Origin of the sequence: Intrasporangium chromatireducens Q5-1, assembly GCF_000576575.1 — a bacterium.
Lineage (GTDB): Bacteria > Actinomycetota > Actinomycetes > Actinomycetales > Dermatophilaceae > Intrasporangium_A > Intrasporangium_A chromatireducens.
Genome location: NZ_AWQS01000003.1, coordinates 1 through 56,476 on the forward strand (window position 1 = coordinate 1; position 56,476 = coordinate 56,476).

At 69.1% G+C, this 56,476-nt stretch carries 53 protein-coding genes and 1 riboswitch (1 of these 54 cut by a window edge); of the genes, 30 read left to right on the plus strand and 23 right to left on the minus strand.

The window, feature by feature from the left end; translation table 11 throughout:
- Positions 1-104: 104 nt before the first annotated feature.
- Genes kdpB through kdpF form a run of 3 tightly spaced genes read right to left on the minus strand, consistent with a single transcriptional unit; the run spans position 105 to position 4,036 of the window.
- A complete protein-coding gene (gene kdpB / locus N864_RS00560) occupies positions 105-2,270 on the minus strand; it encodes a potassium-transporting ATPase subunit KdpB (protein WP_034712159.1) in 2,166 nt (721 codons plus the stop codon).
- A gap of 3 nt (positions 2,271-2,273) precedes the next feature.
- A complete protein-coding gene (kdpA, locus tag N864_RS00565; RefSeq protein ID WP_034712161.1) occupies positions 2,274-3,947 on the minus strand; it encodes a potassium-transporting ATPase subunit KdpA in 1,674 nt (557 codons plus the stop codon).
- Positions 3,947-4,036, minus strand: coding sequence for a K(+)-transporting ATPase subunit F (gene kdpF, locus N864_RS23920; protein ID WP_081793236.1), 90 nt, complete (start codon positions 4,034-4,036; stop codon positions 3,947-3,949). Before kdpF ends, kdpA begins: the two co-directional genes overlap by 1 nt.
- Positions 4,037-4,685: 649 nt before the next feature.
- Between kdpF and N864_RS00570 the strand changes: the two genes are divergently transcribed.
- Complete coding sequence (locus N864_RS00570; protein WP_155892750.1) at positions 4,686-5,207, plus strand: DUF6611 family protein; 522 nt, start codon at positions 4,686-4,688, stop codon at positions 5,205-5,207.
- A 477-nt stretch (positions 5,208-5,684) separates the two neighbouring features.
- Here the strand turns inward: N864_RS00570 and N864_RS00575 are convergent, their stop codons facing one another.
- A complete protein-coding gene (locus N864_RS00575; protein ID WP_034712167.1) occupies positions 5,685-6,794 on the minus strand; it encodes a DNA cytosine methyltransferase in 1,110 nt (369 codons plus the stop codon).
- Between the two features lie 327 nt (positions 6,795-7,121).
- Here N864_RS00575 and mobF point away from each other — a divergent pair, with 327 nt between their 5' ends.
- The gene (gene mobF, locus N864_RS00580; RefSeq protein ID WP_476702737.1) at positions 7,122-10,676 is read left to right on the plus strand and encodes a MobF family relaxase; all 3,555 of its coding nucleotides are present in this window, start codon (positions 7,122-7,124) and stop codon (positions 10,674-10,676) included.
- A 25-nt stretch (positions 10,677-10,701) separates the two neighbouring features.
- Here the strand turns inward: mobF and dprA are convergent, their stop codons facing one another.
- Positions 10,702-11,706, minus strand: a complete 1,005-nt coding sequence (gene dprA / locus N864_RS00585; RefSeq protein WP_034712170.1) for a DNA-processing protein DprA — start codon at positions 11,704-11,706, stop codon at positions 10,702-10,704.
- A 214-nt stretch (positions 11,707-11,920) separates the two neighbouring features.
- Here dprA and N864_RS00590 point away from each other — a divergent pair, with 214 nt between their 5' ends.
- Genes N864_RS00590 through N864_RS00610 form a run of 4 tightly spaced genes read left to right on the plus strand, consistent with a single transcriptional unit; the run spans position 11,921 to position 15,473 of the window.
- Positions 11,921-12,343 carry a sulfate permease gene (locus tag N864_RS00590; RefSeq protein ID WP_205620831.1) on the plus strand — a complete coding sequence of 141 codons (423 nt, stop codon included), beginning with the start codon at positions 11,921-11,923 and terminating at the stop codon, positions 12,341-12,343.
- Entirely contained in the window at positions 12,337-13,539 is a 1,203-nt protein-coding gene (locus tag N864_RS00595; RefSeq protein ID WP_240474144.1) for a DNA adenine methylase, read from the plus strand. The genes N864_RS00590 and N864_RS00595 overlap by 7 nt, the downstream gene beginning before the upstream one ends.
- Positions 13,523-14,530 (plus strand): ParB/RepB/Spo0J family partition protein, encoded by a 1,008-nt coding sequence (locus N864_RS00605; protein ID WP_081793238.1) that lies wholly within the window; start codon positions 13,523-13,525, stop codon positions 14,528-14,530. The genes N864_RS00595 and N864_RS00605 overlap by 17 nt, the downstream gene beginning before the upstream one ends.
- 16 nt (positions 14,531-14,546) lie before the next feature.
- On the plus strand, positions 14,547-15,473 hold the full coding sequence (locus N864_RS00610) for a restriction endonuclease (RefSeq protein ID WP_240474145.1): 927 nt from the start codon (positions 14,547-14,549) through the stop codon (positions 15,471-15,473).
- Positions 15,474-15,489: 16 nt separating this feature from the next.
- Here N864_RS00610 and N864_RS00615 read toward each other — a convergent pair whose 3' ends face one another.
- Positions 15,490-17,019, minus strand: coding sequence for a PIN-like domain-containing protein (locus tag N864_RS00615; RefSeq protein ID WP_034712178.1), 1,530 nt, complete (start codon positions 17,017-17,019; stop codon positions 15,490-15,492).
- A 495-nt stretch (positions 17,020-17,514) separates the two neighbouring features.
- On the opposite strand from N864_RS00615, the gene N864_RS00620 reads away from it, so the two are divergent.
- From N864_RS00620 to N864_RS00675, 12 genes are all read left to right on the plus strand, one after another.
- Positions 17,515-17,985 carry a hypothetical protein gene (locus N864_RS00620; protein WP_051518004.1) on the plus strand — a complete coding sequence of 157 codons (471 nt, stop codon included), beginning with the start codon at positions 17,515-17,517 and terminating at the stop codon, positions 17,983-17,985.
- 122 nt (positions 17,986-18,107) lie between these two features.
- Complete coding sequence (clsA, locus tag N864_RS00625) at positions 18,108-18,731, plus strand: cardiolipin synthase ClsA (protein WP_240474146.1); 624 nt, start codon at positions 18,108-18,110, stop codon at positions 18,729-18,731.
- A gap of 32 nt (positions 18,732-18,763) precedes the next feature.
- Positions 18,764-19,630, plus strand: a complete 867-nt coding sequence (locus tag N864_RS00630; RefSeq protein WP_051518005.1) for a DUF881 domain-containing protein — start codon at positions 18,764-18,766, stop codon at positions 19,628-19,630.
- Positions 19,631-19,667: 37 nt separating this feature from the next.
- Positions 19,668-20,000 (plus strand): small basic family protein, encoded by a 333-nt coding sequence (locus N864_RS00635; RefSeq protein WP_034712180.1) that lies wholly within the window; start codon positions 19,668-19,670, stop codon positions 19,998-20,000.
- Between the two features lies 1 nt (position 20,001).
- Positions 20,002-20,907 carry a DUF881 domain-containing protein gene (locus N864_RS00640; RefSeq protein WP_081793239.1) on the plus strand — a complete coding sequence of 302 codons (906 nt, stop codon included), beginning with the start codon at positions 20,002-20,004 and terminating at the stop codon, positions 20,905-20,907.
- Positions 20,908-21,009: 102 nt separating this feature from the next.
- Positions 21,010-21,399 (plus strand): glycine cleavage system protein GcvH, encoded by a 390-nt coding sequence (gene gcvH / locus N864_RS00645; protein ID WP_034712183.1) that lies wholly within the window; start codon positions 21,010-21,012, stop codon positions 21,397-21,399.
- Positions 21,400-21,536: 137 nt separating this feature from the next.
- Positions 21,537-21,941 carry an FHA domain-containing protein gene (locus N864_RS00650; RefSeq protein ID WP_051518015.1) on the plus strand — a complete coding sequence of 135 codons (405 nt, stop codon included), beginning with the start codon at positions 21,537-21,539 and terminating at the stop codon, positions 21,939-21,941.
- Positions 21,942-21,950: 9 nt separating this feature from the next.
- The gene (gene ftsR / locus N864_RS00655; protein ID WP_034712188.1) at positions 21,951-22,628 is read left to right on the plus strand and encodes a transcriptional regulator FtsR; all 678 of its coding nucleotides are present in this window, start codon (positions 21,951-21,953) and stop codon (positions 22,626-22,628) included.
- A gap of 33 nt (positions 22,629-22,661) precedes the next feature.
- Positions 22,662-23,156, plus strand: a complete 495-nt coding sequence (locus N864_RS00660; protein ID WP_034712190.1) for a bifunctional nuclease family protein — start codon at positions 22,662-22,664, stop codon at positions 23,154-23,156.
- Between the two features lie 170 nt (positions 23,157-23,326).
- On the plus strand, positions 23,327-23,902 hold the full coding sequence (locus N864_RS00665; RefSeq protein WP_034712192.1) for a MerR family transcriptional regulator: 576 nt from the start codon (positions 23,327-23,329) through the stop codon (positions 23,900-23,902).
- Positions 23,903-23,941: 39 nt separating this feature from the next.
- A riboswitch (glycine riboswitch) is annotated at positions 23,942-24,040 on the plus strand.
- Between the two features lie 68 nt (positions 24,041-24,108).
- Complete coding sequence (gene gcvP / locus N864_RS00670) at positions 24,109-27,003, plus strand: aminomethyl-transferring glycine dehydrogenase (protein ID WP_051518006.1); 2,895 nt, start codon at positions 24,109-24,111, stop codon at positions 27,001-27,003.
- 118 nt (positions 27,004-27,121) lie between these two features.
- Complete coding sequence (locus tag N864_RS00675) at positions 27,122-28,609, plus strand: glutamate-cysteine ligase family protein (protein ID WP_034712193.1); 1,488 nt, start codon at positions 27,122-27,124, stop codon at positions 28,607-28,609.
- A 66-nt stretch (positions 28,610-28,675) separates the two neighbouring features.
- On the opposite strand, the gene N864_RS00680 is transcribed toward N864_RS00675, so the two are convergent.
- Positions 28,676-29,305: a histidine phosphatase family protein gene (locus N864_RS00680; protein WP_155892751.1), complete on the minus strand. Its 630-nt coding sequence runs from the start codon at positions 29,303-29,305 to the stop codon at positions 28,676-28,678.
- A gap of 43 nt (positions 29,306-29,348) precedes the next feature.
- Between N864_RS00680 and N864_RS00685 the strand changes: the two genes are divergently transcribed.
- The gene (locus N864_RS00685) at positions 29,349-30,221 is read left to right on the plus strand and encodes a PhzF family phenazine biosynthesis protein (RefSeq protein WP_034712197.1); all 873 of its coding nucleotides are present in this window, start codon (positions 29,349-29,351) and stop codon (positions 30,219-30,221) included.
- 4 nt (positions 30,222-30,225) lie between these two features.
- On the opposite strand, the gene N864_RS00690 is transcribed toward N864_RS00685, so the two are convergent.
- Positions 30,226-30,987 (minus strand): TrmH family RNA methyltransferase, encoded by a 762-nt coding sequence (locus N864_RS00690; protein WP_034712199.1) that lies wholly within the window; start codon positions 30,985-30,987, stop codon positions 30,226-30,228.
- A 149-nt stretch (positions 30,988-31,136) separates the two neighbouring features.
- Here N864_RS00690 and N864_RS00695 point away from each other — a divergent pair, with 149 nt between their 5' ends.
- Both N864_RS00695 and N864_RS00700 read left to right on the plus strand, forming a co-directional pair.
- Positions 31,137-32,318, plus strand: a complete 1,182-nt coding sequence (locus N864_RS00695) for an LLM class flavin-dependent oxidoreductase (protein WP_034712201.1) — start codon at positions 31,137-31,139, stop codon at positions 32,316-32,318.
- The gene (locus N864_RS00700; protein ID WP_034712203.1) at positions 32,315-32,932 is read left to right on the plus strand and encodes an FMN reductase; all 618 of its coding nucleotides are present in this window, start codon (positions 32,315-32,317) and stop codon (positions 32,930-32,932) included. The genes N864_RS00695 and N864_RS00700 overlap by 4 nt, the downstream gene beginning before the upstream one ends.
- 148 nt (positions 32,933-33,080) lie before the next feature.
- On the opposite strand, the gene lhgO is transcribed toward N864_RS00700, so the two are convergent.
- Positions 33,081-34,283: an L-2-hydroxyglutarate oxidase gene (lhgO, locus tag N864_RS00705; RefSeq protein WP_034712205.1), complete on the minus strand. Its 1,203-nt coding sequence runs from the start codon at positions 34,281-34,283 to the stop codon at positions 33,081-33,083.
- A gap of 142 nt (positions 34,284-34,425) precedes the next feature.
- Between lhgO and N864_RS00710 the strand changes: the two genes are divergently transcribed.
- Both N864_RS00710 and N864_RS00715 read left to right on the plus strand, forming a co-directional pair.
- Positions 34,426-34,809: a DUF2695 domain-containing protein gene (locus tag N864_RS00710; RefSeq protein ID WP_051518007.1), complete on the plus strand. Its 384-nt coding sequence runs from the start codon at positions 34,426-34,428 to the stop codon at positions 34,807-34,809.
- Between the two features lie 49 nt (positions 34,810-34,858).
- Positions 34,859-35,479 (plus strand): L-threonylcarbamoyladenylate synthase, encoded by a 621-nt coding sequence (locus N864_RS00715; protein ID WP_034712208.1) that lies wholly within the window; start codon positions 34,859-34,861, stop codon positions 35,477-35,479.
- A gap of 13 nt (positions 35,480-35,492) precedes the next feature.
- On the opposite strand, the gene N864_RS00720 is transcribed toward N864_RS00715, so the two are convergent.
- The 3 genes from N864_RS00720 to N864_RS00730 form a co-directional block, all read right to left on the minus strand.
- Positions 35,493-36,332, minus strand: coding sequence for an aldo/keto reductase (locus N864_RS00720; RefSeq protein ID WP_034712211.1), 840 nt, complete (start codon positions 36,330-36,332; stop codon positions 35,493-35,495).
- 90 nt (positions 36,333-36,422) lie between these two features.
- Positions 36,423-37,559, minus strand: coding sequence for a DUF2332 domain-containing protein (locus N864_RS00725; RefSeq protein WP_034712215.1), 1,137 nt, complete (start codon positions 37,557-37,559; stop codon positions 36,423-36,425).
- Positions 37,556-38,710, minus strand: coding sequence for a methyltransferase domain-containing protein (locus N864_RS00730; protein WP_034712218.1), 1,155 nt, complete (start codon positions 38,708-38,710; stop codon positions 37,556-37,558). Before N864_RS00730 ends, N864_RS00725 begins: the two co-directional genes overlap by 4 nt.
- A 94-nt stretch (positions 38,711-38,804) precedes the next feature.
- On the opposite strand from N864_RS00730, the gene N864_RS00735 reads away from it, so the two are divergent.
- The 3 genes from N864_RS00735 (at position 38,805) to N864_RS00745 (ending at position 41,173) form a co-directional block, all read left to right on the plus strand.
- Entirely contained in the window at positions 38,805-39,389 is a 585-nt protein-coding gene (locus N864_RS00735) for a hemerythrin domain-containing protein (protein ID WP_034712221.1), read from the plus strand.
- Positions 39,390-39,489: 100 nt separating this feature from the next.
- Positions 39,490-40,674, plus strand: coding sequence for a Fic family protein (locus N864_RS00740; protein WP_034712224.1), 1,185 nt, complete (start codon positions 39,490-39,492; stop codon positions 40,672-40,674).
- A 280-nt stretch (positions 40,675-40,954) separates the two neighbouring features.
- Positions 40,955-41,173 carry a DUF3072 domain-containing protein gene (locus tag N864_RS00745; RefSeq protein WP_051518017.1) on the plus strand — a complete coding sequence of 73 codons (219 nt, stop codon included), beginning with the start codon at positions 40,955-40,957 and terminating at the stop codon, positions 41,171-41,173.
- Positions 41,174-41,261: 88 nt separating this feature from the next.
- Here N864_RS00745 and N864_RS00750 read toward each other — a convergent pair whose 3' ends face one another.
- Both N864_RS00750 and N864_RS00755 read right to left on the minus strand, forming a co-directional pair.
- Positions 41,262-41,777, minus strand: coding sequence for a putative immunity protein (locus tag N864_RS00750; protein ID WP_034712227.1), 516 nt, complete (start codon positions 41,775-41,777; stop codon positions 41,262-41,264).
- Entirely contained in the window at positions 41,774-44,164 is a 2,391-nt protein-coding gene (locus N864_RS00755) for an ATP-binding cassette domain-containing protein (RefSeq protein WP_034712230.1), read from the minus strand. Before N864_RS00755 ends, N864_RS00750 begins: the two co-directional genes overlap by 4 nt.
- A gap of 144 nt (positions 44,165-44,308) precedes the next feature.
- Between N864_RS00755 and N864_RS23305 the strand changes: the two genes are divergently transcribed.
- Positions 44,309-44,881 (plus strand): winged helix-turn-helix domain-containing protein, encoded by a 573-nt coding sequence (locus N864_RS23305; protein ID WP_051518008.1) that lies wholly within the window; start codon positions 44,309-44,311, stop codon positions 44,879-44,881.
- A complete protein-coding gene (locus N864_RS00765; protein ID WP_034712232.1) occupies positions 44,878-46,110 on the plus strand; it encodes an MFS transporter in 1,233 nt (410 codons plus the stop codon). Before N864_RS23305 ends, N864_RS00765 begins: the two co-directional genes overlap by 4 nt.
- 91 nt (positions 46,111-46,201) lie before the next feature.
- Here N864_RS00765 and N864_RS00770 read toward each other — a convergent pair whose 3' ends face one another.
- Positions 46,202-46,786 (minus strand): hypothetical protein, encoded by a 585-nt coding sequence (locus N864_RS00770; protein WP_051518009.1) that lies wholly within the window; start codon positions 46,784-46,786, stop codon positions 46,202-46,204.
- A 149-nt stretch (positions 46,787-46,935) separates the two neighbouring features.
- Positions 46,936-47,658 (minus strand): PIG-L deacetylase family protein, encoded by a 723-nt coding sequence (locus tag N864_RS00775; protein WP_034712235.1) that lies wholly within the window; start codon positions 47,656-47,658, stop codon positions 46,936-46,938.
- Positions 47,659-47,748: 90 nt separating this feature from the next.
- On the opposite strand from N864_RS00775, the gene N864_RS00780 reads away from it, so the two are divergent.
- The gene (locus N864_RS00780; RefSeq protein ID WP_034712280.1) at positions 47,749-49,125 is read left to right on the plus strand and encodes an MFS transporter; all 1,377 of its coding nucleotides are present in this window, start codon (positions 47,749-47,751) and stop codon (positions 49,123-49,125) included.
- 157 nt (positions 49,126-49,282) lie between these two features.
- Here N864_RS00780 and N864_RS00785 read toward each other — a convergent pair whose 3' ends face one another.
- The 4 genes from N864_RS00785 to lnt all read right to left on the minus strand — a co-directional run bounded on the left by N864_RS00785 (position 49,283) and on the right by lnt (position 52,871).
- Positions 49,283-49,642, minus strand: a complete 360-nt coding sequence (locus tag N864_RS00785) for an RNA polymerase-binding protein RbpA (RefSeq protein ID WP_034712238.1) — start codon at positions 49,640-49,642, stop codon at positions 49,283-49,285.
- Between the two features lie 104 nt (positions 49,643-49,746).
- Entirely contained in the window at positions 49,747-50,553 is an 807-nt protein-coding gene (locus tag N864_RS23925; protein ID WP_081793241.1) for an FxsA family protein, read from the minus strand.
- A 4-nt stretch (positions 50,554-50,557) separates the two neighbouring features.
- Positions 50,558-51,337, minus strand: coding sequence for a polyprenol monophosphomannose synthase (locus tag N864_RS00795; protein WP_034712240.1), 780 nt, complete (start codon positions 51,335-51,337; stop codon positions 50,558-50,560).
- A complete protein-coding gene (gene lnt, locus N864_RS00800) occupies positions 51,318-52,871 on the minus strand; it encodes an apolipoprotein N-acyltransferase (RefSeq protein WP_240474147.1) in 1,554 nt (517 codons plus the stop codon). Before lnt ends, N864_RS00795 begins: the two co-directional genes overlap by 20 nt.
- A gap of 181 nt (positions 52,872-53,052) precedes the next feature.
- Between lnt and N864_RS00805 the strand changes: the two genes are divergently transcribed.
- Positions 53,053-54,567: an alanine/glycine:cation symporter family protein gene (locus tag N864_RS00805; RefSeq protein WP_051518010.1), complete on the plus strand. Its 1,515-nt coding sequence runs from the start codon at positions 53,053-53,055 to the stop codon at positions 54,565-54,567.
- A 132-nt stretch (positions 54,568-54,699) separates the two neighbouring features.
- On the opposite strand, the gene kal is transcribed toward N864_RS00805, so the two are convergent.
- The 3 genes in view from kal to kamD are tightly spaced (each overlapping or abutting the next) and all read right to left on the minus strand, a layout consistent with a single transcriptional unit that may run on beyond the window.
- Positions 54,700-55,080, minus strand: a complete 381-nt coding sequence (gene kal, locus N864_RS00810) for a 3-aminobutyryl-CoA ammonia lyase (RefSeq protein ID WP_034712245.1) — start codon at positions 55,078-55,080, stop codon at positions 54,700-54,702.
- Positions 55,077-55,826 (minus strand): lysine 5,6-aminomutase subunit beta, encoded by a 750-nt coding sequence (gene kamE / locus N864_RS00815; RefSeq protein ID WP_034712248.1) that lies wholly within the window; start codon positions 55,824-55,826, stop codon positions 55,077-55,079. The genes kal and kamE overlap by 4 nt, the downstream gene beginning before the upstream one ends.
- A protein-coding gene (kamD, locus tag N864_RS00820) for a lysine 5,6-aminomutase subunit alpha (RefSeq protein ID WP_034712250.1) crosses the window boundary here: on the minus strand, positions 55,823-56,476 show its final stretch. 1,002 nt of this gene lie beyond the right edge of the window; the window shows 654 of its 1,656 coding nt (coding positions 1,003-1,656); its start codon lies off the right edge, out of view; its stop codon occupies positions 55,823-55,825. Before kamD ends, kamE begins: the two co-directional genes overlap by 4 nt.

Here is a 56,476-nt window from a genome sequence, read left to right on the forward strand (position 1 = left end):
CACGCCCAGAACAACCGTCAACACCAGCATGGCGCGTGCGGCGACGAGGATGACGCGCGTGTTCGCGCGAATGTGGGTATTCATGATGACCTTTCACTGGTGAATCAGAATCCGGGGATCAGGCTGACTACGAGGTCGATGAGTTTGATCCCAACGAATGGCGCGATGATTCCGCCGACGCCGTAGATGAGCAGGTTGCGGTTCAGTGTCTTGGACGCGCTCAGTGCGCGGTATTTCACACCGCGGAGCGCGAGCGGCACCAGCAGCACGATGATGATGGCGTTGAAGATGATCGCGGAGAGCACCGCCGATGCAGGTGAGTGCAGTCCCATGATGTTCAGCACCGCAAGACCGGGAAACACCCCCATGAACATTGCTGGGATGATTGCGAAGTATTTCGCGATGTCGTTCGCGATCGAGAACGTCGTGAGCGCCCCGCGAGTGATGAGCAACTGCTTTCCGATCCGTACGATGTCGATGAGCTTGGTCGGATCGGAGTCGAGATCGACCATGTTGCCTGCTTCTTTCGCTGCCGACGTGCCCGTGTTCATCGCGACCCCGACATCCGCCTGGGCCAGCGCGGGCGCGTCGTTGGTGCCGTCACCGGTCATCGCCACGAGATTGCCGCCGTCTTGCTCCTTACGGATGAGTACGAGCTTGTCCTCGGGGGTGGCCTCGGCGAGGTAGTCATCGACGCCGGCCTCTTTCGCGATCGCCGCAGCGGTCAGCGGGTTGTCGCCGGTGATCATGACGGTGCGGATGCCCATCGACCGCAGCTCGGCGAAGCGGTCCGCTAGTCCGTCCTTCACGATGTCTTTCAGGTGCACGATCCCGAGAATCTGCGGGGGGACGCCGGGGGCTTTGATAGCGACGACGAGCGGTGTTCCCCCGGAGCGGGAGATGTGCTCGGTGTGTTCCTCGACCTCGGCAATCACGCTGGACGGCAGGGGCCGGCCATCGGCCTCCAGCCATGACGTTATCGCCGAACCGGCCCCCTTGCGCAGTTGGGTCCCATCGGACAGGTCGAGGCCGGACATCCGGGTCTGCGCGGTGAACGGGACGACCTCACCCCCACTGGGTGTGACCTCAACGCCCTCGGCACCGGCGAGCTCCACGATGGATGCCCCTTCCGGTGTCGGGTCGGCGAGGGAGGCGAGCGCGGCAGCACGACTCAGCTCGCCCGGCTGGATGCCAGCAAGCGGGACGAACGCGCTGGCACGGCGGTTGCCATAGGTGATCGTGCCGGTCTTGTCCAGCAGCAGGGTGGTGACATCCCCGGCGGCCTCCACGGCACGACCGGACATGGCCAGCACGTTGCGCTGCACGAGCCGGTCCATGCCGGCGATCCCGATCGCCGACAGCAGTGCCCCGATGGTGGTGGGGATCAGGCACACCAGCAGCGCGATCAGCACGGTGATGCTCACCGGGCTGGCCGCGTAGGAGGCGATCGGGTTGAGCGTGAGGGCAACGGTAACGAAGATGATCGACAGCGCGGCCAGCAGTATGCTCAGCGCGATCTCGTTCGGGGTCTTCTGCCGCGCGGCCCCCTCGACCAGGGCGATCATCCGATCCACGAACGTCTCGCCGGGTCGCGAGGTGATGCGTACCACGATCCGGTCCGAGAGCACCCGGGTGCCGCCGGTGACGGCAGAGCGGTCGCCGCCGGACTCCCGGATCACCGGCGCAGACTCCCCGGTGATCGCCGACTCATCCACGGACGCGATTCCCCACACGATGTCACCGTCGCCGGGGATCAGCTCACCCGCCGAGACGACCACGACATCTCCGAGCCGCAGTTCGGCCGAGGAGACAGCTTGCAGCAACGCTCGTTCCGCCCCTGCGTCGGTCACCGCGTCGTAGTGTCCGGTAACACGGCTAGCGGTGGTAGTGCTGCGGGTCTTGCGCAGCGACTCCGCCTGCGCCTTCCCACGGCCTTCGGCCACCGCCTCGGCGAGATTGGCGAACAGCACCGTGAGCCACAGCCAAACCGCGATCGCCCAGGTGAACGACCACGGCACTGCAGTCCCACCGGAGGAAGCAGGCCCGCCGAGGAACGGTTCCGCGATCGCCAGAGCAGTGGTCAGCACGGCCCCCACCCAAACGATGAACATCACCGGGTTGCGCCACTGCTGGCGCGGGTCGAGCTTGCGGAACGCACCCGGTGCCGCCGTGACGAGCTGCACCCAGGAGAAGGTGCCGCGAGGGATGCCGCTACCGGCGGATGAGCTGCCGGCAGATGAGCTGTGGACGGATGAAGTTGTTGTGGACATGATTCAGAGCAGCCCTTCCGCCAGGGGACCCAGCGTGAGAACGGGGAAGAAGGTCAAAGCGGTAACCAGCACCGTCACGACGGTCAGCAGACCGATGAACTGAGGCCGATGCGTCGGCAGGGTCCCCGCGGTGGCAGGGACTTTGTCCTGCGCGGCAAGCGATCCGGCCAGGGCAAGCACCAGCACGATCGGGACGAATCGGCCCAGCAGGATCGCCAGCCCCAGAGTGACGTTCAGCCATGGCGTATTCGCAGTGAGCCCGGCGAACGCGGACCCATTGTTGTTGGCGGCCGAAGTGAAGGCGTACAACACCTCCGACATGCCGTGCACGCCGGGGTTCCAGATCGACACCGAGGTCACCTCGTCCCGGACGCCGGGTATCGCGAAGCTCAGCGCGGTGCCGGTCAGCACGAGGATCGGCATGACGAGGATGTACAAGCTCGCCAGCTTGATCTCCCGTGGCCCGATCTTCTTGCCCAGGTACTCCGGGGTGCGTCCGATCAGCAGACCGGCGACAAACACCGCGATCACCGCCAGAACCAGCAGCCCGTACAGGCCGGAGCCGACCCCGCCGGGTGCGACCTCGCCGAGCATCATGTTGAGCATCGGTATCATGCCGCCCAGCGCGGTGTAGGAGTCGTGCATCGCGTTCACCGCGCCGGTAGAGGTGCCGGTGGAGGTGGTCGAGAACAGGGTCGAGCCGATGATCCCGAACCGTTGCTCCTTGCCCTCCATTGCACCGCCCGCGAGCTGCGGGGCGGTGCCCATCCCTCCGCTCTCGATCGCGGTGAGGATCGCGAAGGATGCCACGAACAGCACGCCCATGACGACGAGGATCGCGTAGCCCTGCCGCTTGTCTCCGACGAGGCGGCCGAAGGTGCGCGGCAGTGAGAACGGGATGACCAGCATGAGCAGCACCTCGACGACGTTCGTCCAGGCGGTCGGGTTCTCGAAGGGGTGGGCGGAGTTGGTGTTGAAGAAGCCGCCGCCGTTGGTGCCCAGCAGCTTGATAACCTCCTGCGAGGCGACCGGCCCACCGGGGATCGACTGGGCGCCCCCGGTGAGCGTGCTCACCTCGGTGAAGCCGTTGAAGTTCTGGATCACCCCGCCGGCGAGCAGCACGATCGCACCGATCGCCGCGATCGGCAGCAGGATGCGGATGGTGCCGCGCACCAGATCGGTCCAGAAGTTGCCGATCGTGCCGCTGCGGCGGTACGTGAAGCCGCGCACGAGGGCGATCGCCACCGCCATCCCGACCGCCGCGGACACGAAGTTCTGCACGGCAAGGCCCGCGAACTGCACCGTGTAGCCGAGGGTCAGCTCACCCGAGTAGGACTGCCAGTTCGTGTTCCCCACGAACGAGGCGGCCGTGTTGAACGACAGGTGCTCCGACGGCGCAGGCAGGCCCAGCGAGTACGGCAGCCACCACTGCAGCCGCTGCAGCCCGTACACCAGCAGCAGACCCACCGCGGAGAACGCCAGCACCCCCCGCAGGTATGCCTGCCAGGTCTGCTCGCTCTTGGCGTCGACGCCGATCAGCCGGTAGATGCCCCGCTCGATCTTCCAGTGCTTGGGGGCGCTGTACACCCACGCCATGTAGTCCCCAAGCGGACGGTGCACCACCGCCAGGAACAAGGCGACCGTCGCCAGTGCGGCGATCGCAAACAGCCACCCCATCAGAACCGCTCCGGCTTGATGAGCGCGAAGACGAGATAGACGACGGCCGCGACACCGAGCACCGCAGCGGCCAGCTCGAAGATGATCACAGCTTCTCCAACGCCTTACCGAGCAGACCGATCAGCGCGAACAGACCAATCACACCGGCGATGAACACGATGTCTAGCACGAGCAAGCTCCGTTCCTCAGGTCGGTCACCAAGCGATGACCGCATGCGTATTTCGGGACGCGACTCCTGAGACAACACCCTCAAACGGCGAAGATCACGAGGACTAACAGAACGCATACGAGATTGGCCCGAACACTCGCGGCGTCCATACGGTCGGGGCCCGGCCGCACGCGGACGATCAAGATCAAGCGATGTCAAGGGCCTGTCGGCCGAGCGCGCGTACGGCGGCCACGGTGGCTCCCGTCGTCGGTCGCGGTCGGAGTCCCCACAGGACACGCTTGACGTATGTGAAGGGGCTCCTTGGCATGCCGGCTCGTCGACGAGCGAAAAGAGATTCGGACAGCGGGCGGTTCCACGCGACCAACCACGAGATGGGGCGCCGAGACAGACGAAGATCATCTGGTCTAACGGAACGCATACAGGACTTGGGTGAATCCTCGCGCTGTCCATACGGCGCGGGTTTCCGATACCCGATCCAATGGGGAGATGAGCGTAAAGGCTGCGGCGCGGGGTGGCGCTTGCGCGACCTCACCCAGCGGACCGCGAGCCGCGGTCTAGGCGGCCGGACCGTGAGCACCCACGACATGATCGACCGGCTCCAGGAAGTCAGGACCCTCACTAGGCGCTGGGGTACGGTCCGCACGCTCGGTCCCGCACACGGAACACAACTCTTCTTCCTGGAAGTGCATCCTCCTGGCACGACGAGCCGTGATCGGAGGCTGATCGCCATCGACCGGATCGCACCGGCATACGGCTCCTCAGCCGGACTCTTGATTGCCGCTCTCATCGACGGGCTGCCAAGCTGGGCGCTCCTCACAAGCGTCCTTGCAACTGCCGCCGCGTTCGGCCTCGTGACTCGACGCCTGACGCGCAGGCTTCGCGACCAGACGCGTTCACTTACGGTCGAGGTCAACTTCCGCGCCGCCCCCAGCACGACCATTGATGGCAACCCTGATCTACTTGTTTCCTGCCACAGGGCCTTGATCGCACTCGACAACGCTCGCACAAGTGAGTTCCTGACGCCGGCCGAATACGAGCGACGTTGGGCCGAGGTCTACTTCCGTATCCCCGCCATCTCACTACGACGTTGACTGGCCATGACCATCATCGAACATCCACCAACCGCGTGGCACAAAGCGCGTGCCACAACCGCACTCGCTTGCCGTGTCGCGCGCCGTTGCCAAGATCAGAAGGTCCTTATAACTGAGACGGCGCCTGCTGAGGATGAGGACGCGGATGTTCCTCCGCCATCTCTGGATTTCCGAACGACGCGCGTTGGCCATCGGGTGTCTCGACTCGGAGCAGGTCGCCCGCCCACATGGCACTAGACCCGTGCCCGGTGATCGCTGAGTCGAGACGAGGTGTCCACCCCCGCTAGATCGGCCTGCATGGCACGTGCAGCCATCGTGCCGCCGCATAAGCTCTGCAATCAGGATGCGAGGTCTATGCAGGATCAAGGTCAAGTTTCGGTGCCCGCGGCCGCCGGCTGCCAAGGGACTCCATCGCCCGCATGAGTCACGCCGCGATTGGTCCTCGCATGAACCCGACCCCCGACCCTTCCTTCACGCCTACGCAGCCTGTTCGCGCTGCACAGCCTTGACCAGAGCGGTCACCGCTTGCAGCGGGAGGACTCCGTTGCCGAGGGCAGTAATCTGCTGGTTTTGAGTGAGCCCGTACCCGGGGTCGGTGACCCAGCCGGGTTCGAGACCCATGAGCCATTCCACGAACGCGGGTGCCAGACGCGGACCTCTGCCGTCGTTTAGGAGGGCGGGAGCGGGTGCATCCTGTCCGGTGACGTGCTCCCATTGTGCGATGGCTCGGGCGTAGCGTCCCCAGCGCCGAACAGTCCGTCGATCAGGGTCCACAAGGTCTCCGACTCGTCGCATCTGCTCGGAGAGCCACCCGGCCCGTTCAAGGCGAGGTCGATGATCTGGTGCGACAAGGCGATCGTCCCATGCCGCGCCCGTACCTGATCCAGGCTCTCTCCACCGCGAGAAGAGTCCGTTGCGAGCGGGGTCCGGAACATCATGTTGGGCGACGATGAAGATGCGGAAACGATGGTGAGGAGCGCCGACAAAGGACGCCGGTAAGCCGATCCATTGCGCGTCGTACCGCAGGTCGGCCAGATCGCCGAGTACGGCGCCGGCTGCCCGGAGAGGTCGAGCTGCGAGGTCTCCCAGGCTCCACGGGTCGGGTTCCAGATGGCGAAGGGGTGCATCGCCGGGGGTTGCATGGTCGTCGAGGTTGCGTTGCGCATCGTCGTTTCCTTCCGAGGGCGGTCGAATGGCGGGTGCGGAGAGCAAGCCGCGGACATTCTCGATGACGACGAGCTGGGGTTGCAGCGCGTCGATCGCGTCGGCCATGTGCGACCACAGCCCGGAGCGGGTGCCCGGCGCGAGGCCGGCGCGCTTTCCCACGGTCGAGACGTCCTGGCACGGAAAGCCGCCGCAGAGCACGTCGACATACTCGGCGGCGCGCCAGTCGATGGTGGTGATGTCGCCCAGGTTGGGGGCGTCGGGCCAGTGATGGGCGAAGACGCGCGCGATGGGTGGGTTGTTCTCGGAGAACCAGATCGTCTCGGCATCGAGGGCGTATTCGACGGCGAGGTCGAGTCCGCCGTACCCGGAGAACAGCGATCCGACCTTGAGCGGGCGAGTTCGGTCGTGAGGGTCGTGCATGAGGGCTCCGGCTGACGGGTGATCCCCGGTCGGACTTCACGCACGAGGTCACCGCCGGGCTGGTCAGCGACCAGGTGCACGACCCCCCGAACCACTGCCGCCATACCTCGTCGGCGGTGCCATGCCCGCACTCGGCACACCACCCCGCGTGCTTCGGAGTCCGTGACTCAGGCGGAGCCGCCGATCCTCCGCCACCGACTCCCCGAGCCATCACACGTCTTTCAGACGAGGCGCGAGCCGTCCCGAGTCGCATCGGATGCGACCGGGCTCGCGGGCTCACCTGCCCTCCGAACGGCGGCGGAAGGAGCAGCCCAGGTGACGGTTTCGATGCGCGTGATGAGCGCGGGCGATGGCTACAAGTACCTGTTGAAGTCCATCGCCGCGGGCGACGGCGACCGGAGCCTGAGCACGCCGCTGACCCGCTACTACGCGGAGGCGGGGACGCCGCCGGGCTTCTGGATGGGCTCGGGGCTGGATCGGCTCGGGCGCGGCGAGCTGGTCGAGGGGGCGCAGGTCTCGGAAGCTCAGCTCGCGCTGTTGGTCGGGATGGGCCATGACCCGATCACGGGCGAGCCGCTGGGCCGCGCCTATCAGCAGTTCGCGTCGATCACTGAGCGGATCAAGCAGCGCGTCGACGCTCTCGACCCCGAGTTGGGGCCGGCGACTCGAGCGCACGAAGTGGCCGCGATCGAGGCGGAGGAAGCCGAGCGCGGCACCCGGCGTGCGGTAGCCGGTTACGACTTCACGTTCAGCGTGCCGAAGTCAGTCTCCACGATCTGGGCGGTTGCGGACGCTGGCACCCAAGCCCTGATCGCGGACGCTCATCATGCGGCGGTTGCAGAGCTGGTTGCGTTCCTCGAACGCGAGGTTGCCGCAACCCGCGTCGGTGCAACCGGCCCGGACGGAGCGGTTGCGCACGTCGATGTCGCCGGAGTCGTGGCGGCGGCGTTCGATCACTACGACAGCCGCGCCGGCGACCCGCAGTTGCACACGCACGTGGTCATCAGCAACAAGGTCCTGACTGTGCAGGACGGGCGTTGGCGGACCCTTGCGGGCCGGCCGATGCACGCGGTGGTCGTCGCGGTTTCCGAGTTCTACAACGCTGCTCTGGCCGATCAGCTCACCCGTGTCCTCGGCGTCGAGTGGGAAGCGCGCGAACGTGGCAGGGACCGGAACCCGGCATGGGAAGTCGAGGGCGTGCCCGACGAGCTCGTGGCCGAGTTCTCCACTCGGTCACGGCACATCGAGGCCGAGAAAGACCGCCTCATCGCGGAGTACGTCGCCAAGCACGGCAGGCAGCCCTCCGCCCGAACGGTCCTGAAACTCCGGGCACAGGCCACGCTCGCCACCCGGCCGGAGAAGCAGGTCCGCTCGCTGGCCGACCTCACCCGTGAATGGCGGCAACGCGCCGGCCGGGTGCTGCGCCGGGACGCGAATGGCTGGGCGTGCACGCTCACCACGGCCAACGCGCAGGTGCCGCGGCGGGTGCTGCGCGCCGACGACGTGCCGCTGGATGTGGTGCGCGAGGTCGGGCAGACCGTGATGGAGACGGTCGGTGAGAAGCGTTCGACCTGGACCCGCTGGAACCTGCACGCCGAAGCATCCCGGCAGTTGATGGGGTGGCGGTTCGCCAGCATCCAGGATCGGGAGGCGATCACCGGGCTCGTGGTCGATGCCGCAGAGCACGCTTCGCTGCGGCTGACGCCGCCGGAGCTGGCATCGAGCCCGTTGCAGTTCCGCCGCGTGGATGGCACCTCCCGGTTCCGGCCGCACGCCTCGGCCCTGTTCTCATCCGAAGCCCTGCTGGCCGCCGAAGACCGACTCCTGGCGCGCGCCGCGGAGACCTCCGGGCCGGTGGTGCCGTTGGAGACGGTCGAGAGGATCGCCCGCAAGCCCGACGCACGCGGCCGGGTGCTCGGCGAGGATCAGGCTACGGCCCTTGCGGCGGTCGCGGTCTCCGGTCGTGTAGTGGACGTGCTGGTCGGCCCGGCCGGGGCCGGGAAGACCACCGCGATGAACGGACTCCGCCGGGCGTGGGAGAAGGAGCACGGGACCGGCTCGGTGATCGGGCTCGCCCCCTCGGCGGTCGCCGCGCAGGTCCTCGCCGATGACCTCGGCATCGCCACCGAGAACACGGCGAAGTGGTGGCAGAACCACATCATGTACGGGACCACGTTCACGGCCGGGCAGCTCGTCATCATCGACGAGGCGAGCCTGGCCGGCACGATGTCGTTGGATCGGCTCACCCGCGAGGCCGAGAAGGCCGGCGCGAAAGTCCTCCTGGTCGGCGACTGGGGCCAGCTCCAATCACCCGGCGCCGGCGGGAGCTTCGCCATGCTCGTGCACGCCCGCGACGACGCCCCCGAGCTGACCGATCTGCACCGCTTCACGAACGAGTGGGAGAAGACCACCTCGCTCCAACTCCGCCACGGCCGCACCGAGGCGATCGACACCCTGATCGAGCACCGCCGGATCACCGGGGGCGATGAGGAAGCGATGGTCGACGCCGCCTACACCGCGTGGCGGCGTGATCTTGCCGCCGGGCGCGCGTCGATCCTGGTCACCGAGACCCACGCGACCGTCACCGAGCTGAACACCAGGGCGCGGGCGGAACGGATCATCGACGGCACCGTGAATCCCACTCGCGAACTCGCCCTGCGCGACGGCACCGCGGTCTCGGAGGGCGATCTGGTCATCACCCGTGAGAACGACCGGCGGCTCCGCAACGGCCGAACGTGGGTCCGCAACGGCTCCCGCTGGATCGTCACCGGGGTTCGGGAGGATGGGTCGGTCAGCATCCGTCCGGCCGGGCGCAGGTTCGGCGGCGGGATCGTCCTGCCGGCCGACTACGTGGCCGAGCACCTGGACCTCGGCTACGCGGTCACCGCGCACCGCGCTCAGGGCGTCACGACCGACACCGCGCACGCGGTCGTCACCGCCACCACGACGCGGGAGAACTTCTACGTCTCCATGACCCGCGGCGCCCACAGCAACCACGCCTACGTCGCCGTCGATCGAGAGGATGCCGAACACGCGGTGCCGCATCCCGGCGATAACCCGAACGTCACCGCCCGCAGCATCCTGTACGGCGTACTCCAGCACATCGGTGCCGAGCTGTCGGCGCACGAGACGATCACCGCCGAGCAAGAGCATTGGGGCTCGATCGCCCAACTCGCGGCCGAGTACGACACCATCGCGCAAGCCGCCCAGCACGACCGCTGGGCCGCCCTCCTACAAACGTCCGGGCTCACCGCCGAGCAGATCGAAGACGTGCTCGACTCCGACGCCTACGGCGCCCTGTCGGCCGAGCTGCGTCACGCCGAAGCCAACCATCACGACCTCGACGTGCTGCTCCCGCGTTTGGTCGCCGCGCGGAGCCTGGAAGATGCCGACGACATCGCCTCCGTCCTTCACGCCCGCGTTGCACGAGCCACCGCCCGGCCCGCCGGATCAGGCCGAACCCGCAAGCCCCCGAGGCTGATCGTCGGTCTGATCCCGCACGCCGGCGGACAGATGGCAGACGACATGCGGCAAGCCCTGGACGAGCGCCGCGAGCTGATCGAGGCCCGCGCCGACGCCGTGCTCCGTGGCTCTCTGACCGATGAGGAACCGTGGACGGCAGACCTCGGCACGGCGCCGAGGGGCGAGAAGCAGAAGGCGGCGTGGTGGCGTGCCGCCTGCACCATCGCCGCCTACCGCGACCGTTACGGCATCACCGATGACCGGACCCCGCTCGGCCCGACGCCGGAGAGCACCAGCCAGAAGATCGACGCCATCCGCGCCCGCGCCGCTCTCAACCGCGCCCAGGCGATCGCCCACGAAGGCGCGACGGCTGATCCGGTGCGGCCAGCGGCCGCATCACGTCCTACACGGAGCTTGTGAGACCCGACCAGCGACGGGCCGACCGTCAGAGAGAACGTCCCGTCGTGCCCGGCGACGGGCGCCGGTGCCCGAACTCGCGTCCGACCTCGGGCCGCGTCACAGTCCGGTCCGGGGTCCTGTCGGCGTCGAGCAGGTCAATCACATTGCCGGTGTGAGTCACGAGAGAGGCGAAGCCTTGCTTGATGAGTTCGTTCGGCCCCGCACTCGCGACGCTGGTCACCGGACCGGGCACCGCGCCGACGCCCCGGCCGAGCTCGTGCGCGGCCATGACTGTAGTCATCGACCCGGATCGCGGACTGGCCTCGGGGATCACGGTCGCACCCGAGAGTGCCGCCAGCAGGCGGTTGCGAGCCAGGAACCTGTGTCTGGTCGGCGCGGCGCCCGGCGGCAGCTCGCTCACCAGCAGCCCGACATCTCCAATGCGACGCAGCAGCTCGCTGTGCCCGGCAGGGTAGGGACGGTCCAGCCCGCCGGCCAAGACGGCGATCGTGTGTCCGCTCGCGGCGAGCACGCTCTTGTGCGCGGCACCTTCGATCCCGTAGGCGCCACCGGAGACGACGACCCGTTCCTCATCGGCCAGCCCCGTCGCCAGCTCGCCGGCGACGTGCTCGCCGTAGGAGGTCGCGGCGCGAGCGCCTGTGATTGTGGCCCGATCACTCAGCGCCGTCGTCAAGAACGAGGCCGCGCCGCGTGTCCACAGCAGGTACGGGGCACGCTCGCCCAGGTCGTTCAGCCCGGCCGGCCATTCCTTGTCGGACGGGATGAGCGTGCCGAACCCGTGCCGCTCCGCCTGAGCCATCTGATCCAGCACTCCGGGTGTGACCCGCGCTGTCAGCCGTTCGCGCCACATCAGCACGTCGGCGCGTGCCAGGCCGGGGACTTCGTCGTCCGCCTCGATCAGCCGCAGCGTCTCGACCCCGCCGTGACGGGTGAGGACGTACCCGGTGGTCGGGTCGTTCGGTTCGGCGATCATCGACAGCGTGATCCGTGCCATCCGCTCTCCCTGCATCTGCTCCGCCAACGTCGTCATGATCGGTGTCCTCTCGCTCCCAGGTCACCGACGAGGTACACGCCTGCCCGCCGACGACGGGTTCCCTCTGTCGGAGCACGGTCGTAGACTGGGCGACGAGGCAGGTTCTTTAGCTACGCGGGTCCTACGGGACGGCCCCTTCGAGGGCACTCGGTTCATAGCCGCCTCCACGACGGAACACCGTCGCGCTATGACGAGGAAAGAGAGACCCGCGATGCTCCGCACATCTGTCGCGCTCAGCGCACGAGGCTACGGCGTACTCCGCTACGCACCCACCAACCTGCTGCTCAACACCATCCGCACCAGACGCGGCCTCAAGTGGGGCATCCCTGCGATGCTCCTGGCCGTGCCCTACTTCTACGCCGCCGCGATCTGCACCACGATCATCAACGACGACGGCCCCGGCTGGCTCTACCTGCTGGTCCTGCTGCTCGTCTGGAACGCCCTCAAGTTCATCTGGATCGGCCCGACAAGCATCGCTCTGCTCGCTCGGGCTCGTTTCGCTGCGAGACAGCGGCCACTACACCCGACGGACCCAACGCGCCCGCAGACCCACCGGCGCGTCCCTGAGTCAGTGTCCAAGCCGGCCGATACCGTTAGAGCAGAGGTTCGATCGAGAGGAGTGCGTACGTGGTAGTCCGCTACATGGGCACAAAGCGCCACATGGCGGATCACGTGCGTGATGCCATCGCCCAGCTCGAACCCGATGGACGGGTTGTGGACCTCTTCTCGGGCATGGGCAGCGTAGCCGAGAGCCTCAAGGAGACGGCCTCGGTGGTCACGAACGACGCGATGAGCTTCACGGCAGCCCTGTCAAGAGCGCGGTTCACCGGCCAGGATCGTCAATCCAGCTCAGCCGAGGTGGTGGAACGCCTGCTGCCCAAATACAAGGCAAGGCTCCAAGAGTTGGAGCAGGCGTACGCCTCTGAGTTGAAGAGCGAAGCCATTGCGCTCGATGGCTCACGGACTGATCTGCTCAGCTACATGGACAAGGCGCAACACGTAGGCAACTCCGCTACTCGTCGTCGTGCCGCGAGAACGGCCGCTGAATCGAGTGGTTTTGCACACTACGAGTTGGCGACCCTCTATTTTTCTGCCGGCTATCTCAGCCTTCGACAGGCAATCGAGCTGGACGCCGCGCGGGCCGCAATTGATAGCGATGATCGGCTAGACGAGCGTGACTGGATCGTGGCGGCCTGGATCGCCGGCGCATCCGTCCTTGTTAACGCTCCGGGCCACACGGCCCAATATCTTCGGCCGAACTCTGCATCAGCTCACACCCGGATCGTGCGTACTTGGTCACGTTCACTCTGGGACGAGTTCGCAAACTCGCTCGATGCAGTTTCACAAGTTGGCTCCGAGTCATGGAGGTGTCAGAACTCTGTGTATGTGGGAGATGCCCTTGATCTCGTTAGTGCCGGTGAACTCCGAGATATCGGGACGGTCTACGCAGACCCGCCATATACAAAGGATCAGTACAGCAGGTACTACCACATGTACGAGACGCTGTACCGCTACGACTTTCCGGATTCTAGCGGTGCCGGGAGGAATCGATCCGATCGTTTCACGACGGGCTTCTCCCTGAAGACTGCCGTGGTCGCGTCCTTCCATGACCTCTGCCGGAACGTGGCGAGGATGCGGGTACCGCTCGTCATCAGTTACCCGTCAAGCGGATTGCTTGGTGACGCCGGAATGTCTGTCGCCGAGATTGCCCGCCAATACTTCGGTGAAGTTGAGACTCACTCGTACGAGGCAAATCATTCAACGATGGGTGCTTCAACGGGCGCTTCAAAGAAGTCAGCAATGGAGAATCTATATGTCTGTCTCGTCTGAGCAAGAAGAACAAGCCGAATCATCACAGAACGTGACCGCGGAACTGCGCGAACTGAATGTGGCTGATGTGGTTCCTAACGACCGCAATCCGCGACTGGATTTTCCCCAAGATGAACTGGATCGTCTGACCGACTCCATCGACTTGGAGGGCGTGCTCGTTCCGATCGTCGTGTACCCCAAGGACGGGAAGTACGTTCTGGTCGATGGCGAACGCCGTTTCCGGTGCGCTCGCGATCTTGGGCACGTCAAGATTCCTGCACTCATCACAACTGAGCGCAGTGACCGTGAAGTGCTCCAGCAGATGTTCAATATCCACCTGATCAGGGAACCTTGGCGAGACATTCCCACAGCGAAAGCTCTCCAGCGACTCGCAGAGGAGATTAAGGAGTCCGAGGGACGCGACCCCAACGACAATGAGTTGCGTGACCTCACTGGACTATCCATCGAACGGGTACGCCAGCTTCGCTACGTGGTTACCCTTCCTGACGAGTGGCAGGACTACATCCGGGAAGAAACGATTCCACTCAACTTCTTCTGGGAGTTGAAGAAGAACGTCATTGACGCACTCCGAAACAATCGGCCGGCGATCCTCGATCAGTACGGTCAAGAACGAGTGAGTAGCGCGTTCGTCCAGAAGCGCCTCGATCAAGTCATCACGGACACGGTGAGCCTTCGTAAGGTCTCGCCGATCATCAAGTTTGCGGCCCAGGACGCAGCCTCGAATGGAACGGGTGAGTCTGCGCTCGACACCTCGATTCGTGACCTCATCGAGAAGCCGGAAGCGACCATCGATGACGCCTACGAAGAGACCGTCCAGATGATGGTTGAGGTGGATAAACTCGGTCGACGGACCTCCACGATGGTAGCCGTGTTTGCGCGCTTGCTGACTCAGACTGCCGGCACGCCGGACTACGAGGAGGTTCGCCGGCTGGGGCGAGAACTCATCACACAGGTCACCGCCCTGATCGATGCGAATGAGCAGCGCGGCTGAGGTCGAGGGTGCCCTCGTGGAGGAGATCGTCGACGAGCCATCACAGGGCCGCCCCATAGGTATAGGCGATGTGTCGGCCGCGACTGATCGCGTCTGCGCAAGCGCGAGGGGCAAGCACTGGGTTCAAGACACAGAGTTGGATCTCGGGAGCAAGCGTTGGAAGCCGAATGCAGTGTCCCAAGACGGGACTCAGCTTCTATATGTCTTTTTGCAGGACGAGATACCAAGATTTGCTCGCGACCGACTTCGGATCGCCGCCGGTAAGGGGATCGTACCGACGCTGGCTCTGCATCTCGCATCGCTGTTCAAGCCCGAAGTCGTTGAGTTGCTAGTTGGAATCGACGCTGACGTCATTGTTCTTGATGACTATGTGGCAGCCAGGCAACTTGAACCCCGAGCACTACTTGCCGCGCTGGCTGACATTGAAGTGCCGGTGTCTCCAGAGCTTCGACGGAGTGTGGCGAAAGCAGTCTGGGACCGCATCAGCGACGGCACTTCGCAACAGAAGGGGCGAAGGCTAGAGGCGCTTCTCGCATTCGCGTTCGCCCAGGTAAGCGATCTGAAGGTGGTTGAGCGCAACTACAGGAATGAGACCGAGGAGATCGATCTTGTCCTCCAGATCGACAACTTTAGCTCTCGCGTCTGGCAGAAATCGGGCGTACCGTTCATCCTGGTCGAGGCGAAGAACCGCGTTGACAAGGCATCACAGCCGATGGTCTCGTCGCTCATCACCAAGCTTCAGACTAAGCGAGGCACTGCCCGAATCGCCATCTTGGTGTCGCTAGCTGGATTCACAGAGGACGCAAGAATGCAGGAGCTTAGATTCTCAACCCAGGAGATCTGCGTCGCGATGATCGACCGTGACCAGCTTGAGAAGATGCTCTCGGCAGATGACATGGATGCGGAGCTTGAGTCAGTTGTGAGACACGCCCTACTTCGCTAGGAGTCGATGGACATAGCTAGCTGACTGAAGTCGCACCATCCCGAGCACTGACACCGGAGCGGAGCTTGAATCCTCCGTCAACCGGATCGAAGTAGGTTCCGTCTCGTAGCGAAAGATCACGTCGAAGGGTTGCTTCGGGCGTTCTTGCGGCAGACACGTCTCGAATGCCTAGCCTGCGGATCTCGGAGACCAGGTCGTTGACGGTCCACACCCGTTCGGGCGCAGTGGCCGCAACAGTTGCGGCCGCCTGTACCCAGGTCGGCTGCTCGCTGCGATGCGCTTCGTACTCCGTGAACTCGCGAGGGACGCGGTAGCCGACGGTCTTCCCTGGCCCCTCATATACTGCTTCGAGGGGCATCGGAGCATTCTCGGAGAGCAGTTCGCTCTCGATGAGCGTTAGCGTGATCCGTTGGGCGGGCATGGCGAAGCGCCTCAGTGAACGATCTTCGGCATAGCCGGCGTACTCATAGATCTCGGCACGTGAAATGAATCCGCCGGCTTGAGCAGCGAGCGAGATGATATCTGCCTGCACCTGACCTCCGGCCTCTCTCAGCTCGTGAAGAAGGTGCTTGTACGCCGCCTCAGTCCATTGCGATTCGTTCGGCGTGTCATCACGGCTACTGAGCGCGCTGGCTTCAACTAGCGATTCGGAGGCCGCCTCGTCGCTTGGTCGGATCCGCGACATAAGGCGATAAAAGTCGCTCTGCTGCAGCAGGACCAAACGAAGCCCGGTGCGTTCGAGCGCCTCCACGACAAGCTCAGGGCGGACACCGAGGGCGCGCTTCTTTGGCACAGTGATGTTGATCCGCCAGTCCTCCTTCGCGTCATTGGTGACTAACACAAATGCACCGGAGGGTTCCTGGAGGCCTGCGAGGTACCTTAACGTTTGCTCCCACATCAGATAGTCGCCCGTACCTCGCTCGAGAACCTGATCGGATTTCTCCTCGCCATCCTTGTATCCGGGCGGAACCTTGTCTGCGAATCGCTTCAGCCCCGCGTCAATCAACGAAGGCTCGTCGTCCCCGAATGATGGACCTACCCGTCCCGCTAAAATCTCCTCAAGTCTGGCCAGTACAGGGTCGAGGCTGGTGTCACTGAGGATCTGCGCGACATTGAGCGGATTTCCTCGCGCCTTACTTATTGCCTCTGAAAGTTCATTCAGTTGGGTCTCCACGGTTTCTCGCATGGCCTGAATTTCTTCGGGTCGCTCGCGGTCCGGGCGTAGTGAGTTGACGATCGCGAGCAGTTCGCTGCGCACGGCGTCGATTGGCTGGACGGGGCCGGGGATGTCCGCAATGACGCTGTGGCGATTGCGCCAAAACTCCCGCATCACCTGGTGCGGCAGCCATAGGCGGGATCGGATGGACTCCAGGACGTCTAGAGCAAGTAGCCGCGCCGGTTCCTCGAATCCGTAGATGTCTAGGAGCACGTTCGTGTCCAGGATGACGGGGCACGTCTCCAGAAGAGCCAGTACTTCATCTTCGGTCGGGTCACGGTACCCCTCGAAGCCGTCGTAGATGCCCCGTCCTGAGGGACCGTCGCCCATCGTCTGCCTCCTGTGTGCCGCGTCTGTGTAGTGTGCCTAGTCTCTCGGAGATCGGGCCTGGGGGGCTAGGGATCGCCTTCGCCCCTGGGCACGCGCACGGACTCTCTTCTCGTTGTCTTGTAACGCCCCCTTGACTCGGTCAAGCCGTCGTGATCGAGGGGCCAGCCGAACACGCCACAGTCGATGCGGGGTGAGCCTCTGGTGGCACTTCTCGCGTCGCGCACGAGGGGGACCAGTAGGGGACCAGAATCATGCAAACCATGCATCTCGTGACGTGCGCTGCATGATCTGAGCCCCGGAAACACGCGGACTTCGGCCTCGACGAGGCTGTCTAGACGCCTGGGGGTCAAGGGGTCGCAGGTTCAAATCCTGTCAGCCCGACCACACGGAACCGGCTCTGACCAGCACCTTCGCTGAGTCAGGGCCGGTTCGTCGTTCCTTCCCTCGAGCCGAGTGGCGGTGTGTGGGCGCGACGGGCGAGGGTAGGGGACCGGCATGAGTGGCAAGACCCCATACCTGCGTCACGGCCTCGTCGCCGGTGCGGTCGGCACCACGGCACTGAACGCAGCGACGTATCTCGACATGGCCGCGCGCGGCCGCCCGAGCAGCAGCACTCCCGAGCAGACGGTGCAACGACTGACACAGCTGCTGGGGTTCACCGTGCCCGGAGACGACGACGGACGCCACGCCCGCGAGTCGGGGCTGGGATCCCTGCTCGGGATTGCCGCTGGGACCGGCGCCGGGCTCGCACTCGGCGCCCTGCGCCGCTCCGGCTGGCCCAGAGGACGAGCGGCGACGCTGACCGTGGCCTTCGCGCTTGCCATGGCGGCGGGGAACGGTCCGATGACCGCGCTCGGCGTGACCGATCCCCGGACGTGGTCGGCGTCGTCATGGCTCTCCGACGTCGTGCCCCACGCCGCCTACGCCGTGGCCGCCGCCGCCACCCTCCACGCCTTCGACCGCTAGGACAAGCGCCCGAGCAGAGCCGCAGTCGCGCCTGGAGGGATCCCGCCAGTGGCGGCGGGGGGAGGGGAACGGCTGGCATGCCGCTGTGCGGTCCGGCAGCACGGCACGGTTAGGCTCTGGCTGTGACTGAGGAGCTGGGAGAGTCCGCGCGCACGGGCCCTGTGTCCGAGCGCCTGCTCACGCTTCCCAACGTGCTGTCCATCCTGCGGCTGGCCGGCGTCCCCGTCTTCCTCTGGGCGATCGTGAGCCGGCACGACGGGCTCGCCCTCATCGTGCTCGCCCTCTCCGGGATCACGGACTACGCGGACGGCAAGATCGCCCGCACGTTCCACATGGAGTCGCGGCTCGGGCAGTTCCTCGACCCCATCGCCGACCGGCTCTACATCCTGTCGACCCTCATCGGCCTGGCCTGGCGCGAGATCATCCCGCTCTGGTTCGTCGTCGCGCTCCTCGCGCGCGAGGCGGTCATGCTCGTCATGCTGCTCTACCTGCGCAAGCGAGGGCAGATCGGCCTGCCGGTCCACTTCGTCGGCAAGGCCGCGACCTTCAACCTGCTGTACGCGTTCCCGCTGCTGCTCCTCGCGCACCGGGGTGACGTCCTCGGTGAGCTGGCTCGCCCCATCGGCTGGGGACTCGCCTGGTGGGGGCTCGTCCTCTACTGGTTCGCCGCCATCCTCTACGCGATCCAGGCCCAGTTCGTCCTGTCCCGGACACCGCACCGGGCCGGGGCCCCGAGGGCGCGATGACCGCAACTCCGCCCAGGGCTCCGGATGCCTCGATGACGCTGATCACCTCGATGATCAAGCGTCCGCTCGACCCCGGCTACGAGGAGGCGGCCCGTCGCCGGCGGCTCGCCGGCCTGCCTGCCGCGACCTCCACGCGCACCATCCTCGTCATCATCCTCGCCGTGGTGATCGGCTTCATGTTCGCCGTCAGCGCGACGGCGCTGCGTCCCAAGCCGACCGCGGCGACGCAGGCTCGGGCCGAGCTGATCCAGCGCATCGAGAGCCTGCAGACGCACAGCGCCAAGAACGAGGCGACGATCCAGTCCCTCACCAAGCAGGTCCGCGGCTACGAGGAGATCGCCGTCGCCCAGTCCGGCGCTCCCGACCTCACCGCCCGGATCAAGGAGTACGGCATCGACGCGGGAGTCACCGCCCTGAAGGGCCCCGGACTGACCCTCACGCTCGACGACGCGGCCAGCACGGGCACCGACAACCAGCCGGGGGACCGCCCCAGCAGCGGCTTCGACTCCGGCCGGGTCGCGTCCACCGACCTGCAGATCATCGTCAACGGGCTGTGGGCCGCTGGCGCCGAGGCGATCTCCATCAACGGACACCGCCTGACGTCCACTGCCGCCATCCGCTTCGCCGGGCAGGCCATCATCGTCGACTTCCGGCCGCTGGCCCGGCCCTACGTCGTCACGGTCCTCGGCGACCCCGACCAGATGCAGCGCGTCTTCGGGCCTTCGTTCGCGGGGGTCTATCTCGACCAGCTGACAAAGCAGTTCGGCATCCGGGCATCGTTCGCGGGGTCGACGTCGCTGTCCGTGCCGGGCGACTCGGCGATGCAGCTGCAGTTCGCAAAGCCCATCCCCTCCGACGTACCATCTGGCGGACCGACCGGCACGAGCGCGCGACCGTGAGCGGGCTCGTTCAGCACCACGAGGAAGGGGCGATGCGGTGATCCCAGCCATCGGCTTGCTCATCGGCCTGCTCGTCGGGCTCTTCCTCGACCCATCGGTCCCGCTGTGGTTGCAGCCCTACCTGCCGATCGCCATCATCGCCGCCCTGGACGCCGTCTTCGGGGCGGTCCGCGCCGTGCTCGACGGGATCTTCAACGACAAGGTCTTCGTCGTCTCGTTCCTGTCCAACGTCATCGTCGCGGCTTTCATCGTCTTCCTCGGCGACCAGCTCGGTGTCGGGGCGCAGCTGTCCACGGGTGTCGTCGTCGTGCTCGGTGTGCGGATCTTCTCCAACGTCGCCTCCATCCGCCGTCACCTCTTCCGGGCCTGAGATGACCAAGCGGAAACGACCGAGCCAGGGCAACCGCAAGCCGCAACGGCCGGACCAGGCCGCTGCAAAGCGGCAGGAGGAACGGGCCCCGGCGGAGCAGCCGATACCGCAGCACATGGAGCCGCAGCCGGCACCGCTGGAGCAGGTCGACCCGGGGCAGGACGCCGAGCGACCCCCCATGGCGTCGGTCGACGGTCGGTCCGCCTGGCGGCGGCTCCTGCGCATGGGCCGACCCCGACCGACCAAGGCCAACCTGCTCTCCGCACTCCTCGCCGTCCTTCTCGGTACCGCGATCGCGACCCAGGTGCAGCTGACGAACTCCCGGGGGCTCGAGGACCTGAGCCAGAGCGACCTGGTGCGCGTGCTCGACGACGTGTCGGTCCGGTCGTCCCGGCTCGACCAGCAGGTGCGCGAGCTGGAGGCCACCCGCGACCGGTTGAAGAACGGCACCGGCGACACCGCCGAGGCGATGCAGCAGGCCGAGAACCGGGTCGACACCCTCGGGATCCTGGCCGGCGCGGTCCCCGCCCACGGCCCCGGTATCCACGTCACGATCAGCGACCCGGACCGCCAGGTCACCGGCCCGGTCGTGCTCGACCTCATCCAGGAGCTGAGGGATGCCGGCGCGGAGGCGATCGACGTCGGTGGTGTGAGGGTCGTCGCCTCGACGTACATCGGCAACCAGAACAGCGCGATCCAGGTCGACGGGCACAGCGTCGCGCGACCGATCGAGGTCAAGGCTATCGGCGACTCCAAGACCCTGGCCTCGGCCATGACCATCCCGGGGGGAGTGGTCGAGTCGGTGCGCCAGAAGGGTGGTACCGCCGTCGTGACCGAGGTCGACGATGTCAGGATCACCTCGGTCCACGAGGCCACGCCGATGACGCACGCCACACCGGCCGAGTGACCCGCCGGTCGCTTCCTCCTGCGCGAGGGGCGGCCTCCATGACATCCTCTCCTCGTGCCGACTCCGCCCCCGGCGTCGGAAACCCATGACGACAGGAGCGACATGAGCGAGCTCAGCTACCCCGACGACCTGCGCTACACCAGTGACCACGAGTGGGTCCGTGGCGACGGCGACACCGTTCGCGTGGGCATCACGGCCTTCGCGCAGGACGCGCTGGGAGACGTCGTCTACGTCTCGCTCCCGGCCGTGGGGGACGCCCTCGCCGTCGGCGACGCGTGCGGCGAGGTCGAGTCGACCAAGTCGGTGAGCGACATCTTCGCCCCCGTGGCCGGCGAGGTGACCGCCGTCAACGATGCCCTGGACGCAACGCCGGAGCTGGTCAACAGCGACCCCTACGGTGACGGCTGGATGTTCGAGGTGCGGCCCGACGACGCGGCGGTGCTGGACGACCTCATGGACGCCGCCGCCTACCAGGCATCGCTCAGCTCCTGACAAGGGAGGGGATCCGGGGGACCGTACGTGAACTATCGTGTGAGCCAGGCAAGCCCGGCGGCACGGACGAGGAGGACCGCAACGTGAGTGACGAGCACGGCGACACCACGCCCTCGGGCGATCAGGACGACGTCACCATGGAGCCGCGCACCATGCGGTTCCCGGGTGTCCCGGGTGCCGAGGTCGAGCACGGCGAGGTGCGGGCGGGGCTGAGCTCGGAGGACCGCGCCACCATCGACGCGCTTCGGCCGGGGACCGCCCTGCTGATCGTGCAGCGCGGCCCGAACGCCGGTGCCCGCTTCCTGCTCGACGACGACCAGGTCACCACCGGTCGGCACCCCGACTCGGACATCTTTCTCGACGACGTGACCGTCTCGCGCAAGCATGCCGCGTTCGTGCGGCAGGGCGACGGCTACCTCGTCCGTGACGCGGGGTCGCTCAACGGGACCTACGTCAACCGGGAGCGGATCGACGAGGCGGTGCTCGCGACCGGTGACGAGGTGCAGATCGGCAAGTTCCGCCTCGTCTACTACGCCGACTGACGCGCCCGGATGGCGGCACGCCTGACCATCGGCCGGCTGCTCGCGCGGCTGACCGACGAGTTCCCCGACCTCACTCCCTCCAAGGTCCGCTTCCTCGAGGCCGAGGGCCTGCTCACGCCGGAGCGGACGCCGGCCGGCTACCGCACCTACTCGGAGCAGGACGTCGAGCGGCTGCACTACATCCTCTCCGCGCAGCGCGACCGCTACTGGCCGCTGCGCGTCATCAAGGAGGCGCTGGACGCCCTCGACCGGGGCCTCGCCGAGCCGGAGCCAGGCGCGCTGCCACAGGCGCCCGTGCCCGTCGCGGACCCCGACGTGCCGGACGCCGCGACACTGCGCACCCGTCGTCCCCTCACGCTCACCGGTCCGGAGCTGCGGTCCGCCTCGGGCCTGGACCGCGACACCTTCCACGCCCTGGAGAGCTTCGGCCTGCTCGCTCCCGACGCCGACGGTCACTTCGGCGCGCACGACCTCGACATCGCCGTGGCGGCTGCCCGACTGGCCGAGCACGGACTCGAGGCGCGGCACCTGCGCACGTTCCGCAACGCGGCCGACCGGGAGATCGGTCTGGTCGAGCAGGTCCTGGCCACCACGCGGGGTGACGCGCGCGAGGAGCGCTCGGCACAGATGCTCGCCTCGTGCATCGCCCTGCATGTCGCTCTCGTCAAGGCGGGTATCGACCGCTGACGCCGCTGCTCCGGCGGGAGGTACGGTGGATGCGTGAGAGAGGTCGATGTGCTCGGGGTCCGCGTCGAGATGCCGACGAACCACCCGATCGTGCTGCTGCGCGAGCGGGATGGCGGGCGCTACCTGCCGATCTGGATCGGGGCCCCGGAGGCCGCGGCGATCACCTACGCCCAGCAGGGTGTCGTGCCGCCCCGGCCGATGACGCACGACCTGATGCGGGACATGCTGGCGGTGCTCGGCCACACCCTCACGGAGGTGCGCATCGTCGCGCTCAAGGACTCGGTCTTCCATGCGGCGCTCATCATCGACGGCACCACCGAGGTCGGGGCTCGCGCCTCGGACGCGATCGCCCTGGCGCTGCGCACCGACGCGAAGGTCTACGTCGACCCGTCCGTCCTCGACGAGGCGGCCATCGTCGTGTCGTCCGAGGAGGACGATGAGGTCGAACGCTTCAAGGAGTTCCTCGACCACGTCTCGGCTGAGGACTTCGACAAGCCGGAAGATCCCGACGCAACCTCGGAGACCTGAGCCTCTACGTCAACCTGAAGGTTCCGACACGCCGGTTCCAAGCGGTCCGGATGTTTGACGGGCCGGGGCCGCGGAACTACCGTCGAGATGAACCACGATGCTGTAGTTATCCACGTGTCACCCGCCGGTCCGACTCGGTTTAGTCGGACCGCACCAGTCAGGAGGTCGGCATGGCCGCCACGCAGGACTCACACCGGCACGCCGCGCCGCCCGCTGCGCAGGGCCTCCTGTTCGACGACGACCTGCCGGACCTCGACGAGGACACCGGCTACCGCGGCACCACCGCCTGCAAGGCGGCCGGCATCACCTACCGCCAGCTCGACTACTGGGCCCGCACCGGGCTCGTCGAGCCGTCCGTGCGGAGCGCGACCGGCTCGGGCACCCAGCGCCTCTATGGCTTCCGCGACATCCTCGTCCTCAAGGTGGTCAAGCGGCTGCTCGACACGGGTGTGTCCCTCCAGCAGATCCGGGTGGCCATCACGCACCTGCGCGACCGCGGGGTCGACGACCTGGCCCAGATCACGCTGATGAGTGATGGTGCCTCCGTCTACGAGTGCACGTCCGCCGACGAGGTGATCGACCTCGTCCAGGGCGGCCAGGGCGTGTTCGGCATCGCCGTCGGTCGCGTCTGGCGCGAGGTCGAGGGCGAGCTCGCCGAGCTGCCGAGCGAACGGGCCGACGATGGTGCCCCGGCCGCGCACCCCGACGACGAGCTGTCGGCTCGGCGGGCCCGCCGCATGGCGTGATCGGGCAGCGCCCACACTGGTAGATTCGATCCTGCTGATCGACCCTGCGCGGGAGAGTCCTCGAGGTCCTGTCACCTGCGAGGCGCCGAAGGGGCAACATCCCCGGAACCTCTCAGGCGCCCGGACTGCGCAGGCGAGGCACATCTGGAGACCCGCGGGTCGACAGACGGGGAGCGTGGACCGCTCGACCCCGTCAGGAGCAGACAATGCCGATCGACCAGCCGACCGCCCAGCCCATCACCGGGCTGCCCGACTTCGTCTCACGCCACGTCGGCCCGGGACCCCAGGACATCGAGCACATGCTCACGGTGGTCGGGCAGCCGTCCCTCGACGCGATGTGCGACCGCGCCATCCCGGGCGCCATCCGCTCGACCGAGCGGCTCGAGCTGGCCGCCGCGCCGAGTGAGAGCGCGGTCATCGAGGAGCTGCGCCAGCTGGCCGGACGCAACTCCGTCGTCGGCTCGCTCATCGGGCTCGGCTACTACGGCACGGTGACGCCGCCCGTCGTGCGGCGCAACGTGTTGGAGAACCCTGCGTGGTACACCGCCTACACGCCCTACCAGCCGGAGATCTCCCAGGGCCGCCTCGAGGCGCTGCTCAACTTCCAGACGGTCATCAGCGACCTGACCGGCCTGCCCATCTCGGGGGCCTCCCTCCTCGACGAGGCGACGGCGGCCGCCGAGGCCATGGCGCTCATGCACCGGGCCACCCGCTCCGGCGCCGACGCGGTCGTCCTCGTCGACCAGCACGTCTTCCCGCAGACGATCGCCGTCATGCAGACCCGGGCCGGGGCCCTGGGCCTCCCGCTCGTCGTCACCGACCTGGCCCCCGTCACGGACGTGGAGCAGCTCGGGGCCGCAGCCGGGGGTCGTCCGGTCGCCGGTGTCGTGGTGCAGTACCCGAGCGCCACGGGCGAGATCATCGACTGGCGAGCGCTGACCGAGGCGGTCCACGCGGCGAAGGGCCTCGTGACCGTGGCCGCCGACCTGCTCGCCCTGACCCTCCTCGAGGCGCCGGGCACCTGGGGCGCCGACATCGCCGTCGGCAGTTCGCAGCGCTTCGGAGTCCCGATGGGCTTCGGCGGACCGCACGCGGGCTACATGTCGGTCCACCGCGGCTTGGAGCGGCAGCTGCCCGGCCGCCTCGTCGGTGTCTCGGTCGACGCCGGTGGGCAGCCGGCCTACCGGCTGGCGCTGCAGACCCGCGAGCAGCACATCAGGCGCGAGAAGGCGACCTCCAACATCTGCACCGCGCAGGTGCTCCTCGCGGTGATGGCGAGCATGTATGCCGTGTGGCACGGTCCCGACGGGCTCACCGCGATCGCCCGGCGGGTCGCCGACCACGCCACACGCGTCCGCGCAGCGTTGGTCGCGGCCGGCGTGGACGTGGTGGGGGACAGCTGGTTCGACACCCTCACGCTGTCCGTGCCGGACCGCGCCGCCGAGCTCGTCCGCCGCTTCCTGGAGCACGGCTTCAACGTCCGCCACGTCGACGGCAACCACATCGCGCTCAGCTTCGACGAGACGACGACCGACGAGACCGTCCGCGCGGTCTGCGAGGTGCTGGGCGCGACGGTCAGCGACGAGCGGAGCGAGCTGAGCGGCATACCTCGGTCGTTGTCGCGGACCACGGACTTCCTCACCCACCCGGTGTTCCACGCCCACCGCTCCGAGACGGCGATGCTGCGCTACCTGCGCACCCTCGCCGACCGCGACTTCGCGCTCGACCGGGGCATGATCCCGCTCGGCTCCTGCACGATGAAGCTCAACGCGACGACCGAGATGGAGCCGATCACCTGGCCCGAGTTCGCGAACCTGCACCCGTTCGCGCCGGCGGAACAGACCGAGGGCATCCGGGCGCTCATCGAGCAGCTGGCCGACTGGCTGTGCGAGATCACCGGCTATGACGCCGTCTCGCTGCAGCCCAACGCCGGGTCCCAGGGCGAGTACGCCGGTCTCCTCGCGATCCACGCCTACCACGAGTCCCGCGGCGAGGGGCACCGTCGCGTCTGCCTCATCCCGGCGAGTGCGCACGGCACCAACGCGGCCTCGGCCGTCATGGCCGGGCTCAAGGTCGTCGTCGTCAGGACCGCTCCCGACGGCAGCGTTGACATGGACGACCTGCGCGCCAAGATCGAGGCCAACCGCGACCAGCTGGCCGCGATCATGGTCACCTATCCGTCGACCCACGGCGTCTACGAGGACACCATCACCGAGCTGTGCCGCCTCGTCCATGAGGCCGGCGGGCAGGTCTACGTCGACGGCGCCAACCTCAACGCCCTCGTCGGACTCGCCGAGCCGGGGCAGTTCGGGGCGGACGTGTCGCACCTGAACCTGCACAAGACGTTCTGCATCCCACACGGCGGTGGCGGGCCGGGCGTCGGCCCCGTCGCCGTCCGTGAGCACCTGGCGCCCCACCTGCCCAACCACCCGCTGGCTCCCGAGGCCGGCCCCAAGACGGGGGTCGGGCCGGTGTCGGCCGCGCCCTACGGGTCAGCGCTGATCCTGCCCATCTCGTGGGCGTACGTCCGGCTCATGGGCGGAGCGGGATTGCGCCACGCGACCCAGGTCGCCGTGCTCAACGCGAACTACATCGCCGCCCGGCTGCGCGACCACTACCCGGTGCTCTACTCGGGTGACGACGGGCTGGTCGCTCACGAGTGCATCCTCGACCTGCGCGGGCTCACCGCGCAGACCGGCGTGACTGTCGACGACGTCGCGAAGCGCCTGGTCGACTACGGCTTCCACGCGCCGACGATGTCATTCCCGGTGGCCGGCACGCTCATGGTGGAGCCGACCGAGTCGGAGGACCTGCACGAGCTCGACCGGTTCTGCGACGCCATGATCGCCATCCGCGAGGAGATCGCCGGGGTCGCCCGGGGCGAGGTGGCGGCGGCCGACAGCGTGCTGCGGCACGCACCGCACACGGCGCGCGACCTCGCGGGGGAGTGGGACCACTCCTACGACCGAGCCGCGGCCGTCTTCCCCGCTGGTGTCGTGCCGGGCGACAAGTACTGGCCGCCGGTCGGCAGGATCGACCAGGCCTACGGCGACCGCAACCTGATCTGCTCCTGCCCGGCCCCGGAGGCGTTCGAGGACTGACCGGCATCTCCTGCCCGTCCCGGAGGTGCTCGAGGACGTCACGGCCTGGGCGGCACCTCCGGGACCGGCCGGTGCGGCGCATCTCGCGCCAGGCCGCACTTTGTGGTTGTCTCTGGACGTGGGCGCGGAGGTGGAGCAGGCCAAGTACACCCGGGAGCAGCGGCAGCGCTACCGGGAGAAGGTCCGGCGCGACCTCGACGTGTTCGAGCGAATGCTCAGCCACAGCCAGTTCGAGTTCGACCGGCCGATGACCGGGCTCGAGATCGAGCTCAACCTCGTGGCCGATGACCTCGGGCCGAAGCTGGACAACAAGAAGGTGCTCGAGCAGATCGCCGACCCGGCCTACCAGACCGAGCTGGCCCGCTACAACATCGAGCTCAACGTGCCGCCCCGGCCGCTGCCCGGCGACGCCGCCCTCGAGCTCGAGTCGGACCTGCGGGCCTCGCTCAACCGGGCGGCCGAGCGGGCCGCCCAGCTGGGAGTCGGCATCGTCGCCATCGGCATCCTGCCGACGGTGATGCCTGACCACTTCGCGGGTGACTGGATCAGCGAGAACATCCGCTACTCGGCGCTCAACAACGCGGTGCTCGAGGCACGCGGCGAGGACGTGTGGCTCAACATGGAGGGGCCCACCGGCGAGCGGATCGCCCGCTACTCCGACTCGTTGGCCCCGGAGTCGGCCTGCACCTCCATCCAGCTGCACCTGCAGGTGCAGCCCGAGCGGTTCGCCGACCACTGGAACGCCGCCCAGGTCATCGCCGGACCGCAGCTCGCGCTGGGCGCGAACTCGCCGTTCTTCCTGGGACAGCGGCTCTGGGCGGAGACGCGCATCCCGCTGTTCACCCAGGCGACCGACACCCGCTCGGTCGAGCTCAAGGCCCAGGGGGTGCGGCCACGGGTCTGGTTCGGGGAGCGCTGGATCACCTCGATCTTCGACCTGTTCGAGGAGAACGTGCGCTACTTCCCGGCCCTCCTGCCCGAGCTGACGGAGGAGGAGCCCGAGGCCGTCTTCGAGCGGGGCGAGGTGCCCGAGCTGAAGGAGCTGCGGCTGCACAACGGCACCGTCTACCGCTGGAACCGGCCGATCTACGACATCGTCCGCGGACTGCCGCACCTGCGCGTCGAGAACCGCACCCTGCCCGCCGGGCCGAGCATCGTGGACGTGCTGGCCAACGCCGCGTTCTACTACGGCACGGTCCGGGTGCTCGCCGAGGACGACCGGCCGGTCTGGACGCAGATGAGCTTCTCCGCAGCAGAGGAGAACTTTGAGGAGGGCGCGCGCCTCGGGATCGACGCCCGCACCTACTGGCCGCGGCTCGGTGACGTCCCGGCGACCGAGCTCGTGCTGCGCCGCCTCCTGCCCATGGCCCACGAGGGACTGAGCCGGTGGGGCGTGTCCCAGGCCGTGCGCGACCGGTTCCTCGGCGTGATCGAGCAGCGGTGCATCAAGGGCGTCAACGGTGCTTCGTGGCAGACCGACTGCGTGGCGCGGCTCGAGGCGCGAGGGCTGCCCCGGGACGAGGCGCTCCGCGAGATGCTCCGCGCCTACATGGAGGGGATGAACGCCAACGAGCCGGTCCACACGTGGGACCTGCCCCGCGGCTGAACGGCTCGGCCGCGCTCGGCCGCACCGGCGCAGACGTCAACACTGCCGGAGTCGGCCCTGCCCGAGTCAGCCCTGACGGAAGAGCCGCCACGGCGAGATGTTGAACGCGCCGATGCACCGGGTCGCCCGATGGTGCGTCAGGACGCTCATCGAGCCGGCGTCCATGACGAGCTGGGCACCGAAGCCGGGGTCCACCTGCAGGTAGGTCGCCGCCAGGACCCGCAGGGCGTGGCCGTGCCCGAACAGCGCGACGTCGCCGCGCTCCAGCGCCGGCCAGGCCCTGTCGATCACCTGCTGGCACCGCCGCGCGACGTCGTGCAGGGTCTCCCCGGGGGTTGCGCCGGGGACGACCCCGTCCTCGAACAGCTCCCAGCGGTGGCCGAGCCGGGCGCTGATGTCCGCCGTGGTGATGCCCTCGTAGGCCCCGTAGTCCCATTCGCGCAGCAGCGGCTCCACCTCGAAGTCGCCGAGTCCCGCGAGCTCGGCGGTGCGCCTGGCTCGCTGGAGTGGCGAGACGAGCACGAGCTCGAACGCGTGGCCCCGGAGGATGTCGCCGAGCTCCCGGGCCGCCTGCTCGCCCTGGGGCAGGAGCGGGAGGTCGGTCGTGCCGGTGTGCTGCCCGGTCAGCGACCACTCCGTCTCGCCATGCCGGAAGAGGTAGAGGTTGCCCGGGACGACACCGTCGGGTGGAGGCACCATGCGGCTCAATCTAGACCCCGGGTGCGGCAGACTTCCGGTCATGGACCTGCGGTATCGCCTGCTCAACGTCTTCGCCATCAAGGACCAGCCCTTCTCGGGCAACCCGCTGTGCGTCTTTGAGGATGCGGCCACACTCGACGGTGGCGAGATGATGGGGTGGGCCCGTCAGTTCAACCTCAGCGAGACGACCTTCGTCACGCGGATCGACCCTGACCCGACCGGACCTGCTGCGGCCGACGTGCGGATCTTCCCGCCGGGCTACGAGATGCCCTTCGCGGGCCACCCGACGCTGGGGACGGCCCATGTGGTCGCCGATCTGCTGGGTGAGGCAGGGCGACGGCCGGACGCGGTGACCCTGCGCCTGCCCGCCGGTGACTTCCCGGTCGAGCGGACCCGCGACGGCTGGCGGCTCCGGGCGCACGCACCCGAGGTGCGGGACGCGGAGGCGACGCCGGCCGAGTTGGCGTCCGCGCTCGGGCTGCCCACCGACGCGGTGTGCGCGGGCGACTCCCAGTGGGTCACGACCGGTGTCGAGCAGCTCCTCGTCCGTCTCGCCGACGCCGACGCGGTCCGCGCCGCCGTCCCCGACGTGCCCCTCCTCGCGCGCTACGCGACGTCCGAGACCGGCTCGCCGCAGGTCTACGTGTGGGCCTGGACGGGGGAGCGGAGCGTCGAGGTGCGGCTCTTCGCGGTCAGCGGCAGCTCGGTCGACGAGGACCCCGCGACCGGCTCGGCGTGCGCCAACCTGGGCGGCTGGCTCGTCTCCCGGGGACACCGGGACGTCGAGATCACGGTGGCCCAGGGCACTGCCGTGCACCGGCCGTCCCGGCTGCACCTGTCCATCGACGCCGACGGACGGATCTTTGTCGCCGGCCGGGTCGTCGAGGTCGGCGCCGGCACCGTCCGGGCCTGAGCCGTCAGCGGCCGGTTCGGGTGCGCCGGGCCAGCTCGAAGCACACGACGGCGGCCGCTGCGGACACGTTGAGCGACTCGACCCCACCCGACATGGGGATCGACACCCAGCGGTCGACGAGCGAACGCACCTGCTCGCCGGGGCCCGCCGTCTCGCTGCCGAGGACGAAGGCGACCCGGTCGGGCAGCTCGGCCTCGAAAAGGTTGGTGTCGCCGGCGGCGTCGAGGCCGACGACGTGGAACCCGTCCTCATGCAGCAGGGCAACGGCTTCCTCGGCGGTGAACGCCTTGAGGATCGGAGCCTTGAAGGCGACCCCGGCGGAGGCCTTGACGACGAGGGGGTCGAGGGAGGCGACCCCGCGCCTGGGCACGACGATGCCGTCGACTCCGGCGGCCGTGGCGGACCGGAGGATCATCCCGACGTTGGCCGGCGTCGTGATCCCGTCGAGGACGAGCACCGTATCGAGGCCGCCGTCGGCGAGCGCCTGGGCGAGCGGCCGCATCCGCGGTGCGACGACGTCGGCAAACACCCCTTGGTCCTGCCGGCCGTTGCCAGCGAGCTTCTTGACCCGCTCCGCGGACGCTCGCTGGACGGGCACGCCGCGGCGCCGCGCGGCCTGCTCGATCTCCCGGATCGCGGCGCCCCGGGAGGTCTCGGCGATCACGACCTTGTCGACGTGGAGCCCGTCGTCGAGGAGCACCTCGTGCACGGGGTTGCGTCCGTAGACCGTGATGAAGCGGTCCTTGGGGGAGATGTCGACGCTCACGGCGTCAGGATGGCACAGCGGGAGGAAGCGGTATGCCGCTGAGCCGGCTCAGCGGCATACGGGTGCTCCTCGTGAGGACGGGAATGCGACAGGGAGGGTCCGCGTTTGATAAGTTGAATCGTCAACAATCTAGAGACTTGGGACACGACATGCAGTTCGGCATCTTCACCGTCGGGGACGTCACCACGGACCCCACGACGGGACACACCCCGACCGAGCAGGAGCGGATCAAGGCCACGGTCGCCATCGCCCAGAAGGCGGAGGAGGTCGGGCTCGACGTCTTTGCGACGGGGGAGCACCACAACCCGCCGTTCGCCGCGCCGGGCAACCCGCCCGTGCTGCTCGCACACCTCGCGGCGGTGACGAAGCGGCTCATCCTGTCCACGTCGACGACGCTCATCACGACGAACGACCCGGTGCGGCTGGCGGAGGACTACGCCTACCTGCAGCATCTGGCCGACGGCCGGGTGGACCTGATGATGGGGCGCGGCAACACCGGCCCGGTCTATCCCTGGTTCGGCAAGGACATTCGCGAGGGCATCCCACTGGCCATCGAGAACTATGCGCTCCTGCACCGGCTGTGGCGTGAGGACAACGTCGACTGGCAGGGCCGCTTCCGCACCCCGCTGCAGGGCTTCACCTCGACGCCGCGCCCGCTCGACGGCGTGCCGCCCTTCGTGTGGCACGGCTCGATCCGCAGCCCGGAGATCGCCGAGCAGGCCGCCTACTACGGCGACGGGTTCTTCTCGAACCACATCTTCTGGCCGGCCAGCCACACCCGGCAGATGGTGGCGCTGTACCGGCGCCGGTTCGAGCACTACGGGCACGGCAGCGCCGACCAGGCGATCGTCGGCCTCGGCGGCCAGGCGTTCATCCGGCCCAACAGCCAGGACGCGATCCGCGAGTTCCGGCCCTACTTCGACAAGGCTCCGGTCTACGGCCACGGGCCGTCGCTCGAGGAGTTCATGCGCCAGACGCCGCTGCTCGTCGGCAGCCCCCAGCAGGTCATCGAGGCGACCCTCGGCTACCGCGAGTACGTCGGGGACTACCAGCGTCAGCTCTGGCTGATGGACCACGCGGGCCTGCCGCTCAAGACCGTCCTCGAGCAGCTCGACATCCTCGGCTCCGAGGTCGTCCCAGTGCTGCGCAAGGAGTTCGCCGCACTGAAGCCGGCCCGTGTGCCGGACGCACCGACGCACCAGTCGCTCGTCGCCGCCGCCGGCGGATCACGCGACGCGACTGTCTACACCGACGCCGACGACGTCACGGGCGCCTCACCGGAGGAGTCCCGCGCCGCCCGCGCCACGACCCCAGAGGGGAGCCTCCGATGACCACCCGCATCGCCGTCATCACGGCCGGCATCACCGAGCCGTCGTCGACCCGGCTGCTCGCGGACCGGCTCGCCGAGGCGACCGTCCGGGCACTGGGCGGCCCCAGCGCAGCCTCGGTCGACGTCATCGACGTGCGCGACATCGCCCACGACGTGACGAACCACGTCCTGACCGGCTTCGCCTCTCCCGAGCTGCAGGAGCGGCTCGACCTGGTTGCCGAGGCCGACGCGCTCATCGTCTCGAGCCCGATCTACACCGCGTCCTACAGCGGCCTGTTCAAGATGCTCATCGACGTGCTGCCCAAGGACTCCCTGCGGGACAAGCCCGTCCTGCTCGGCGCGACCGGCGGCACGGCCCGGCACTCGCTCGCCATCGACCACGCCCTCCGGCCGCTCTTCGCCTACCTCGGCGCGCTCGTGTCACCGGTCGCGGTCTTCGCGGCGTCGGAGGACTGGGGCAGCACCGAGGCGGGACGGCTCGGCGAGCGCATCGAACGCGCCGGGGGCGCCTTCGCGCGCCTGCTGACCGGGGCGCCCGCGCCCAAGCAGGTCGACCCGTTCGAGAACGTCACGCCGTTCGAGGCGCTGCTCGCCGACGTCACCGGCGCCGCCTGACCTGCCACACCCCTCGGGTTGAACCCCCACCCTGAACGGACCGTTCGGGGTCGAACGAGCCGGTACACCGACCCGTTCGACCACGAGCGGTCCGTTCGCGTGTCAGGGGCAGGGCCGGGCGGCACGGCTCGGAGCGGTGGACGCAGGGTCAGGACGTGTCGAGGCCGAGCTGGTCCAGGACGAGGTCGGCGATGGCCAGCGACGCGGTCGCGGCGGGCGAGGGCGCGTTGCGCACCGAGAAGACGTTGCCGACCCGGCTGAAGCGGAAGTCGTCTACGAGGCTGCCGTCCGCGTCCATGGCCTGGGCGCGCACCCCGGCCGGGGCACGGACGACGTCGGACGGCTTGATCTCGGGCACATAGCGGCGGGCCGCCGCGATGAACGCTCGTCGGTTCAGCGAGCCCCACATCTCGCGCGCCCCCGTGACCGCGTTGGCCCTCGCGAAGGTGCGGAAGCCCTTGAACGCGAGCAGCTCACGCACCTCGCGCGCCTCGAGGTCACGGCGGAGGTAGCCCTCCCGGGACAGCGCGAGCACGGCGTTCGGGCCGAGCAGCACCGTGCCGTCGACCCGCTTCGTCAGGTGCACCCCGAGGAAGGGGTAGCGCGGGTCGGGCACGGGATAGATGAGGCCCCGGACGAGGTGTCGGGCGCCGGGGACGAGCTCATGGAACTCGCCCCGGAACGGCACGATCCGCGGGAACGGCGAATCACCGGCCAGGCCGGCGAGCCGGTCGGTGTGCAGGCCGGCCGCGATCACGAGCAGGTCCGCCGCGACCGTCTCGCCGGAGGTGGCCGTCACCCGGGTGGGGGAGCCTGCCGAGATCGTCGAGACCTCGAAGCCGGTCCGGACCCCGGCGCCGTGGTCGCACGCGTCCTGGAGGAACGCGGCGGCGATGCGCCCGAAGTCGACGATCGCCGTGGTGGGGGAGTGCAGGCCGGCACGACCGTGCACGTGCGGCTCGATCTCGGTCAGCTCGGCTGCCCCCAGCCATCGCACACCCGGCACGCCGTTGGCGACCGCGCGTTCGTGGATCCGGGTCAGCCGGGCCTCGTCCCCGGCGTCGAGGGCGACGAGGACCTTGCCGACCTCCTGGTAGGGCAGTCCTCGAGCCCGGCAGTACTCGCGGAGGCGACGGACTCCCTCCCGTGAGAGACGCGCCTTGTCCGAGCCGGGCTGGTAGTAGAGGCCGGCGTGGACGACGCCGCTGTTGCGGGACGTCTGGTGCAGGCCCGGTGACGGCTCCTTCTCCAGGACCGTCACGCTCACCTCGGACCCGCCCATGACGAGGGCGCGCGCGATGGCGGCACCGACGATGCCGGCGCCCACGACCACGACGCGCTGGGCCCCCACGCGCTCACGGTAGCCGGTTCGCGGCTCAGCCGGGTCCGGTCCACATCCTCTCGTCCGAGGCGCGGTTGTCCACAGCCGCCGACACGGACGCTGCGGGGGCGCTGGAAGCGGAGCACCGTGGAGCCATCGAAGGGAGTCCGCAATGTCGAATGTCATCCACCTGCTGACCGGCCGGCCGATCGGCTCGCTCGAGGAGGTGCTCCCGGCGCCGGGTGAGTGCCTCCCGTGCTTCGTCGGGCGGATGGTGGCCACCGAGGGCTGCACGGGCGCGATGGGCTGGGTCGAGCAGTTCCGGGTGCACCGGGCCAAGCGGGCGACCGCGCTCGTCCGCCGTCTCGTGACGCAGGGGGCGTGCTGCGACTGCACCCTCGTCGACGCCGTGTGGCAGCTGAGTCCGGGACTGTGGGAGTGGACACCGGACGGGCAGCTGGTCCCCCCGCTCGAGGCGCCGCCGTGCGAAGGGGTGCGACCGAACTCGACCCAGCCGTGCGCCCACTGGGTCTCGCCGAGTGAGCTGGCCATGTGACGCCTGAGGGCCATGTGCGGCCGGCTGCACCTCGTGGCAGGGTGTGGCCATGGCGAGGTACTTCGATGTCCACCCGGTCGATCCGCAGCCCCGGGCCATCCGGCAGGCCGTGCAGATCCTGCGTGACGGTGGCCTCATCGCCTACCCGACCGACTCCTGCTTCGCGCTCGGCTGCTCGCTCGACAACGCGGAGGGCAAGGAGCGGATCACCCGCATCCGACATCTCGACGACAAGCACCACTTCACCCTCGTCTGTGCCGACTTCGCTCAGCTCGGGCAGTTCGTCCACCTCGACAACGCCGTCTTCCGCGCGGTGAAGGCGGCCACACCCGGTCCCTACACGTTCATCCTCCCGGCGACTCGGGAGGTCCCGCGGCGGCTGCTGCACCCCAAGAAGAAGACGGTCGGCGTCCGGATCCCGGAGCACCCCGTGGTCCGCGAGCTGCTCCGGGAGATGGGGGAGCCCATCCTCTCGAGCACCCTGCTGCTGCCGGGCATGGACGACCCGCTGACCGATGGCTGGACCATCAAGGAGGAGCTCGACCACAGCGTCGACGCCGTCATCGACTCGGGCGAGTGCGGCCTCGAGCCGACGACGGTCATCGACTTCAGCGAGGGCTACCCGGACGTGGTCCGGGTCGGAGCCGGCGACCCGAGCCCCTTCGAGTGAGGGTCTCGCGACCTCATATCTCCTCGTGGGTGTCAGGGTCCCCGCCGAAGAGCCGACCGTCGGGCCGCCCGAGGGCGGTGATCGCCCTCATCTGCTCATCCGTCAGCTCGAAGCCGAGGACCTCGAGGTTCGTCCGTTGCCGCTCGCGCGTCGCCGACTTCGGCAGGGGGAGGGAGCCGAGTTGGACGTGCCACCGCAGGATGACCTGAGCCGGCGACACCCCGTGCTCCCGAGCCGCGTCCGCCACCGCCGGCTCGTCGAACGGGGCGCGCCGCTTGCCGAGCGGGCTCCACGCCTGCGTGCGGATGCCCAGCCGGTTGTGCACCTGCCGCAGCTGCTCCTGCGGGAACCAGGGGTGCAGCTCGATCTGGTTGACCGCTGGCACCACGCCCGTGGCGTCGATGATGTTCGACAGGTGCTCCTCGGTGAAGTTGCTGACCCCGACCGTGCGCACCAGCCCGTCCTGCTGCGCGCGAACGAGCGCGCGCCAGGCATCGACGTAGCGGCCCTGCCTCGGGTTGGGCCAGTGGACCAGGGCGACGTCGAGCTGCTCCACGCCGAGCCGGCGAGCCGAGTCACGAAGCGAACCGAGCGCGAGGTCGTAGGCGTGGTGCCGCCCGGGAAGCTTCGTCTGGACGCGCACCTCCTCGCGGCGCACGGCGGCCCGCCGCACCGCCTCGCCGACCTCCTCCTCGTTGCCGTAGTTCACGGCGGTGTCGAGCAGCCGGTAGCCGAGCTCGAGCGCTGACCCGACGGCTGCGACGGCCTGCTCACCCTTCATCGGGTAGGTGCCGAAGCCGACGATGGGCAGGCGGGTCGTGTCGTTGAGGGGGACAGTGGGCAGGGTCGTCATCGGCTCACCGTATGCCGCTGGGCCGGTTTCCGCTCCGAGGCGGCCCCCCAGCCGGCTGCCCGCGGTAGGGGGCGCCCCTGCCCGTGTCGGTCAGGGGCCGGTGACGGCAAGCCACTCGCCGTGCGGGTGGCAGGTGCCCCAGGCCTCTGCGGCCAGCTCCCGACCACCTCGCCAGCGTCGGGCGCCGAGCACGGTGGTGTCATCGTCGACCGGGAGTCCCTCTGGCAGGGGCAGGCCCGGTACGCAGCCGGCCGGCTCCGCGGTGACCCAGCTGACGGCGGGCACCGCGCGGGCGCACCGGGCCAGCACCTCGGCCACGAAGCCGCGGCGGGCGCGCTCCACGTAGGTCAGCGCCCACGAGCTGAAGACCACCAGGTGCAGGTCCCGTCCCTCCGTCGAGGTCAGGTCCTGCAGGGTGGCCTCGACCGTGCCCTCCAGGTCCTCGACCATGTCACCGCGCTGCAGCCGGGGCGGGTCGGTCCGCAGAAGGATCATGGCGGCGCGGAAGCGCTCGATGCGTCGGGGCACGTCGGGCCAGATGCACGCCTCGAGCCACCTGATGGCGTCCGCGTCGGCGGTGTCGATGGGCGCGACGTCGAGACCGACCCGGGCCGCGACCGGTGGCAGGGCGAGCGAGGCCAGGGGGGTGGGGGAGCGATCCTCGCCGTGGCAGGTGACCGCGGAGTCCGGGTCACCGACGACGAGCGCGACGCCTTGCCGGCGCAGCTCCACGCGGTAGCGGTCGACCTCGAGGAGCAGCCCAGCGCTGGCCCCGAGCTCGACGAGGACGACGGGGGTGTCGGGGAGGTCCCGTGCCGCGAGCGACACCGCCGCCGCGACATACACGGCGCGGTTCACCTCGTTCGTCTGTGTGCGGTGCGTGGCGATGGTGCGGCGCAGCTCGTCAGCGTGATCGAGGATCGTCGCCCGGACCTCGGGCCAGGGGTCGCCCGTCGCCACCGCATCCCGGCCCACGACGCTGCTGTACCACCGTGCGGCCGGCAGTTCCGGCCGGCGCAGCACGAGGTCGTGCAGGGCGGCGAGCAGGAGAACGGGGCGGGCCTGGCCCGGTTGGGCCGCGAGCAGCAGCGACGCGGCGTCGGGGTCGTCGGCGAGCCCACGGCAGATGGCGTGGTAGAGCCGCAGGTGCGCATGGCCCTGCGCGAACCGGGCGAAATGGCGCTGCACCTGCTCGAGCGCGGTGGTTCCGGAGGCGGCTTCGCTCATGACCGCTCGAGCAGGACCATGACCTCGTGGTGGGTCGTCTGCGGGAACATGTCGAACAGCCGCGCCGCCACGGGTCGCAGCCGTGGCATCGCGGCGAGGTCCGCCGCCAGGGAGTCGACGTTGCAGCTCGAGTAGACGACGTGGCGGACCCCCGCGCCGTCGAGCCAGCCAGCCAGGTCGGCGCCGATGCCACGCCGGGGCGGGTTGACCACCACCGCGTCGGGGGCGGGCACACCTCGGCGCACGAGTCCCGTCGCGTCGCCGACCTCGAATCTCAGGCCACCGTCGACGAGCCCAGACCGGGAGAGCGCCGCAGCAGCGACGCGGGCGCTGTCGATGGCGCCCGGGGCCACCTCCACGCCGAGCACCTCCCGAGGCGGCGGGGAGCCGGCTGTCACGCAGTGCAGGGCGAAGCCGCCGACCCCGCAGTAGAGGTCCCACACGCTCTCCGGCGAGATCTGGCCGGTCCACGACTGCGCCTGTCGGTAGAGAGCCGCCGCCACCGGCGTGTTGGTCTGGAAGAAGCTGTTCGGCTGGAGCCGGAGGGTGAGGTCGTTGACCCGCATGGGCAGGTCGGCGCGCTCGGTGAGGACGATCTCGAGCTCGCCCTCGAGGACCGCCTTGTGCTCCGGCTGGATGTTCATCGAAACGACTGCGACAGAAGGAAGCTCGTGCTGCAACGTCGGCAGGTGCTTGCCCAGGAGCGTCTCGTGCTTGCGGGACCGTGCGACGAAGCGGACCATCAGCTCGTCGTCGGGGGAGTGGGTGACGATGAGGTGCTTCAGCTCGCCGCGTCGGCTCGCCACGTCGTAGGGCTCGAGCCCGATCCCGTCGATGAACCCGGCCAGCAGGGGCAGCGCCTCGCCGAGCCCCGGCTCGTAGAGACCACACTCGCGCAGGTCGACGCCGGCACCGGATCCGTCGAGGATGCCGAGGGTCACCGCCCCGCGCTGCCCGGCGACGACGAGCTTGGCCTTGTTGCGGAACTGCGACTCGGCACTCGTGACCGGTGGCAGCCACGCGGTCGGCGCGACGGCCGGTGCCAGAGCGTGACGGCAGCGTTCCTGCTTGGCCGCCAGCTGAGCGGCATACGGCTGGCCCATCAGGGTGCACGAGCGGCACCGCGCGGAGTCGAAGTAGGTGCACTGCATCGCGCCCAAGGGTAGGTCCTTGGGCCAGTTACGTCCCCGCCGGGACGGGTACGCGCCACTGGCACGCCGTCCCACCGAGCGAGGAGGAACGATCATGGGCGATGCCGCCAAGGACCGCGCGAAGGCCGCGCAGCTACCGGAGGGAGACGTCATCCGGGTGCTGCTCGAGCAGCACGCGCGGATCCGGGAGCTCTTCGCCGACGTGAAGTCGGCGCAGGGGCAGCACAAGCAACAGGCGTTCGACGAGCTGCGGGCGCTGCTCGCGGTGCACGAGACGGCCGAGGAGATGGTGCTACGGCCGGTCTCCAAGGACGTGGCCGGCCACAGCGTCGCGGACGACCGCAACGCCGAGGAGAAGGAAGCCAACGTCGTGCTGGCCCGGCTCGAGGGCATGGACTGCGGCTCGGTCGAGTTCGACAACCTGCTGGCCAGCTTCGAGCAGGCGGTCTCGACGCACGCGGAGCAGGAGGAGACGCTGGAGTTCCCGGCGATCCTGTCGGCATGCGACGCCGACAAGCGCCGTGACATGGGCAAGGCGGTCAAGATGGCCGAGAAGATCGCGCCGACTCACCCGCATCCGTCGGCCGCGGGCTCCCCGACGGCGCAGTGGGTGGTCGGTCCCTTCGCGTCCATCGTCGACCACGTCAAGGACGCCCTGTCGGGTTCCGGACGCGGCTGACCGTACCGACGCGCACTGCCGGCATCGCGCCAGCTGGCGTGACAGGACCCGGCTAAGTTAAGGCTATATAATGAGCCTTAACTTAGAAGAGAGGTGCGGCATGGGTTGGCCGAGCGTGCGGCACGTGGAGCGCCCGTGGACGTCGCGGCTGGAGGGCCTCATCGCCCCGTCCAGACGGCAGCAGCGCTCCCTGCCGAGCAGCTACGCCGTGGCGGTCGTGCCGCGGATCGCTGAGGTGCAGGTCTCCCTGCCGGGCGATGTCGCTGCGGACATCGACGATGCGCAACGCAGCCTGTCCGCGTTCGATGCGGGTGCCGGGGGAGAGGTCGCGCCGTTCGTGGCCGTGCTCCTGCGTTCGGAGAGCGCGGCGAGCTCCCAGATCGAGAACCTCACGTCCTCGGCACGTGCCCTCGCGGAGGCGGAGGTCGGGGAGGGCGACCGAGCCAACGCGGCGACGATCCTCGGCAACGTCCGGGCGATGCGTGCCGCCATCGACCTCGCCGGCTCCTTGGACGACAAGGCGATCCTCGCCATGCACGCCGCGCTCTTGCGTGACGACCTCGGCCACCGGGCCGGCGCCTGGCGGTCCGAACCGGTCTGGATCGGGGGAGCGTCGCACCACCCTGAGGGGGCCGCGTTCGTGCCGCCGCTCGCCACGGAGGTGCCCGGGTTGATGACCGACCTCGTCTCCTTCATGGACCGGGACGACCTGCCGCCCCTCGCGCTGGCCGCGCTCGCGCATGCGCAGTTCGAGACGATCCATCCGTTCACCGACGGGAACGGCAGGACCGGTCGCGCCCTGCTGCACGCGATCCTCCTCAGCACCGGGGCGGTACGGCACGTCACCGTGCCGATCTCGGCCGGTCTGCTGGCGTCCCGGGATGACTACTTCGCCGCCCTGACCGCGTATCGGCAGGGCGACGTCGAGCCGATCCTGCGCAGCGTTGCCAGCGCCGCGCGAGCTGGAGTGGTCGTTGGTGCGCACCTCGTCGGCCAGCTCCGCGCGGTGCGGGAGGACTGGGAGACCCGGCTCCGGGTGCGCTCGGACGCGACGGTTCTGCGGGTGGCCGACCTGCTCGTCCGCCAACCGGTGCTGACGGCCCGGGTGGTGATGGACCTGTGCGACGTCTCGGCGCCGACCGCGCAGGCCGCCCTGCGAGGCCTGGTCGAGGCGGACATCCTCATCGAGTCCACGGGCCGGCGGCGCGGCCGGGTCTACCGGGCGCCCGAGATCCTCGAGGCGCTCGACGGCTACGCCGTGGCGCTCGGCCGGCGAGGCGGATAGGGCACCACGGCGACGCGTGCAATCGCCGCCGCCCTCGGGGCAGGTCGTCGACGAGGCAGTCATCGTCGCTTCCGGGAGGGGTGGTCCGGACGGCTGATCTGACATAATGTCGATTATCGGCGTTATGAAGGGTGCTCCATCGGTGCGGGTGGGTACGAGGCGCAGCATGAGCACCGAGCCCACTCACAACGCCGAGCGAACCGACAACACTGAGCCCACTCACAACACCGAGCCCACCAACAACGCTGAGCCGACGGACACCGCCGCCGACCGCGACGACGTGCTGGGCGCAGGAGCGCCTCGACAGGGCGATGATCTGCAACGCGACCCCGAGGACTGGGCCACCGGCGACGAGCCGATGACGGCGGCTCAGCGCAGCTATCTGGACAACCTCGCCAAGCAGGCCGGCGAGCAGGTGCCGGCCGACCTGACCAAGGCGCAGGCGTCGGAACAGATCGACCGCCTCAAGCAGCAAGGCGGTGACGGCGCCGCCGGCTGACGACGCACTGCTGGGTGACCGAGCGCCGGTCCCGGCCGCACCGACCGGGACCGGCGCTCACACGGCGCTCAGCAGTCGAACACGGCGCTCAGCAGTCGAACACCGACCAGCACAGCTCGTTGCGCACCCGCTGGTCGTCGAGCACCAGGTCGCGGACCTGCTCCGGCAGTTGCGCACGCTGCCACTGGCACTCGCGTCGTCCGACGGCGACGCTCTCGGCGGCCGGCACGGCGGCCCGGGCGGCCTTGATGGCGTACGCAGCCGCGCCCAGATCATGGGCGGCGACATGTGCCACGGCCGCGGCCTGACCGGCTGCGTAGGCCGCATGCCGGGGCGCCCCACACAGGTCGCGGGCCGCGCCCATCGCGTGCCCGCCCGACGCTCGGGCCTGCATCATCCGCACGTCGCCGCGCACCCAGGCCCGGGCCTGCTCGATCGCCTGCCGAGGCCTCGGGTCGTCGGGCCGGGCCGACTCGAACAGGTGCAGAACGTGCTCCGCGCACGACGCGGCCCACAGCGCGAGCAGGTGGTGGTCATCGTCGGTGAGCGTGCCGCCGCGCCGGATCGTGGTCAGCCGCGGGTCCCGGACCGGTGGCAGGATCACGCCGGCGCTGCCGCGACGTAGTCGGCCAGGTGCTCGCCCGTCAGCGTCGAGCGCTCCGCCACGAGCTCCGCTGGCGTGCCCTCGAACACGACCCGGCCGCCGTCGTGGCCGGCGCCCGGCCCGAGGTCGATGACCCAGTCGGCGTGCGCCATGACCGCCTGGTGGTGCTCGATCACGATGACGGACTTGCCGGAGTCGACGAGCCGGCCCAGCAGGGCGAGCAGCTGCTCGACGTCGGCGAGGTGCAGGCCGGTCGTCGGCTCGTCGAGGACATAGACCCCGCCCTTCTCCCCCATGTGCGTGGCGAGCTTGAGCCGCTGCCGCTCGCCGCCGGAGAGGGTCGTGAGCGGCTGGCCGAGGGTCAGGTAGCCCAGGCCGACGTCGGCCAGCTGGGTCAGCAGCTTGTGGGCGGCCGGTGTCTTCGCCTCCCCCGCCTTGAAGAATGCCGCCGCCTCGTCGACCGACATGGCCAGCACCTCGCTGATGTCGCGGCCGCCGAGCTTGTAGTCGAGGACGGCGGCCTGGAACCGCCGACCCTCGCACTCCTCGCAGGTCGTCGCGACGCCCGCCATCATCGCCAGGTCGGTGTAGACGACGCCGGCGCCCTTGCAGGTGGGGCAGGCGCCCTCGGAGTTGGGGCTGAACAGGGCCGGCTTGACGCCGTTGGCCTTCGCGAACGCCTTGCGGATCGGGTCGAGCAGGCCGGTGTAGGTCGCCGGGTTGCTGCGCCGCGAGCCCTTGATCGAGGTCTGGTCGACGGTGACGACACCCTCTCGGCCCGACACCGAGCCGCTGATGAGCGAGCTCTTGCCGGAGCCCGCGACCCCGGTCACGACGACCAGCAGACCGAGCGGGATGTCGACGTCGACGTCCTCGAGGTTGTGCAGACTTGCGCCGCGCACCTCGAGGGCACCGGTGCTGGAGCGGACCGAGTCCTTGAGGCGGGCGCGGTCGTCGAGGTGGTGCCCGGTGAGGGTGCCGCTCGTCCGCAGCCCGTCGAGGGTGCCCTCGTAGACCACCTCTCCCCCGGCGGCACCGGCCCCCGGGCCCAGGTCGACGACGTGGTCGGCAATGGCGATCGTCTCGGGCTTGTGCTCGACGACGAGGACGGTGTTGCCCTTGTCGCGCAGCCGCAGCAGCAGGGCGTTCATCCGTTGGATGTCGTGCGGGTGCAGCCCGATGGTCGGCTCGTCGAACACGTACGTGACATCGGTCAGCGACGAGCCGAGGTGGCGAATCATCTTGGTGCGCTGGGCTTCTCCCCCGGACAGCGTCCCCGAGGGGCGGGCGAGGGACAGGTAGCCGAGGCCGATCTCGACGAACGAGTCGAGGGTCTCCCCCAGCGACGCGAGCAGCGGCGCGACGGAGGGCTCGTCGAGGCCGCGCACCCATTCGGCGAGGTCGCTGATCTGCATGGCGCAGGCGTCGGCGATGCTGAGGCCGTTGATCTTCGAGGACCGGGCCCCCTCGTTGAGTCGGGTGCCGTCGCAGTCCGGGCACGTCATGAACGTGACGGCCCGCTCGACGAACGCCCGGATGTGCGGCTGCATCGCCTCCGGGTCCTTGGAGAGCATCGACTTGCGGATCTTGGGGATGATCCCCTCATAGGTGAGGTTGATGCCCTCCACCTTGATCTTCGTCGGCTCCTTGTAGAGCAGGTCGTGCAGCTCGCGCTTCGTGTACTTGCGAATCGGCTTCTTCATGTCGAAGAAGCCGGAGCCGCTGAAGATCCGGCCGAACCAGCCGTCCATGCTGTAGCCCGGGATGGTCAGCGCCCCTTGGCTCAGCGACTTGCTGTCGTCGTAGAGAGCGGTCAGGTCGAAGTCCTGGACCGAGCCGCGACCCTCGCAGCGGGGGCACATCCCACCCGTGATGCTGAACTCCCGGCGCTCCTTCACCGTCTGGCCACCCTTCTCGAGGGTGACGGCGCCGGCCCCGGAGATCGAGGCGACGTTGAACGAGAACGCCTGTGCCGAGCCGATGTGCGGCCGGCCGAGGCGGCTGAACAGGATGCGGAGCAGGGCGTTGGCGTCGGTGACGGTGCCGACGGTCGAGCGCGGGTTCGCCCCCATCCGTTCCTGATCGACGATGATCGCCGTCGTCAGGCCGTCCAGGAGGTCGACGTCGGGCCGGGCCAGGGTCGGCATGAAGCCCTGGATGAAGGTGCTGTAGGTCTCGTTGATGAGCCGCTGTGACTCGGCGGCGATGGTGGCGAAGACGAGGGAGCTCTTGCCGGACCCCGAGACGCCGGTGAACACCGTGAGCCGCCGTTTCGGCAGCTCGACGCTGATGTCCTTGAGGTTGTTCTCGCGCGCACCGTGGACCCGGATGAGGTCGTGGCTGTCGGCGACGTGCTGCGCTGTCGTTGCCATGTCCGTGCTCGTCATGGTGGCGATGCTGCCACGTCGGGGTGACGACGCCCAGCCGTGACGCGGCGCGGAGCGACCGCCTCTCCCCCGGCACGAAGGAGGCCGCACCGGGCGCCACGAAAAGCTATTGAAAGAGGGCTTTCGGTGGGCTACTGTCGAAACATGTCTTTCAATCCGCGGAGGCTCCGCACCCCGAATGAGCTCCGGGCGCTGTCCCATCCGCTGCGCCTCGACATCCTCGAACAGCTGATGCTCCACGGCCCGATGACGGCCTCCGACCTCGGTGCCGCCCTCGACGAGGTGCCGGCCAACTGTTCCTGGCACCTACGCAAGCTCGCCGAGCATGGCTTCGTCGAGGAGGCCGGAGACGGCCGCGGGCGACGCCGGCCATGGCGCGTCACCCAGGTCGGGCTGACCTGGAACGACGAGGACGGCGAGTCGGACCACCCCGGCTACCGCGCCGCGAGCAAGGCGATGACCGAAGTCTTCGTGGAGCGTGAGGTGGCCCGCTGGCGGCGCAACAGCGCTGCGGCACAGCCGAACTGGGCCGGACTCGGTATGTCGGAGACGGTTGCCTTCCTCACCGAGGAGGAGGCGAGAGCGTTCTCCGACGACCTCGAGGAGCTGCTGTTGCGCCACCACGGCCGCCTCACGGGCGACGACCCGATCCCAGCCGGCGCGAGGCGCGTCCACGTGCTCGCCCTGACGAGCGTCGACCCCGAGGACGTGCGATGAGACAGGCCTTCGCGATCCCCGCCTTCCGCCGGCTCTTCGTCGCCCTCGCCGCGACCATGGTCGCCGACTCCGTGCTGCTGCTGTCCTTCGGCATCATGACCAAGGAGCTGACCGGCTCCAACGGTGCGGCTGGCATGGCGATCTTCTGGGTCGTCGCACCGTCCCTCGTGGCCCCGCTCCTCGGCTGGGTCGTCGACCAGTTCCCCCGGCGGCGGTTCCTCCTCGGCGCCTACCCGCTCGCGGCGGCGAGCCTCGTCCCGCTCGCCTGGGTCCGCGACGCCGGCCACGTGTGGATCGTCTATGCCGTCGCCTTCGCCTACGGAGTGGCGCTCGTCATGCTGCCCGGCGCCGTCATCGGCCTGCTGAAGCTCATCGTGCCGGAGGAGCAGCTGGTGCACGCCAACGCGGCGAGCAGCACCTTCCGCGAGGGGCTGCGCCTGTTCGGTCCGCTCCTCGGCGCCTCGATGTATGCGCTCTGGGGCATGGACAGCGTCATCGTCCTCGTTGCGTGTGCCTACGTCGTCGCGATCATCGCCGTCTCGACCCTACGCCTTGGTGACGACGTCGTGACGCCACCCGAGATGCACTGGCGTCACGAGTTCGTCGCCGGCCTGACCCACGTCTACCGCGACAAGCTGCTCTGGTGGCCGATGCTCGCCATCGCCGGCTGCATCTTCGCCTTCGGCTTCCTCGAGTCGCTCGTCTACGCGGTGACCGACGCGTTCGGCCAACCGGCCACCTTCGTCGGTGTCATCGTCTCCATCCAGGGCGTCGGCGCGCTCGCCGGCGGGCTGCTCTCGAGCCGGATCATCCAGCGCGTCGGACACGTCCAGGCGATCGTCGTCTCGCTCGGCCTGTTCGTCGTGAGCCTCGCTGTCATGGCGCTGGCACCGACCCTGCCCCTCGTCGTCGCCGGTGCCGTCCCGCTCGGCTTCGGCCTGCCCGTGCTCATCGTCGCGATCAACACCCTGGTGCAGATCCGGACGCCGAACCGCCTCATGGCCCGGGTCTCGACGACGCTGGACGCGCTCATCGGCACCCCGCAGATCATCTCCATCGCCATCGGCGCCGGCCTTGTCGCTGTCGTCGACTACCGGGTCCTGCTCGCAGCCATGGCGGTGGCCGTCGCGGCGATCGGGCTGCCCCTCGCAGTGTGGTCACGCCGCCAGCCGGGGGTGCCCGCCGGGTCGCTGCGCCCGGACGCACCGGCGGCAGCCGCCGCCGAGTAGAGGCCCGGGCCCGCACGAAAGGTTCGGTATGCCGCAAAGCGAGCTCAGCGGCATACCGAACCTCGTGCCTCCCCCGAGCAGCAGTGCACCGTCACAGCGGAAGGTGCCAGTGCACCGCGAAGTTCATCGCCGTCGCGAAGGTCAGGTACATCAGCCAGGCGCCCGTCAGGAGGTGCCAGAAGCCGAGGGACCGCTCCCCCAGCCCCACGCCGATGCTGGCGAAGAAGTCGCTGATATAGATCAGCGCGAGCCCGCAGAAGAGCAGGCCGACCGGCCAGTCGCCCGCGATGAAGAAGACGAGCAGCCCCGTCACGGAGATGACGGTGAAGGCCACCGTCATGCCGGCGTTCGGCCGCGGATCAGCGCGCTGCCAACGGTTGTAGCCGATCGCGAACCAGTGGATGCCATAGGCGGTGAAGGCGAGCGCCGCCATGTAGAGCGGCGCCTCCTTGAAGACGTTGAACCAGGTCAGGCCGATGAACAGGATGATCCCGGTGACGAACTGGCAGAAGCCGGGCAGCCAGATGCCCCAGATGCCGGTCGACCGGTCGACCCGCTCGTCGCGGGCGGGCCAGCCGAACAGCTCCTGGGGCCCGTAGATGAGGTAGCCCGTCCCGAGTCCGAAGAAGCCGAGGGCCAGAGGCGGGTACGACGAGGCGGCAAAGTTCAGATCCATGCGCCCTCCTTGTGGGAGTGTGGCGGCGATCGAAGGATCGTCTCCTTCCGGGGTAACACGAGTGTGACCTGAACCACAACGCGCGCGCGGTGTGATATGTGGAACACCTCGGGTCCCGACGTATGCCGCTTGCCGGGCGCCGGTCGCCGTCAGCGGTCGAAGACGCGCAGTGCGACCGCGTGCTCGACGCCGACGGCCTGCCCCGTGCGGCCCAGCACCATGGTGAGCAGCTCGCGGGGAGCCGGAAAGTCGGCGGGGAGGGCGGCGTTGTAGGTGCGGTGCTCCTCGAGGCTCGCGACGGCCCGCTCGAGGTAGCCCGTCACGTCGACGAAGTGGCTCGGCACGCTCGGACCGGCGAGGGCGAGCCGGCGCACGTGCCACGGGTCGTCGCCCTCCTCGACCAGCTCCGGGAAGATCCAGCGGTTGCCGGCGTCGGCGACTGCGTCGATGGCGGCGACTCCCACGGCCCGGTGGTCCGCCTGGTTCGGCCGACCGCCCAGGAACATCTCGTGCGGCCCGGCAACGACGAGATCAGGCTTGCGGCGCCGGATCTCACGGGCGATGTCGCGCCGCAGGGCCGTGCCGTACTCGACCACGCCGTCATGGTGGTCGCCGAAGTGAACGGTCGTGACGCCGACGACTGCGCTCGCGGCCTGCTGTTCGCGCTCCCGCAGCGGCCCGGCCTCGTCCGGCGGCATCGTGTCGATCCCGGCCTCCCCGCGCGTCAGCAGGTAGTAGTCGACCTCCTTGCCGGCGTCGGTCCACTTCGCCACGGCGGCGCTGAGGCCGTACTCGATGTCGTCGGGGTGGGCGACGACGACGAGCACTCGGTCGAAGTCCTCGGGCAGCGGGGCCAGCTGTGGCATCTCCATGGGCCGACGCTACCGGCCGGCCCGTCGCGGCAGGGACACTTCGTCGTGTCGCCGGTCCACCGCACCACCGCGTGTGGAACAGTGCGTCGCATGACCGACGTCGCCGTCAACGCCGCCCGTCCGGAGACCAAGGAGCAGCGCTCCTGGTACTGGTACGACTGGGCCAACTCCGCCTACGTCACGACCACGGCGACCGTCCTGATGGGGCCCTACCTGACGGCCATCGCGAAGGAGGCGGCCTGCCCCGGCATCGAGGCCGGTGTCGCCTGCACGACGAACCTGTCCGTCCTCGGCATCCCGATCGCCCCCGGGTCCGTCTATGCGTACACCGTCACCTTCTCGACGATCCTGTCGGCCATCGTCCTGATCTTCATCGGGGCCATCGCGGACCGGAGCCCGCACCCGACGAAGCTCTTCGCCCGGTTCGCCTGGACCGGGGCGCTGGCGGCCTGCCTCATGTTCCTCATCGCCGGCACGAACTGGCAGCTCGGCGTCGTGCTCGTCGTCATCGCCACGATCTGTCTCGGCGCGTCCCTCGTCGTCTACGACTCGATCCTGTGCCGGATCGCCAACGAGAACGAGCGCGACCGGGTCTCCTCCAAGGGCTGGGCGATGGGCTACCTCGGCGGCGGCATCCTGCTCGCCGTCAACTTCGCGCTCATGGCCCTGCACGGTTCCCTCGGCATCTCGGAGGGCATGGCGGTGCGGATCAACCTGCTGAGCGCCGGCCTGTGGTGGGCAGCCTTCACCTTCATTCCCTACCTCGGGCTGCGGCACCTGACCGGCACGGTCGCCACGCCGGTGGAGCGGCAGCGAGGGGTCATCGGCGGCAGCCTGAGCCAGCTCGCCAGCACGTTCCGGGAGTTGCGCCTCTATCCGCAGACGATGCTGTTCCTGCTCGCCTACCTCTTCTTCAACGACGGCATCCAGACGGTCATCGGCAACTCGAGCCTCTATGGCCAGGAGGAGCTTGGCTTCTCGCAGACCACGGTGCTGGCGGTCTTCCTCTTCGTCCAGTTCGTCGCGTTCTTCGGCGCCAGGTTCTTCGGGGCGGCCGCCCAGCGGGTCGGGGCGTGGCGCACGGTGCTCGGCGGCATCATCCTGTGGAGCGTCGTCGTCATCATCGCGTTCTTCGTGCCGTCGCGGGCGCTGGCGATCTTCGTGGCCCTCGGCCTGCTCATCGGGATCGTGCTCGGTGGGACGCAGGCGTTGTCCCGGTCGCTCTACAGCCAGCTCATCCCCCGGGGCCGGGAGGCCGAGTTCTTCAGCCTGTACCAAGCGATGGAGCGCGGCACGAGCTGGCTCGGCACCCTCGCCTTCGGGCTGGTCTACCAGTTCACCCATTCGTACCGCTGGGCGATCGTCGTGCTGATCGTCTTCTTCATCGTCGGCGGCGCCCTCCTGTCCCGGGTCAGGATGCGTGAAGGGATCGAGCAGGCGGGCAACCCCGTGCCGGTCGTCGTCTGAGGCCGGCGCCCGGCACGGCCGCACACGCGGCGGGGCCGCGCGGATCGGACCATGGTCCAGTTCCGGAGGGACCCGACCGCGGGATTCCACCCTGGACATGCGAAGAGCCCGCCTCCACGAACGGGGCGGGCTCTTCGAAGTCGGGCCGGTGTGGGGCTCAGGCGCTCTTCTTGCGGCGGGGCTTCTCGCCGCGGGACTCGCGCAGCAGGGTCAGCCGCTCCTCGAGCAGCTCCTCCAGCTCTGGGATGGAACGCCGCTCGAGCAGCATGTCCCAGTGCGTGCGCACGTGCTTGGCCGGCTTCAGGTCCGGCTCCGGACCGTCGAGCAGTTTGGCCACCAGGCCGCAGCGGCACTCCCACGTGGGCGGAACATCCGCCTCGACGGAGAAGGGCAGCTCGGTGCGGTGACCTTGGTCACAGACGTACACCGTGATCTGTCGTGGGCTGGGCACGACATTCTCGTCCGACTCCATGCTCAGGGAGCCGAGGTTGGAACCACGCAATGCTCGATCGGCCATGGGAACACCCTCCCGGCGAAAGTACTTTGGCGGTGGTACATGGGGGATCATGCCCACCCTCACTGTCATCTAACGGGCGGGCCGGGCGGATTGTTCCCGGGGTGCTAGGCTCGCCCGTCCTCGTCGCGCCGCGGCTGCCGGTTCGTGCCGTTCCCCGCCGCGGTGTCACGCCCCGCCGCGGTGTCACGCCCCGCCGCGGTGTCACGCCCCGCCGCGGTGTCACGCCCCGCCGCGGTGTCGCCTTCGGCCAGGTCGCCCTCCACGACCTCGCCCTCGAACACCTCACCCTGCACGGCATCGTCCGGGACGACCTGCCCCTGGATCACCTGGTCCTGGCCGCTCGCTCCCCGCATCCGCCGGAACCCCATGCCGGCCGCTCCCGCTCCGGCCGACGCTCCGCCGACTCGCACGAGGAGGTGGCGACCGAGCACGGGCACGAGCAGGCGACGCGCCAGCGCCCGGGTGGCAGGCAGCACGAGGAGGATCCCGAGCACGTCGCTGACGAACCCGGGCAGGAGCAGCAGGAGCCCGCCGATCAGGACGAGGACGCCGTCGGCGACCTCCCGTTGTGGCGGTCGACCGGCGCGGAGCGCATCGCCGAGGGCCTGCCAGCGTCGGCGGCCCTCCCGGGTGACGACCCAGCCGCCGAGGACGGAGGTCGCCACGAGGAGCAGGAACGTCAGGCCACCGCCGATCTGGAGGGCGACGAAGCGGATCGCGAGCACCTCGAGGATGAGCAGGACGACCACGACCAGGGCCGCGACCCGGGTCGGGCGCAGCTGACGGCGCGACCCGCCGCGCGGCCCCCTGCGGGATCCGCTGCCGGCCCCATTGCCGGGCCCGCTACCAGACGTATGGCCAGACCCATGGCCCGGTTGACGGTCCGGTTGGCGGCGCGGCTGGGTGCTCATGGCGTCAGGTCCGCTTCCGGTTGCGGACGGACCGAACCAGGTCGCGCACCTGGCGCCCCCGGTGCTCGAGGCCCCAGAGGGTCACGTTGGTGAGGGCTTCGCGAATGATGTCCTTGCCCATCTTGGACACGCCGATCTCGCGCTCGACGAAGGTGATCGGCACCTCGACGACCCGCAGCCCCGCCCGCACGGCCCGGACCGTGAGGTCCACCTGGAAGCAGTACCCCTGCGACTCGACGCCGGCCAGGCCGATCGTGCGCAGCGCCGACGTGCGGTAGGCGCGGTAGCCGGCCGTCGCGTCGTTGACGTGCATGCCGAGCAGCACCTTGGTGTAGAGGTTGGCGCCGACCGAGAGCACCTTGCGCTGGGCGGGCCAGTTGCGCACGCGGCCGCCGCGGATCCACCGGGAGCCGATGACGAGGTCGGCGTCCTCGAGGGCGGTGAGCAGCGACGGCAGCTGTTCGGGCTGGTGGGAGCCGTCGGCGTCCATCTCGACGACGGCGTCGAAACCCGCCTCCATCGCCCAGTCGAACCCGGCGAGGTAGGCCCGGCCGAGGCCCTGCTTGCCGGGCCGGTGCAGGACGTGCACGCTCGGGTCTGCTGCCGCGATCTCGTCGGCGATCGCGCCGGTGCCGTCGGGCGAGTTGTCGTCGAGGACGACGACGCCGGCGGTCGGCACACTGGCGCGGACGCGGGAGATCACACCCGGCAGGCTCTCGCGCTCGTTGTACGTCGGGATGAGCACGGCGACACGCGTCACCGGCTCACGATTCGTCCTCGTCATCCTCGTCCTTCATCTGCGCCCGCACGGCTGTCTGGCCCCTGCCCCGCACGAACGATCCAACCATGATGAGCGCGAGGACGGCGGCTCCGACCCACTCGGGCACCTCGCCGACCCGGGTGGCCAGCGTCGTCTCGGTCCGCAACGGCAAGGCCCCGCGGACGACCGCCTGTGTGAACAACGACGTGACCTGGTGGGCAGTTCCATCGGGCGTGATGAGGGCGCTCTGACCGACGGTGGAGACGTGCACGACCGACCGGCCGAACTCCATCGCGCGGATCCGGCTGATCGCGAGCTGCTGCGGCGACTCCGCGGTGAAGCCGAACGTCGCGTTGTTCGTCTGCACGACGAGCACGTTCGCCCCGGCCCGGACGGCGTCGAGCATGATGTCGTCGTAGGCCACCTCGAAGCAGATTGCGAGGCCGGCCTTGATCGCCGGCGCCGCCGCCGGGTGCACCGTGAAGAGCCCGACCTGGTCCCCGGCGACGAAGTCCCGCCTGACGAGGTCGACCTCCTTGCTGAAGATGCGCCAGAAGGACCGGTTGGGGATGTACTCCGCGAACGGCACCGGGTGGCGCTTGACGTAGCGAGCGGTGTTGCCCTTGCCCGGCTCGAACAGGAGCGAGACGTTCGAGACGTGGTCGGCCGGCTCCTCGAGCAGCCCCCCGACGATGAGCGGGGTCTGCGCCGCCTGGACGGTCGCGAGGATCTCGCTCTTGGCGTCGGCGTTGCGCAGCGGGTCGATGTCGGAGGCGTTCTCGGGCCAGACGATGAGGTCCGGACGGGGGGCGCGCCCGGCTGCGACGTCCTGCAGCGCGTCGATCGTCGCTCGCACGTGGTTGTCCAGGACCATCCGTCGCTCGGCGTTGAAGTCGAGTCCGGGCCGGGGCACGTTGCCCTGCACGCCGAGGAACTGCGCCGTCGGCCCGTCCGTCGGCAGCGGGACGAGCAGCCCTGCGGCGCCCAGCCCCACGGCGAGGAGGGGTGCGACGACGGCGCGAGCCAGCGGCATACCACCGCGTCGGCGCACGAGGGCCTGCACCGCGAGCGCGAGCAGCCCCGCGGCGAGCGCGATCGCGAAGCCGACGAGCGGCGGTCCGCCGAGCGCAACGAGCCGGCCGAACGGCGAGTCCGCTTGGCCGAAGGCGAGCTTGAGCCAGGGGAAGCCGCCGTAGGGCGCGCGCGCACGCAGGCCCTCCGAGGCCAGCCAGACGAGCGCGAAGACGACCGGGCGCACCGTCCCCCGGCGGCGCGTCAGCCACGCGTAGGCCAGCCCGGCGAGGGCGAAGAACAGCGCCTCGACTGTCGCGAGGGCGAGCCACGGCAGGCTCCCGACGTAGATCCCGGACCACTGCAGGGTCGGCACGAAGAAGGCGAGGCCCGCGAGCAGGCCCAGCCCGAACCCGGCCCACGCGCGGGCGCCCGTGAGCGCGAGCGCGAGCAGGGTCAGCGCGACCGGCGCGGCGACCCAGATGTCGAACGTCGGGAAGGCGAGACACAGCACTCCCCCGGCGACGAGGGCGAGGAGGGGACGCACGAGCAAACGGTATGCCGCTCAGCTCGTTACGGACGCATCGCCCCTCAGCACGTGGCCGGGTCGTGTCCGACTGGTGACTTCTCGACAGGACGGAACTCCGGGCGGTCGGTAGGGTGCCGCGTGCCCGGACCGCCATGCGCCGGGCACCGCCATGCCACTCACACCGAAACGAGGAACCCGTATGGACTGGGGAGCCATCGAGGGCTTCCTGGGCGATGTCTCGAGCATCGTCTGGGGCCCGTACCTGCTCATCCCGCTGCTGCTCGGCACCGGCCTCTACCTGACGATCCGGCTCGGTGGACTCCAGTTCATCAAGCTCGTCCCGGCCCTGCGGCTCGGGATCATCAAGCGCAGGGACGCCGGCAGCGAAGGCGACATCTCGCAGTTCCAGGCCCTGACCACCGCCCTCGCGGCCACGGTCGGCACCGGCAACATCGTGGGCGTCGCGACCGCCATCGGGATCGGTGGTCCCGGCGCGCTGTTCTGGATGTGGGTCACCGGCCTGCTCGGCATGGCGTCCAAGTACAGCGAGGCGTTCCTCGGCGTCCGCTTCCGCCGCACCGATGCGGCGGGCGAGAAGTCCGGTGGTCCCCAGGTGTACCTCGAGCGCGGCATCCGCGGGCCGCTCGGCAAGGTGCTCGGCCTGTCGTTCGCGATCTTCGCGGTCATCGCGTGCTTCGGTATCGGCAACATGACCCAGGGCAACTCGATCGCCTCGAACGTCGAGAACAGCTGGAGCGTGCCGACGTGGGTCACCGGCATCGTGCTGACGATCATGACGCTGGTCGTCCTCGTCGGCGGCATCAAGTCGATCGGCCGCGTCACCGCGGGCTTCGTGCCGGTCATGATCGTCTTCTACGTGCTCGGCTCGATCTACATCCTGGTGGCGAACATCGGTGCCGTGCCGGCCGCGTTCGGCCAGATCTTCCACGACGCGTTCTCGGGCACGTCCGCCGTCGGTGGCTTCGCCGGGTCGGCGATCATGATCGCGGTGCAGTTCGGTGTGGCCCGCGGCATCTTCTCCAACGAGTCGGGCATGGGCTCGGCCGCCATCGCGGCGGCCGCCGCCCAGACGAGCCACCCGGTCCGTCAGGGCCTCGTGTCGATGACGCAGACCTTCATCGACACGATCATCGTCGTGACGTGCACCGGCCTCGTCATCGTCACGACCGGCGTGTGGAACCTCGTCGACCCGTCGACCGGTGAGCAGATCTCGGCCGCGCTGATGACCGGCGAGGCCTTCTCGCACGGCCTGCCCGGCAGCTGGGGGCACTGGATCGTCACGCTCGGCCTCGTCATGTTTGCCTACTCGACGATCCTCGGCTGGGCCTACTACGGCGAGCGCAACATCGAGCGGCTCTTCGGCCGCGGCGCGGTGATGCCGTTCCGGATCCTGTTCGGGCTCATCGTCTACATCGGCTGCACCGTCCAGCTCGGTGTCGTCTGGAACTTCTCCGACGTCATGAACGGCCTCATGGCGCTGCCGAACCTCGTCGGTCTGCTCATCCTGTCGGGCCTCGTCGCCCGCGAGACGCGGCACTACCTCAAGCACGACCCGAAGCTCGAGGCGTCGACCACCGAGGTCGAGGGCTTCATGGACGGCCACCCCGGATGGGAGCAGTGGAAGGCGGGCGAGCTCACCGGCGCCCTCGCCACCCAGGCTCCCGCGGACGAGCGCGAGCCCGCCCGCGAGTAGCGCGAGTAGCCGGCCGGGACGAACGGGCGGTACGCCGCTCCCCCTGCGCCAACACGCCGAGCACCGGTCAACCCGACATGGCCATTTCCGTCGGGGTTGACTGGTGTTCGGCGTGTCGGAGACGGGCGCGGCTCAGGGGACGACGACGACTCCCCTGGCGGTCGTCGCGACGACCGGCGGGTCGAGGACGTCGGCAGCCGAGGTGCCACGATCAGGGTTGCCGCGGGCGACGACCCGGACCTCGAAGTCCATCTCGCGGGAGCGGCGCCCGACCCGGACCAGCTCCGCCGAGATCTCGATGACGTCGCCCGCGCGGACCGGGGCGCGGAACTGGACGTCGCTGTAGGAGGCGAACAGGCCCTCGTCGCCGTCGGTCTGGATGCACATCTCCGTGGCGACGTCACCGAAAGCCGCCAGCGAGTAGGCCCCGTCGACCAGGTTGCCGGCGTAGTGGGCGTGGCTGTAAGGGACGTAACGCCGGTGCGTGACACGGCGGCCGACCTCAGCGGTCATGCTGCTCTCGCCTTTCGTTCGCTGATCTCGTGGACGAGGTAGCTCGCGACCTCGCCGGGGGTCGTGCCGCGGCCGAAGATCTGGTCGACCCCGAGGCGCGCGGCCGAGCCCTCCTCGAAGCGGGGACCGCCCGCAACGAGGATCGGCACGCGTCCGGCCGGGTAGGCCTCGCGGAACGCGGCGGACATCTGCGTCGTGTTGTGGATGTGGGCGTCCTTCTGGGTGACGACCTGGCTCACGAGGACCGCGTCGGCCCTCTCGGCCCGGGCGCGCGCGACAAGGTCGGGCACGAGGACCTGGGCACCGAGGTTGACCACCTTGATCTCGCGGTAGTACTCGAGACCCTTCTCCCCCGCGAAGCCCTTGATGTTGAGGATCGCGTCGATCCCCACGGTGTGGGCGTCCGTGCCGATGCAGGCCCCGACGACGACGAGCTTGCGCCGCAGCCGGCGCTTGATCTCGAGGTTGACCTCCTTGGCGGACAGGAGCGGGTAGGCGCGCTCGACGACCTCGACCTCGTCGAGGTTGACCAGGTGCGTCACCGAGCCGTACACGACGAAGAAGGTGAAGTCGGGACCGATCGGCTTCGCGTGCACGAGCAGGGCCGGGTCCATGCCCATCTTCTTCGCCAGCTGCAGCGCCGCACCCTCGGCCCGCTTGTCGTGCGGGATGGGCAGGGTGAAGGACACCTGCACCATGCCGTCGCCAGTCGTGTCGCCGTAGGGGCGGATGATCGGGCCGGTCATCGGGCTCCTCCCTTCGTGGTGCCGGTCCGGCGGGGAGCCGTCGGGGCGGACGTCGGCGGCTCCCACGCGTCGAGGGCGGTGATGGCCGGGTTGTCGTAGTCGTCGGCGCGCTCGACGACGCCGTCGAGCCCCTTGCCGCCGTCGGCAGGCCGCTTCATCAGCCCGAAGGTGCCGTCGGCGATGGCCGCGAGCAGCGGGACGTCCCCCGCCGGGTCGCTGTCCTCGACGATCCGCTCGAGCAGCTCGACCGCCTCGGAGAGCACCTGCCGGGCGCGGTTCTGGATGAAGCCGTCGCGGGGCGGGTGGAAGTCCTCGCGCAGCCCCCCGGCGGCGTTGAGCACGTAGCGGACGTTCTGCAGCGCGAGGTCACGGTCGGACAGGAACGGCGTGACGACCGCCTCGGTCATCATCCCGACGAGGAGGATGCCCTGCCCGGTCATGGCGCCCGCGAGGTTGAAGAACCCGTCGAGCAGGTAGCCGCGGAAGACGTCGCCCGTCATGTGCTTCGTCGGCGGCATCCACTTGAGCGGCGCGTCCGGGAACAGCTGCCGGGCGAGCAGGGCGTGTGCCAGCTCGAGCCGGAACGAGTCGGGGATCTCCGGGTTGATCTCGAAGGCGTGGCCCAGCCCGAGCTGCCAGTCCTCGAGGCC

Bases quoted from the DNA above. Each gene is read 5' to 3' on its own strand.
- kdpB (WP_034712159.1), bottom strand. From the start codon at position 2,270: ATGTCCACAACAACTTCATCCGTCCACAGCTCATCTGCCGGCAGCTCA.
- kdpA (WP_034712161.1), bottom strand. From the start codon at position 3,947: ATGGGGTGGCTGTTTGCGATCGCCGCACTGGCGACGGTCGCCTTGTTC.
- N864_RS00575 (WP_034712167.1), bottom strand. From the start codon at position 6,794: ATGCACGACCCTCACGACCGAACTCGCCCGCTCAAGGTCGGATCGCTG.
- mobF (WP_476702737.1), top strand. From the start codon at position 7,122: ATGCGCGTGATGAGCGCGGGCGATGGCTACAAGTACCTGTTGAAGTCC.
- dprA (WP_034712170.1), bottom strand. From the start codon at position 11,706: ATGACGACGTTGGCGGAGCAGATGCAGGGAGAGCGGATGGCACGGATC.
- N864_RS00590 (WP_205620831.1), top strand. From the start codon at position 11,921: ATGCTCCGCACATCTGTCGCGCTCAGCGCACGAGGCTACGGCGTACTC.
- N864_RS00605 (WP_081793238.1), top strand. From the start codon at position 13,523: ATGTCTGTCTCGTCTGAGCAAGAAGAACAAGCCGAATCATCACAGAAC.
- N864_RS00615 (WP_034712178.1), bottom strand. From the start codon at position 17,019: ATGGGCGACGGTCCCTCAGGACGGGGCATCTACGACGGCTTCGAGGGG.
- N864_RS00620 (WP_051518004.1), top strand. From the start codon at position 17,515: ATGAGTGGCAAGACCCCATACCTGCGTCACGGCCTCGTCGCCGGTGCG.
- N864_RS00630 (WP_051518005.1), top strand. From the start codon at position 18,764: ATGACGCTGATCACCTCGATGATCAAGCGTCCGCTCGACCCCGGCTAC.
- N864_RS00640 (WP_081793239.1), top strand. From the start codon at position 20,002: ATGACCAAGCGGAAACGACCGAGCCAGGGCAACCGCAAGCCGCAACGG.
- gcvH (WP_034712183.1), top strand. From the start codon at position 21,010: ATGAGCGAGCTCAGCTACCCCGACGACCTGCGCTACACCAGTGACCAC.
- N864_RS00650 (WP_051518015.1), top strand. From the start codon at position 21,537: ATGGAGCCGCGCACCATGCGGTTCCCGGGTGTCCCGGGTGCCGAGGTC.
- ftsR (WP_034712188.1), top strand. From the start codon at position 21,951: ATGGCGGCACGCCTGACCATCGGCCGGCTGCTCGCGCGGCTGACCGAC.
- N864_RS00665 (WP_034712192.1), top strand. From the start codon at position 23,327: ATGGCCGCCACGCAGGACTCACACCGGCACGCCGCGCCGCCCGCTGCG.
- gcvP (WP_051518006.1), top strand. From the start codon at position 24,109: ATGCCGATCGACCAGCCGACCGCCCAGCCCATCACCGGGCTGCCCGAC.
- N864_RS00685 (WP_034712197.1), top strand. From the start codon at position 29,349: ATGGACCTGCGGTATCGCCTGCTCAACGTCTTCGCCATCAAGGACCAG.
- N864_RS00695 (WP_034712201.1), top strand. From the start codon at position 31,137: ATGCAGTTCGGCATCTTCACCGTCGGGGACGTCACCACGGACCCCACG.
- N864_RS00700 (WP_034712203.1), top strand. From the start codon at position 32,315: ATGACCACCCGCATCGCCGTCATCACGGCCGGCATCACCGAGCCGTCG.
- N864_RS00710 (WP_051518007.1), top strand. From the start codon at position 34,426: ATGTCGAATGTCATCCACCTGCTGACCGGCCGGCCGATCGGCTCGCTC.
- N864_RS00715 (WP_034712208.1), top strand. From the start codon at position 34,859: ATGGCGAGGTACTTCGATGTCCACCCGGTCGATCCGCAGCCCCGGGCC.
- N864_RS00720 (WP_034712211.1), bottom strand. From the start codon at position 36,332: ATGACGACCCTGCCCACTGTCCCCCTCAACGACACGACCCGCCTGCCC.
- N864_RS00725 (WP_034712215.1), bottom strand. From the start codon at position 37,559: ATGAGCGAAGCCGCCTCCGGAACCACCGCGCTCGAGCAGGTGCAGCGC.
- N864_RS00730 (WP_034712218.1), bottom strand. From the start codon at position 38,710: ATGCAGTGCACCTACTTCGACTCCGCGCGGTGCCGCTCGTGCACCCTG.
- N864_RS00735 (WP_034712221.1), top strand. From the start codon at position 38,805: ATGGGCGATGCCGCCAAGGACCGCGCGAAGGCCGCGCAGCTACCGGAG.
- N864_RS00740 (WP_034712224.1), top strand. From the start codon at position 39,490: ATGGGTTGGCCGAGCGTGCGGCACGTGGAGCGCCCGTGGACGTCGCGG.
- N864_RS00755 (WP_034712230.1), bottom strand. From the start codon at position 44,164: ATGACGAGCACGGACATGGCAACGACAGCGCAGCACGTCGCCGACAGC.
- N864_RS23305 (WP_051518008.1), top strand. From the start codon at position 44,309: ATGTCTTTCAATCCGCGGAGGCTCCGCACCCCGAATGAGCTCCGGGCG.
- N864_RS00765 (WP_034712232.1), top strand. From the start codon at position 44,878: ATGAGACAGGCCTTCGCGATCCCCGCCTTCCGCCGGCTCTTCGTCGCC.
- N864_RS00770 (WP_051518009.1), bottom strand. From the start codon at position 46,786: ATGGATCTGAACTTTGCCGCCTCGTCGTACCCGCCTCTGGCCCTCGGC.
- N864_RS00775 (WP_034712235.1), bottom strand. From the start codon at position 47,658: ATGGAGATGCCACAGCTGGCCCCGCTGCCCGAGGACTTCGACCGAGTG.
- N864_RS00780 (WP_034712280.1), top strand. From the start codon at position 47,749: ATGACCGACGTCGCCGTCAACGCCGCCCGTCCGGAGACCAAGGAGCAG.
- N864_RS00785 (WP_034712238.1), bottom strand. From the start codon at position 49,642: ATGGCCGATCGAGCATTGCGTGGTTCCAACCTCGGCTCCCTGAGCATG.
- N864_RS23925 (WP_081793241.1), bottom strand. From the start codon at position 50,553: ATGAGCACCCAGCCGCGCCGCCAACCGGACCGTCAACCGGGCCATGGG.
- N864_RS00795 (WP_034712240.1), bottom strand. From the start codon at position 51,337: ATGACGAGGACGAATCGTGAGCCGGTGACGCGTGTCGCCGTGCTCATC.
- N864_RS00805 (WP_051518010.1), top strand. From the start codon at position 53,053: ATGGACTGGGGAGCCATCGAGGGCTTCCTGGGCGATGTCTCGAGCATC.
- kal (WP_034712245.1), bottom strand. From the start codon at position 55,080: ATGACCGCTGAGGTCGGCCGCCGTGTCACGCACCGGCGTTACGTCCCT.
- kamE (WP_034712248.1), bottom strand. From the start codon at position 55,826: ATGACCGGCCCGATCATCCGCCCCTACGGCGACACGACTGGCGACGGC.